Genomic DNA, 56,765 nt, shown 5'->3' on the forward strand with positions numbered 1-56,765 from the left:
ATCAGCAGCGCCACGCCAAGCGAGGCGGCAATCGCCAGCAATGACACCAGCGTGCCGCTCAGCGACAGCATCACGATGGCGAATACCGCCGCCGTGCTGGCGCCGGCACTGATGCCGATGATGTCCGGACTGGCCAGCGGATTGCGCAGCATGGCCTGGAAGGCGGCGCCGCCCAGTCCGAAGCAGCAGCCCGCGACAATCGCGACCAGCGCACGCGGCAGGCGCAGCTCGGTGATGATGAAGCTGGCCCCTGGCACGTTCTCGCCCAGCAGTACCTGAATCACCGTGAGTGGGGGAATGGAGCGCTGTCCTTGCATCAGGACCAGGCTGAAGACGGCGAGCACCACGGCCAGCAATCCCCAGAGGGTGAGGCGGCGCTGGCGCTTTTGGGCACGCCGCAGTCGCGTCAGGGTGGCACGCGAGGTGTGATGCGTCGCAGACGAGGCGTCAGGCAGGAGAGGGCTCACAGTGATTTCACCTTGTGGCGACGGACGATCCAGATGAAGAACGGTGCGCCGACCAGTGCCGTCATGATGCCCACGTCCAGTTCGGCGGGGCGTGCGATCAGACGTCCGAGAATGTCCGCCGAGGTCAGCAGCAGGGCACCGGCCAGCGCCGAGAGCGGCAGAATCCAGCGGTAATCGCTGCCCACCATCAGGCGGCAGACATGCGGCACCACCAGTCCGACGAAGGCGATGGGGCCACATACCGCGGTGATGCCACCACATAGCAGAATCGCGCCCAGTGCCGCCATCACCCGCACCCGCGCCACGCGTTCGCCCAGCCCGCTGGCCATGTCATCGCCGAGCGCCAGTAGGTTGAGTCGGCGCGCCGAGAGCCCGCAGATCAGCAGGCCGCTGAGCAGGAAGGGCAGCGCCGGGGTGATCTGTGCCCAGGTCGCGCCGCCGACACCGCCTATCAACCAGGACTGGATCAGCCCGCCGATGTCGGCGCGCGGCAGGATGATGGCCGTGCTCAGAGAGCTCAGCGCCGCGGAGATGACGGCCCCGGAGAGTGCCAGGCGCAGCGGGGTCGAGCCGCCACGCCCGAGACTGGCGATCAGATAGACCACCACGGCGCTCAGCCCCGCCCCGAGAATGGCCAGCCACAGATAGTCGCTGGCCTGCTGGATGCCGAACCAGGCGATGCCGATCACCACGGCGAGCGCCGCCCCGGCATTGACGCCAAGCAGCCCCGGGTCTGCCAGCGGGTTGCGGGCCAGACCCTGCATCACGGCGCCTGACACGCCCAGCGCCGCCCCGGCCAGCATGGCCAACAGGGTGCGCGGCAGGCGGCTGGCCACGGCGGCCTCGGCCATCGAATCCAGCGAACCGTCCAGCAGCCCCGTGATGTCGGCCCAGTGGGTCACCCGCGCACCGAAGGCCACCGACAGGGCGAGGCTTGCACACAGCGCCAGCCACAGCAGCAGGGTGCCCAGCCAGCGCCGCTGACGGCTGGCCGACAGCGGCGTGAGATCACTCGCCCTTGCGGGCGGCGACGGACAGCTGGTCAACATAGTCGTCGAGTACCCAGGGAATCGAGAGAGGTGTGGGGTTGGCGGCAGTGGCCATCGGGCCGTTCTCCAGCAGCACCACGGCGTCCTGCTGGATGGCGGGCAGGCGGGAGGTCAGCAGATGCTCGTTGAGGCGGTCGATCAGCGGCTGGCCACCGTAGGTCAGCACGATATCGACATCGGCCAGCTCATCGAGGCGCTCGGCGCTGATCTGACCGGCAAAGCGACCCTCGACGGCGGTCTCGCTGACGAATGGCGGCGAGACCATGCCCAGCTCGTGGAAGAAGCGCACTCGGGCATCGTTGTCGTTGTAGAAGGCGATGCGGCTCAGATTGGTGGGGTCGATGTGGCTGATCACGATGATCGACTTGCCCTGGATCTCGGGATGATCCGCGATGTTCTCGGCGATCCGGGCCTCGAGACGCTCGATCAGCGCCTCACCCTCGGTGGCCATGCCCATGCCGGCACTGTCGTGGCGGATCATGTCGCGCCAGCTGGAGGACCAGCGCGGCCCCGGACGTGCCACCACCGGCGCGATCTTGCTCAGTGTCTGATAGTCGGCCTCGCTCATGCCGGAATAGGCCGCCAGGATGACGTCCGGCTGGCTGGCGGCCACCGCTTCGAAATCGATGCCATCGCCCTCGTCGAACAGCGTGTACTCGCCGGCGTCAAGCTCCTCCAGGCGCGCCTTGACCCACGGCATCATGCCGTCATCGTCGTCATCCCCGAAGGCCTGGCGCGGAAAGCCCACCGGTACCACGCCGAGTGCCAGCGGCACCTCATGATTGGCCCAGGCGACGGTGGCGATGCGCTGCGGCTTTTCCTCGATGACCGTCGTGCCGAAGGCGTGCTGGAGGGTGATCGGGTAGTGCTGGGCATGCCCTGTCGCTGCCGAGGCGTCAGACGCGGATACCGTGGAGGGGGTGTCAGCGTGAGATGTCGCTGATGCCTGTGCCTGGGCGGCAGGCACGAGACTGGCGGCCATGATGGCCAGGCCAATGGCGCAGGAAAGTCGTGTGAGTCGCAAGGGAGAATCCTTTTTCAATCGGGTCGCGGATGACAGCCCCTGAATCGTGAGGGGCTGTCCAGAGGAAAGGCTGGCCATGAGAAATGACGCGCCTGTCCTCAGAAGTCGTAGGTCATGCTCAGCAGGGCACTGCGCGGCGCACCATAGAGGTACTGGCTGTAGAAGCCTTGCTGGGTGTAGTACTCCTCATCGAAGAGGTTGGAGACGTTGAGCTGGGTGCTGAAGTGGTCATTGATGCGATAGCGCGCCATGGCGTTGGCCAGGAAGACATCGCCCTGACCGACCTTGGCGGTGCCGGTCGGGGTATCGGCGTCACGATAGGTGTCGCCCTGCCAGGTGCCGCCGGCGCCCAGGGTCAGGCGTGACCAGTCACCGGGCAGCTGCCAGGTGGCGTAGACCTTGGCCTGCTGGCGTGGATAGCTGGTATTGAGCTGGGTGCCATCGGAATCCTCGGCATCCACCAGCGCGTAGCTGGCGGAGAGGTTGATGCCCGGGGCGACTTCACCGGCCACTTCCAGCTCGAAGCCTTCCACCACCGCGCCGTCGGATTCGGTGTAGGCCTGATCGGTGGTGCCCGCGACATAGACGCCGGGGATCTCGACGGCCAGATTGTCCTGCTCGCTGCGGAAGACGGCGAAGGACACGTCTGCGCGGTCATTGAACAGCTCGGCCTTCAGGCCCGCTTCATAGCTGGTGCCTTCCAGCGGATCGAGCAGGGCGCCATCGGGGGCGCGTTCGCTCTGGGTGTTGAAGATCTGCGTGTAGCTGGTGTAGCCGGTGAGGTTGTCGGTGATATCGACGATCAGGCCGGCATAGGGCGTGAACTCGTCGTTGTACTCATAGCTGCGCTCACCACGGTAATCCTGGTCGATCTCCCAATCCGTCAGGCGGGCACCGAGGATCAGATGCACGGGGTCTGCCAGCGAGAAACGCGTGACGGCGTAGAAGCCTTCCTGCCTGGTCTCGGTGTCATCGCTCAGGCCCCACTCGCCCCATTCGGGCTCGGCCAGCGCCGGGTCGTCACGATCGGTGAAGCTGCCCAGCGCCGGCACGCTGCTCGCCGGAGTGCGACTCCAGATCTCGTACTCTTCCTTCAGCTGCATATAGCCGAAGCCCAGCTGATGCTCGCGACCGAACAGCTCGAAGGGACCTTCGGCGCTCAGGTTGAGGTTCTTCTGGGTCCGGTCTCCGCGGTAGTCCAGCAGATAGGAGCCGGTGGGCACCTGGCGGTTGGTGTCGTAGTAGAGGATGCCGTTGTCACGGTCGACGTAACCGCCACGGTAGTTGTAGGTCAGCCCGTAATTGGCGTCGCCGTGGCTGTAGGCGGCGGTCGCCTTCCAGCCATTGGCGAAGTAGTGGGTCAGGTCCGCGAAGCCACGCGTGTTCTCGGTAAAGAAGTGGGCCCACTCGGTATTGTTGGCGACTGACTGATCGAAATCAGTCCGCGAGCCGTCGGTGTAGTAGAGCGGCACGCCTAGATAGGCGCCGTCCTGGTCGTAGCGCTGGTATTCGACGCCGACATTCAGTTCGGTATCCGGTGTCAGTTCCGCGGCGATCACCCCGTAGAGGGTCTCGCGGTCATTCTCCACGTCATCCATGAAGCTGTCGGAGCGGTCCTTGGCGGCCACGAAGCGCACGCCGACCTTGCCGGCATCATCCAGCGGCGTGCTGACATCCACCACACCACGGCGGCGGTCCCAGCTGCCCACGGCGCCCGTCACGCTGGCGGCGGCTTCCTCCAGCGGCTTCTTGCGTACGAAGTTGACGGTGGCGGAGGGGTCGCCCACCCCGGTCATCAGGCCGGTGGCCCCGCGAATCACCTCGACGCGATCATAGATGGCGGTGTCCCACTCGGCGTCACCGAAGGGCCAGAAGCTGCTGGTGTTGCTCTGCTGACCATCGAACTGGAAATTGCGGATCGAGTAGCCGCGCGACTGGAAGTTGGTGCGCGTGCCATCGAGACGATTGGAGGACACCCCCGGCAGGCGGTTGACGGCTTCCGTGGTGCTGGTGAGCGCCTCATCCTCCATCTGCTGGCGGGTCAGGAAGCTGATCGACTGCGGTGTCTCGCGCGGTGACAGCGTCAGGCCATTGGCGCGGGTGCTGGCGCCGACCGTGTAGTCACGGGTCAACTCGGTGGTGGAGGTCTGCGCTTCACCGACGATGGTCATGGCTTGTAGCTCACGCGTCTCGTCAGCCGACACCAGGCTGGGAGATGCAGCGCTAGCCAGCGCGATGGCGAGGGTCAGTCGTGACAGCGGCAGTGCAGATGGCGCGGATGGATGTGACACGTTGGCGTTCCCTGAGTGCTTTTATAAGAATGATTATTATTCACCGTGAGGGGCGGCCGATGTTTTGCGAAATGCCAGAAAACCTTTGCGCAGCGCCAGACTTTGCACGAATCGAGGAACTTTTCGCACGTCGATGCCCATGCTGCCGGCGTTGGTGAGAAGAATTGCTGAGTAGAACTGCTGAGAAGAACTGCTGAGAAGAACTGAAGGGAGGCATTGAAGAAAGGCGCTGGAGAGGCGCTGGAGAGAGGCGCTGGAGAGAGGCGCTGGAGAGAGGCGCTGGAGAGAGGCGCTGGAGAGAGGCGCTGGAGAGAGGCGCTGTAGAGAGGCGCTGGAGAGAGGCGCTGGAGAGGTGCTGGAGAGAGGCGCTGGAGAGGTGCTGGATAGGTGCTGGATAGGTGCTGGATAGGTACTGGAGAGAAGTGCGAGGGAAGGGGCCGGCGAAAAGCGGCCGGCAAAAAGCGGCTCGCTGATAACGGGCAAGGGAAAAGGGGCAAGGGAAAGACATGCCCGCCGGCAGTGGCCCTTGGCGGCGTTGCGAGAAGCGGGGTATCGGGTTACGGCGGCGCAACCGCGTGATGGATTGTGAGGCTTACGAAAGTCTTATATGTTGGTTTTGCTCATAAAGTATCAATAAATATAACGACAAGGACATGACATGACTGACGTTTCAGAGGCGGTGGTAGCAGAGGCGGTTGGGCCACAGCAGAGCCTTCATGAGCAAGGCATGACAGGGCAGGGCGCCGGCGAGACGGCGCGCAAGGCGCGGCCGGCGTCTCCCTCACGGCGCGGCTTTTTGGGCATGAGTGGCGCAGCGCTTGCCGGTGCGGCCCTCGGACAGTTCCTCCCCGGCATTCCGCAGGCCTTCGCCAAGGAGGCCCCCGCGACGGCGGCCACGCTCACGCCTTCCGCCAAGGCGCCGGTGCGACTCAACTACAACGAGAATGCCCTCGGCATGGCCCCCTCGGCGCAGCGTGCGGCCTCGGCGTCCATCGCGCATTCCAATCGTTATCCCTTCGCCCACATGGGCAAGTTGCAGTCACTGGTGGCGACGCATCACAAGGTCAGCCCTGACAGCGTGCTGTTCACGCCGGGCTCTTCCGATGCGATTCGGGCCAGCGTGCTGGCGCATGCGACTCCGGACACTCAGCTGGTCATCCCGGAACTCACCTACGGCGATGGTGCCTTGTACGCCGGCTTCTATGATCTGGCGATCAACAAGGTGCCATCCTCGCGTGAGGACTGGTCGTTCAAGCTCTCCGACATGCAGCAGGCCGTGGCGGACCACGCCGGCCCGTCCATCGTCTATCTGGTGAATCCCAACAACCCGACCTCGACCATCATCTCCAGCGATGCACTATACGCCTGGGTCAATGCCAGCCGCTCCGACACGTTGTTCATCATCGATGAGGCCTATGCCGAATTCGTCAATGACCCGGCCTTCCGCTCCGCGGACAGTCTGGTGGCGGGGGGCGCGAAGAACGTGCTGGTGCTCAAGACCTTCTCCAAGATCCACGCCATGGCGGGACTGCGGGTCGGCTATGCGGTGGGCGATGCCGAGCGTCTCGAGCATGTCTCGCATTACGTGGAAGATGACGCCATGACATTGTCCTACCCCGGGGTCATGGCGGCGACGGCCTCGATGCAGTCACCGGAGTTTCTGGCCCACAGCAAGCAGAGCAACGACGAAGCGCGTGCCATCTTCACCGCGACGCTCGATGAGCTGGGCTGGGAGTATCTGCCCAGTCAGACCAACTTCGTCTTCCACCGCATTTCCAGGCCGCTCAAGGAGTTCCAGGCGGACATGAAGGCGCGTCATGTGTTGATCGGCCGTGCCTTCCCGCCGGCAGACGGCTGGTGTCGCATGTCGCTGGGCACCCCGGCGGAAATGCACTACGTGTCAGCCGTGTTGCGCGAGATGAAGGCGAAAGGCGTGGTGTGATCCGCATCGGCTCTTGCTGAAGCCAGCAGAAACCGACATGCATCGAGACACCCCGGCAATCAGGTGTCTCGATGTGTTCGGTATGGTTCGCTCGGTTCTCGCGTGACCTGCTTCTCTGTTCTAAACCTCCTCATTATCTTGACCCCGTTTCTCTGTCGCAAGGCGCTTCGCCGTTATTCGCTCTTGTACTTGCTTTCACATCCCAGATTATTCCCACAACATTCCCACTTGCGCTGATTCAACTCAGCGCTTGATATGGATCAAGTCGTGAAGGCCTGCAGGCGCTCATCATGGCGATGAGCGATCAAGGAGAGCTTGCCGCCTGAGGCAATGTTCATGGTCAAATATTGCGAGAAGACCGTCCTATTGAGTTTTTCTATATGGGGCATCGGGTCGCTGCGGCAATTTGTCCTGCGACAACATGCTATGCGACACCGACCTGCCAGACTTCTATGCTTGGACTCGTGACCTCGTGAGTGCCGGATCATTTCTCTTTCGATGTGGGATATCTCCGAGAGATCTTTCCGCCCTCGATGCGTCAACAACTTGAAACCGCTGTCGGACAAGTTCCCGCCAGATGGAACATGCCCAGCCATCCTGATGATCGTTATCGTGAGGAGTTGCCCATGGAACTGGATCCCGTGATCCTGTCGCGAATACAGTTCGGATTTGTCGTGTCATTCCACGCCGTCTTTCCGGTGTTCACCATCGGATTGGCTTCCTATGTCGCCTTGTTGCACGGTCTTTATTACAAGACCGGCAATGCTGCCTGGGACCGACTTGCCGCCTTCTGGGTGAAGGTGTTTGCCGTCGTGTTCGCCATGGGGGTGGTCTCGGGCATCGTGATGGCCTTCCAGTTCGGCACCAACTGGAGCAACTTCAGTTATGCCAGCTCCAACTTCATCGGGCCGATGCTCAGCTATGAGGTGGTGACGGCGTTCTTCCTTGAGGCAGGCTTCCTCGGCGTGCTGCTGTTCGGGCGTGGCAAGGTGCCGGAAGGGGTCCATCTGTTCGCGGCCCTGATGGTGGCGCTGGGCACCTTCATCTCCGCCTTCTGGATTCTCTCCACCAACAGCTGGATGCAGACACCGGCGGGAGTGGAGATGGTGGACGGCCACTTCTTCGTCAAGGATTGGGCCGCTGCCATCTTCAATGCCTCCCTGCCGTATCGCTTCGCCCACATGGCGATCGCCTCCTTCCTGACCGGTGGCTTCGTGGTGGCGGGGGTGAGTGCCTGGTATCTGCTGATCGGGCGCGATGTCGACGCCAACAAGCGTGCGCTGTCCATGTGCCTGTGGCTGCTGCTGGTGCTGGCACCGGCGCAGGCGGTGGTGGGTGACATGCACGGCATCAACACGCTGGAGCATCAGCCGACCAAGGTCGCCGCGATGGAAGGCAACTGGGAGACCCAGTCGGGTGCGCCGCTCCTGCTGTTCGCCTGGCCGGACAAGGAGGCGCAGATGAACCACTTCGAGATCGCGATCCCGAAGCTGGCCAGTCTGATCCTGACCCACGACCCCGATGGCGTGGTGCCGGGGCTCAAGGAGGTCGCACCTGACAAGCAGCCGCCGGTGTGGTTCGTGTTCTGGTCGTTCCGCGTGATGGTGGCGATGGGGCTCTTGATGATCGCCGTGGCCTTCATCGGTGTCTTCCTGCGCCGCGATGGCAAGCTCTATCGCTCGCGTCCCTTCCTGCAGACGTTGCGTCTGATGTCCATCGCGCCGTTCTTCGCCGTGCTGGCGGGGTGGTTCGTGACCGAGGCCGGGCGCTCGCCGTGGCTGGTCTACGAGATGATGACCCAGCAGGAGGCCGTCACGCCGTCACTCACCGGCTGGATGGTGCTTACCACGCTGATCGGCTATTTCCTGGTCTATCTGGTGGTCTTCGTGACCGGCAGTTACTACCTGACCCGCGTCATCCGTGGTGGCATGCAACCGGAACTGCCCCATGACGATGTCGAGACCGCGATGCGCCCGCTGTCCGCCGCGCACGAGAGTCTGGACGATGATGCCAGCCGCACGGTAAGGAGTTGAGCTGATGGAAATGATCAATCTGACAATGATCTGGGCGCTGATCATCGGCTTCGGCGTCATGATGTACATCCTGATGGATGGCTTCGATCTGGGGGTGGGCATCCTGTACCCCTTCGCACCCGATGAGCACGCCCGTGACGTGATGATGAACTCGGTCGCGCCCATCTGGGACGGCAACGAGACCTGGCTGGTGCTGGGCGGGGCCGGGCTGCTGGCGGCCTTCCCGGCGGTCTACACCATCCTGCTGCCGGCGCTGTATCTGGGGGTCTTCCTCATGCTGGCGGGGCTGATCTTCCGGGGGATCGCCTTCGAGTTCCGCTTCAAGTCCTCGCGCAATCGTCACTGGTGGAACATCGCCTTCAGTGGCGGCTCCTTCCTGGCGACCTTCTGTCAGGGCGTGGTGGTCGGTGCCTACATCCAGGGCTTCGCCACCGAAGGGCATGTCTACGTGGGCGGCGCCTTCGACTGGTTGTCACCGTTCACCGTGATCACCGGACTGGCGCTGGTGGCGGGGTATGCGCTGCTGGGCGCCACCTGGACCATCATGAAGAGCGAGGGTGAGGTACAGGAATGGGCCTATCGCATCACGCCGAAGCTGCTGATCGCCGTACTGGTGGGCTTCGCGGTCATCAGCCTCTACACCCCGTTCGTGGATGAGTATGTGCGGGAACGCTGGTTCGACCATCTGGGCGTGTTCTGGGTCTTCCCGGTGCTGGCGCTGTGCTGTGCGGCGCTGATCTGGCGGGCGGTCAACAAGCGTCAGGAAGGGCAGCCCTTCGTCGCGACGCTGGGACTGTTCCTGTTCACCTATCTGGGGCTGATCTTCAGCAAGTGGCCGTATCTGGTGCCGCCGGACATCACCCTGTGGGACGCGGCCTCCGCGCCGGAGTCGCAGCTGTTCCTGCTGCTGGGCGTGCTGTTCGTCATTCCGATGGTGCTGGGCTATACCGCCTGGAGCTACTGGGTGTTCCGCGGCAAGGTACAGGGGGTCGGCTATCACTGAGTCACTCAAGGCCCCGGTGGGCAAGGCTGACCGGGTCACGCCTGACCGGGTCACGCCTGACCGGGGCACCCGGGAACGACGCCAGGCAGGCAGATGGCTCCGACAGCAGGCGACGCGAGAGCGTCGCCTGCTTGGGTTTGCGGCCTTGTCCGGGGTCGTGGCGGGTATCCTGACGGTCGCCCAGCTGGTACTGACGGCCTGGGTGATCACCGAAGCCATCGAGCATCCCGAGTCATTGGGGGCGCTGTGGTGGCCCTTCATCGGCCTGCTGGGGTTGCTGGGCGCGCGGGTGCTGGCGAGTGGTGGTCAGGAGCTGCTGGCCCAGCGTGCCAGCCAGCGACTGCGACAGGCCATCCGTGGCGAGGTATTGACGGCACTCGAGACGCTGGGGCCGGTGCGCGCCGCCCAGTATCACAGCGCCGATCTCGCCCAGCGCTGGGTGGAGCAGGTGGAAGCCCTGGAAGGCTACTTCGCGCGCTTTCATGTGCAGATGCGTCTGGTAATGATCACGCCGCTGCTGATTCTGGCCATCGTGGTCAGTCTGGACTGGCTGGCGGCCATCCTGCTGGCGCTGACCGCGCCACTGATACCGCTGTTCATGGCGCTGGTCGGCATGGGGGCCGAGTCGCTCAATCGTGACCAGTTCCAGGCGGTCGCGCGGCTGTCGCGCCACTTCGTGGATCGCGTGCGTGCCATCACCACCCTGCGCCTGTTCGGGCTGGGGGAGCTGGCGACCCGCGAGGTGACGCTGGTGGCCGATGACTACCGCAAGCGCAGCCTGCGTACCTTGCGGCTCGCCTTCCTGTCATCCGCGGTGCTGGAGTTCTTTGCCTCGGTGTCCATCGCCGTGGTCGCCATCTACATCGGCTTCGGCCTGCTTGGTGACATTCCCATCGGGCCAGCCGATGAGCTGACCCTCTTCAGTGCGCTGGTGATCCTGCTGCTGGCCCCCGAGTTCTTCCAGCCGCTGAGAACCCTGTCGCAGTTCTACCATGACCGCGCCTCGGCGCTGGCCGCCTCCGAGACGCTGATGGAGATTCTCGAGGCTGCCGACATGACGCCGCCTCGCCACGCCGATACCCGCCCAGACGCGACGGGCGAGCTGATGTGTCTGACGGATGTCTGTCTGAGCCACCCCGAGCGCGGGCAGGTACTGGGCCCGCTGGAGCTGGCGCTGAGGCAGGGCGAGGTGCTGGTCGTCAGCGGGGCCTCCGGGGCGGGCAAGTCGACGCTGCTGCAGGTGATGGCCGGGTTCGTCGCCCCGGACAGCGGGCAGCGTCAGATAGCCCCCGCCACGCGTCTGGCCTGGATGGATCAACGTCCGCTGCTGATGCAGGGCAGTCTCGCCGACAATCTGCGTATCACCGCGCCGCAGGCCAGTGACGCCGAGATCATCACCGCGCTTGAGCGCGCAGGGCTCAAGGCCGAGCTTGCCGCCTTGCCGCAAGGCATCGCGACACCGCTCGGCGAAGGCGGGCGCGGGCTGTCCGGTGGGCAGGCACAGCGGCTGGCGCTGGCGCGGGTGTTTCTGAGCGATGCCTCGCTGGTACTGCTCGATGAGCCCACCGCCAGTCTGGATGCCGAGACGGAACGTTATCTGATCGCGGGCTTCGAGCGGCTGAGCGCTCAAGGGCGGACCCTGGTGATCGCGACCCACCATCCGGCGCTGATCGCTATGGCGACGCGCCATCTGGTGTTGGAGGAGGGGCGAATCCTGCCAATGACAGCCACGGCGACGAGCCAACAGGAGGACGAGCGTGACGCATCCCGAGACTGACGGCGTGACCCTGCGCGAGGCGCTCACGCGTCTGGCCCCCTGGTGGCGCCTGCATGATCAATACCGTCGCCGTCTGATACTCGGCGTGGTGCTGATGATGCTGACGGCCTGTTCGGCGCTCGGCCTGCTGGCGGTCTCCGGCTGGTTCATCACCGCCTCCGCCCTGACGGGGGCCGCGCTGGCCGCCGGTGCGGGCATGACGCTGGATGTCTACACCCCCGGCAGCGGCATTCGGCTGTTCGCCGTCTCGCGCACCGTGTCGCGCTATCTGGAACGGCTCTACAACCACGACACCATCCTGCGTCTGCTGGCCAGCCTGCGCGGCACTGCCTTCGCCGCACTGGTGACGATGGACCCCGCGCGGGTGGCGGCGCGGCGCTCCAGTGATTGGCTCAATCGCCTCACCGCGGATATCGACACCCTGGATGCGCTCTACCTGCGTCTGGCGGCTCCGCCACTGATGGCGCTGGGCCTGATCGCGGTGCTGGTGGCGCTGGTCGCTGTCTGGCTGCCGGCAACGGCGGCGTGGCTGGCGGGGTTCCTGTTGCTGGGCTGGGCCTGGCTGACGCTGGGGCAGGCGCGCTGGGGGCTGGTGGCCAGTCGGCGGCGCGTCACGACATTGGAGTCGTTGCGCTCGGGGCTGATGGAGACGTTGCGTGGTCAGGCGGAGCTTGAGGCCTATGCGGCGCTGGGCAGTGCCCGTCAGCGCCTGGATGAGATCGAGACCCGCCTGTTGAGAGATCAGTGGCGACTGGCGGTGATCACGGCCATCGGCAATGGTCTGGCCAGTCTGGTGATCGGCCTGTCGTGGTTGCTGTTGCTGGCGGCCGCCATGCAGGGAATGACGGATGAGCGACTGACACCGGCGGTGATGGTCATGCTGCCGCTGGCGGCCATGTCCTTGAGTGAGGGGCTGGCGGGATTGCCGGCGGCCTTCACTCAGGCCGGTGCTACCCTGGGCGCTGCCGAGCGACTCAATGAGCTGTCCTCCGCCACGCGGCCACTGGAAGGTCGGCAGACCCTGGCCAGCGGTGCCGTGCAGGTGCAGATCCAGCAGGTGTCGTGGCGCTATCCCGGTGCCTGGTTCGAGGCGCTTGACGAGATGACCCTCGAGATCACCCCCGGCACCCAGATGGCCATCTGCGGTGCTTCCGGCTCCGGCAAGTCCACGCTGGCGGCCTTGCTGACTGGCCAGACCCGGCTGCAGAGCGGCAGCATCACGCTCAACGGACAGCCCATCGACGCCTGCTCGCCCGAGTCACTGGCCCATGCCGTGGGATGCCTGACCCAACAGGTGGAATTGCTGGATGCCAGCCTTGCCGACAACCTGCGGCTGGGCGCGCGTCAGGCCAGTGATGAGGATGTCTGGCAGGCACTGGAGGCGGTGGATCTCGCCGAATGGGTGGCGCAACTGCCTCAGGGCCTCGCCACCCGAGTGGGTGAGGGCGGTCGGCAGGTCTCGGGCGGGCAGGCGCGGCGCCTGGGACTGGCGCGCCTGGTACTGACGGATCCGGGGCTGCTGATTCTGGATGAACCCTTCTCCGGGCTGGATGCGCGCACGGCACAGCGCATGGCACAGCGTCTGGAGGGCTGGTTCAAGGCGCGTACGGTGATCTATCTGCTGCATGAGCATGACCTGGCATCGCCGCGTCCCGGTACGCAGAGCATCACTCGGGTCTGGCGGCTAAAGGATTGAGCGATTGCCGGCCGCGGCGTCGAAGTCTGTCTGCCAGTATCCTTGGACAGCAATGCAAAAGGCCTCCCGAGGGAGGCCTTTTCATTTCTCTGACGCGGCATCAGGCACAGGCCTGAGGGCCATCAGTCCCAGTCAGGGGCGAAGTCCGGGTTGGCGATGCGCTCACCGCGATCCAGCTCGGCGATCTTCGCCATGTCTTCACCGGTCAGTGACATGGAGAAGGCCTCGAAGTTGCTCTTGATATTCTTCGCCTTGGTGGAGGACGGGAAGGTGACGATGTCCTGCATCTTGAGCCATGCCAGGGCGATCTGCGCCGGGCTGGCGTCATGACGTTCGGCGATGGCCTTGAGGGTGTCATCGTCCATCACCTTGCCGACTGCCAGCGGCATGAAGGCAGTGACTTCGATGCCCAGCTCGTGGCACTTGTCGATCACCTTGCGGTTTTGCAGGAACGGGTGGACCTCGACCTGGTTGGTGAGCAGCTCGTCACGCCCCACGATGCCCACGGCACGTTCCAGCTGTTCGCAGGTGAAGTTGGACACCCCGATGTGGCGTGCCTTGCCCGCTGCCTTCAGCTTGGCCAGTACCGGCAGGTAATCTTCCATCGGCACTTCATCGTTCGGCGACGGCCAATGGATGAGCAGCAGGTCGACGTGATCGGTCTGCAGGCGTTCCAGGCTCTCCTCGACACTCTTCTCCATGTCACCCGGCACCAAGCGGTCGTGCCAGATCTTGGTGGTGATGAAGAGCTCTTCGCGCGGCACCTTGCTGTCGGCGATGATCTGTCCGACTTCCGCTTCGTTGCCATAGAACTGGGCGGTATCGATGTGGCGATAGCCGGTGTCCAGTGCGGTGTTCAGGCTGTCACGCAGCGTCTCGCCCTCGAGACGGAAGGTGCCAAAGCCGGGATTCGGTAGGGTAGTCGACATGCAAAAACTCCTGTTGAGCGCGCCCGATGTCTGGTGCAGTGAAGGGCGCGTATCCATGTGTGTTCCCCTCATGACTGGGGCTTGATCAGCGACATGACAACCACGCGGCGCTGCATCAGTCCTGTGCCACTGTCGCAACAATCGCACCCAGGCCGCGTGCCTTCTGCCTTTCCGCTCATTCGTTGGCCGTGATCACGAATTTCAGCGCTCGGCGTTCGCCACGCTTCAGCTCGGCAAGGCAGGCTGGCAGCGCCGTGAATGATTCGATGCAGGGCGCCGGCTGGTTCAGGGTGCCATCGGCGATCGCTTCGAGCAGACCTTCCCCCGCCTCGACCAGACGTGCCCAGTCCTCGTCGTCGCCCGCCCAGTGCAGCGCACCCAGCGCGACTTCGTGCTGCGAGATGGCGCGACCGAAGGCCGGCGCGGCTGCCTGCTCCAGACGGTCCTGGATACAGACGATATGGCCGTTGGCCCCCAGGTGGCGGGTCATCTTGCGGGCGTGATCCCCATTGACGGTATCGATCACGGCGTAGACCGGGGCGTCCAGCTGCTCGGCGTCCGTCAGGGTCTCGTCGGCGCCCAGCGCCTTGAGGTCCGCGTGGCGCTTCTCGGAGGCGACGGCGATGACGTGGAAGTCGCGCTGTCGGGCCAGCTGGATCAGCCAGCGGCCCACGCTGCCGGAGGCACCGGTGATCAGCAGGCGTCGACCGGCCTTGACGGGCAGCTTCTCGATGGCGAGCCATGCGGTCAGCGCCGGGCAGGGGAAGGCGGCGGCGTCATTGAAGCCCAGGGTAACGGGCAGGCGCATCACGGCCCGCGCCGGAACCCGCAGGCGCTTGCTGAAGGTACCCGGCCCCGCCAGGGTGGTGTGGACCGCGATGCGATCTCCCGGGGAGACGTGGGTGACATTCGCGCCGCAGGCGATCACCTCACCCGAGGCATCGACCCCGGGAATCTGACCGGCTTGCCACAGCTCGCTGTCCATCGCCATGAACTTCCAGTCGACGGGATTGAGGCCGATGGCACGCGTGGCGACCAGTACCTCGTCGTCTCCCGGTGCGCCGATGTCCACCTCTGTCTGCTCGAGCGCCTCAGGCTCTCCCGGCCCCTGCCATACCCAGGCGGGCGCTCGGGTGGTGCCGTGACGGATGTCTTGCGGGGTGGTGGTTTCCGTGGAATCTGACATGGGATCTCCTTCAAGCGTGAATGGTGAATCCTTTCCGCCATGGCGGGGGCAGGTCAGTGCGACCCGTCAGCCCTCATGAAAAATGCGGCAGCACCTCACGGCCCAGTTCCTCGAGGGTTTCCGTGAGCGGGCGGCGATTGCGGCGCAGATGGAAGCCGATGTGATTCACTCCGGCATCCTGCATGGCTGACAGTTCTTCCATGAGGGCAAGGCGGCCACTCGACAACCCGAAGCGATGACGACGCACCGGGGCGTGAGGGTCGTCTTCCAGATTGAGGTGGATGAAACTGACGTAGGGCTTGTCGCCGGCGACCTGACGCCAGAGCGCCACGCGACGGATGTGATCCTGTGGCGTGCCCGGGTAGGCCAGCCAGCCGTCCATCTCGCGACCGATCCACTCTGGCGTCTGCTGAGAGAGCCCAGCGCTCAACAGCGGCGGACGCGTTGCGGCAGGCAGGATGGCCTGACCGTCGCTCAGGGCGTCGTCCGCCTGGCCCTTGATGACGTCCACCGCGTGGCGGAAGGCGGCACCGCGGGTGGTGAACTCCTCACCGAACAGCGGGTATTCCGCCGGTCGGTCGCCACTGGCGACGCCCAGCAGCAGGCGGTCTCCGCTCAGTGCCTGCACGCTGGCGGCCGCCTTTTTCACCAGCCACGGCTGGCGCAGCGGTAGCACCGCGGCGGCAGTGCCCAGCAGCAGGTTGTCGGTGTGACTGGCCAGATAGCCCAGATAGGTGAACAGCTCGAAGACCTGGCCGGCATCGCCGAAGGCGGGGTCGAACAGCGGCACGTCACGCAGCCAGGCGGCGCGGAAGCCGAGTCTGTCGACCTGCCCGATCAGCTCGGCATGGGCGCGCATGTCAGGGACGCCGAAGGGTGTGGAGGGGGCTCTGTCAGTCCGCACCCAGTCATTGTCCAGGGGCAGTTCGACGCCGAGGGTCAGGGGGCCCTGGGTGAGGCGATCCAGCGGGCGGGTCGGGGAGATCATGGTGGACTCCTTCAGCAAGCAGGTGGGTAGACGACGGTGCCCCCGAGCCAGCAGGCTGAGCTGTCGGAATCGGGGGCACGTCGTGATGGCGGTAGGCTTCGCGGCGGATCAGGCGGTCGCGATGGAAGACGCGTGACGCTTGTCGAGGCGACCGGCCAGCAGGGTCAGCAGCAGGGCGGCGGTGACAATCAGCGCGCCGATCCAGGCGGTGTCGGTCAGTGCCATCCCGGAGACCACCTGGCCACCGACGATGGAGCCCAGTGCGATGCCGATGTTGAAGGCGGCGATGTTGAGGCCGGAGGCCACGTCAACGGCCTGCGGCACGAAGCGTTCGGCCTGCTGCACGACGTAGACCTGCAGTCCCGGCACGTTGCCGAAGGCGAAGGCACCCCAGATCAGGATGGTGATCACGGCCGTGATCGGGTTGGCGGCAGTGAAGGTCAGCACGCCGAGGATGACGATCAGGCCACCGAAGATCAGGGTCAGGGCGCGAATCGGGCCCATGCGGTCAGCCAGCTTGCCGCCCTGGATGTTGCCGATGGCCACCGAGACACCGTAGACCAGCATGATCAGACTGATGGCGCCTTCATTGAAGCCACTGACGTCCTGCAGCAGCGGAGCCAGATAGGTGAAGGCCGTGAAGGTGCCGCCGTAGCCGAGAATGGTGATCAGGTAGACCAGCAGCAGGCGCGGATGGGTCAGCACCTTGAGCTGTTGGGCGAAGGTGGCCGGTACGTTCTTCTTGAGGTTGTTGGGCACCAGGATGGCGCTGCCGATCAATGCCAGCACGCCGAGCACCGAGACCACGAGGAAGGTGGCGCGCCAGCCGAAGTGCTGGCCGATCCAGGTGCCCAGCGGCACGCCGGTGACCAGTGCCACGGTCAGGCCGGTGAACATGATGGCGATCGCACTGGCTTCCTTGTCCTTGCTCACCAGGCTTGTCGCGATGGTGGAGCCGATGGAGAAGAACACCCCGTGGGCCAGGCCAGTCAGGATGCGCGCCGTGATCAGCGAGCTGTAGCTGGGTGCCTGCCAGGCCAACAGGTTGCCGGCGATGAACAGCGCCATCAGTCCCAGCAGCACCAGCTTGCGATTGAAGCGGCCGGTCAGGGCGGTCAGCACGGGGGCACCGATGGCGACACCGACGGCATACAGGCTGACCAGCAGGCCAGCGGAAGGCAGAGAGACGCTCAGATCCTGAGCGATGGTGGGCACCAGTCCGACGATCACGAATTCGGTGGTCCCGATGGCAAAGGCGCTCAATGTCAGCGCCAGCAGGGCAAGAGGCATGGCAGTTCTCCATCAGCAATGGGTGGGTCTTGGATGCTGTGCAGTCTGCCGTGGTTGAGTTTTGCGATAAACGGAGTGATTCGCAAAAGACCTTTGTGATTATTGAAAATATCCGCGTGTGGACATGGCCTCCGCCGTTCAGGGGACCAACACGACAACGCCCGCACTCCACTGAAGGAGCACGGGCGTTGTCGTGTCGAGAGGCTGCTGGCTCAGTCGTCCGTCGGCCAGACCTTGTAGATATGGTAGGGCGGCTGGCCCTCGTCCTCTCCGCCTGCGAAGGGCGGCGTGCTGTCCAGCTGATTGACGGTGACATACAGCCAGCCGTCAGCGGCCATGCGCACGCCATCCGGCCAGTCGAGGCGCTCGTCGCGGACCAGCGGCGTCAGTTTGCCGTCGGCCCCCAGCACATCCAGCCCATGCTGATTGAGGTTGGTGAAGTAGTGGATGCCCCCGGCGGTATCCGCACCGTCCGAGATGGGCTTGTCGCCGACGCGCGTGATGGCGGCGGCAATGGTGTCGTGATCGGCATCTTCACGCAGCAGTCTGGCCGGGACGCTGTACCAGCTGTGGCCGGTCATGGCACCGAAGAAGACCGTCTCGCCGTCATCGGACAGGGTGATCGGGTCAACGCCGACCTTGGCAGGCTTGCCATTGAACGGGATGTCACGGCCATCGATCTTCAGGGTGGCGTCTGGCTCGGCTTGCAGTGCGGCGTGTTGGCTGAATCGGGACGCCTCGCCGGAGGCCAGATCGACGGTGATCAGGCCCGGGTTGGCGATATCGGCCAGATACGCCACGCCGCGACTGCGATCCACTGCCAGGTCCTGCACGAAGCTGCCTTCGGGGGCGATATCAGTGGGCAGGGTCAGCTTGGTGATCAGCTTGCCCGAGGCAATGTCGAAGCCCCACAGGCGGGTCTTGCCCAGATGCAGGCCCATGTCGGTGATCCAAAGGCCTCCCTGGCCGTCCTGATAGATGCCCAGCGGGGAGTCGATGGTGGCGTCGCTGTAGCGGCCGGCGTGGGTCTGGAAGGCGGGTGAGGGCCAGGCACGATAGCTGTTCTGGCCGGTGATCTCGACCAGCTGCACGTCGTGATCGCCATCCATCGGGTGGATGGTCGCGAAGACTCGTCCAGCGGGTGTCACGGCGACGTTGCCGGGACGTATCTGCATCACGGCCACCGAGCGCATCTCACCGTAGGCCGGGCCGGGTTTGAGTGACGAGGTGGTGGCGGGCAGGGTGGAATGGCCGGTGGCGCAGCCCGTCAGCAGGCCTGAGAGCAGGGCAAACACGCCCAGATATCGGGTCGAACGGACGGCGTTTTGCATCAATGCTTCCTTGTCTGGTGAGGCGGTTGTGACGGTCGTCTTCAGCGTCTCGTCTCGGGAGACGGCATGTTTCATCGTCTACAATTATCAATGAAATCAGACAGGTAGGGTAACTCAAGTCACAGTGCTGTCCAAAAAAAACGCCCTGCGAGAGGGCGTTTTCGAGGCCGGGCAGACCCGGCGCTGATGTGATCAGGCGTGACGCGCGATCATGGCATCGAAGTTTTCCTTCGGCTGCACGCCGGTCAGGGCTTCGATCTTCTCGCCGGACTTGAACAGGGCGATGGTCGGCAGACCGCGGACGCCGTTCTGCGCAGCGAGATCCGGTGCATCGTCGACATTGATGGCAACGACCTTGAGGGCGTCACCCTGTTCTTCGGCGATGGATTCGACGATCGGGTCGAGCATCTTGCACGGGCCGCACCACGGCGCCCAGAACTTCACCAGCACCGGCTGCTCGCTCTCGATGACTTCCTGGGTGTAGTTGCTGTCTACCACTTGCGCAAAATCAGCCATTTGACTCTCCTGTGCATCCCTGAGGATGCGTGATTCAGATTGGCACCGCACGTGCCGGATGGGCACACACTAACGCCCCGGGACTTTCGTTCGCAAGCGCATTCTCTCATGTCAGCAGAAACATATGCGTGCCGATCAAGCAACAGTGAGGGCTTGCGGCGACCGCTGGCGAGGAGGATTTTCCGCCTGTCTTCTCTTCTCTTTTCTTTTCTTCTCTTCCGTTCTGATACCGAATGAGCCCAGCGAGTGACGCCAGCGAGTGACGCCAGCGAGTGACGCCAGCGAGTGACGCCAGCGAGTGACATCAGTGAGACATGCACGCCGTCACGCGGCTGACATGAGAATGTCACTTGATATATGGAAAATCGTATATATGATTTTTCATATATCGAATCGTCACCGATCTCGCTCCTCTCGCACTCTGCCCAAGGAAGCTGTCATGAAGTCGTCAAGTCGCGATGCGGCGCTGGAGGATGGCGCTGCCGCTTCCCTGACCCCATTGGGGATATTCAAATGTCTGGCCGAAGATACCCGCTTGACCATCATGCAATTGCTGAGCGAGACGGGAGAATTGTGTGTCTGCGAGCTGATCTGGCTGCTGGAGCGGCGTGAGCAGGACATGCCGGCACGCGAGACGCCCCACGCAGGTGGAGAGCGCCCCGGCATCTCGCAGCCCAAGGTCTCCCGCCATCTCGCACAGCTGCGCGACTGCGGACTCCTGAGCAGCGAGCGACGCGGCCAGTGGGTGTATTACCGGCTGAGCCCCGCCATGCAGGGCTGGCGACACGCGATCCTGATGGCGGCCTGCGAGGCACAGCAGGAGGAGGTGGCGCGCTGGCGTCTGTGGCTGGCGGCCATGCCCAATCGTCCCGAGCGCTGCGCCAGTTGACGCGCCTGCCAATATCCATCGCAGGCAGGGAGGCGCCTGCCCAGCCCCCCGCCTGAAACACGTCACACCCCTGATCCCACATTGACCCTCACGAGGAAATTACGATGCCTGCTCATGATGCTCCGTCCTACAGCGCTTCACTGACGCTGCCCGCTGGTCTGCCACCTCTGCGTATCGGCATCAATGGCTTCGGCCGTATCGGCCGGCTTGCGCTGCGCGCGCTGTGGAAGCTGCGCGAGGATGTCGCGCTGGATGTGGTGCGCATCAATGACCCGGGTGGCGATGCTGCGACCTTCGCACACCTGCTGGAATTCGATTCCGTACATGGCCAGTGGTCGCCGGGCGCGGGAATCACCAGTGACGATGAGAGCATCATCATCGATGGTCAGCGCACGGCGTTCTCCAGCCAGCGTGAGATCGGTGACACCGACTGGTCGGGCTGCGATGTGGTGATCGAGGCCTCCGGCAAGAAGAAGAGCACCGAGGTGCTCAATGCCTATCTCGAGCAGGGCGTGGCGCGTGTCGTGGTCTCCGCGCCGGTCAAGGAAGCGGGCGTACTCAATATCGTCATGGGCGTGAACGATCATCTCTATGATGCCCAGACGCACCGCATCGTGACGGCGGCCAGCTGTACCACCAACTGCCTGGCGCCGGTGATCAAGGTGATCCAGTCGCAGTTCGGCATTCGCCATGGCTCCATGACCACCGTGCACGACATCACCAATACTCAGACGATTCTGGATGCGCCGCACAAGGATCTGCGCCGTGCGCGGGCCTGCGGCATGAGCCTGATTCCGACGACTACCGGCTCCGCCAAGGCGATCAGCGCCATCTTCCCGGAGCTGGAAGGCCGCCTGAACGGCCACGCCATTCGCGTGCCGCTGGCCAATGCCTCTCTCACCGACATGGTGTTCGAGCTCGATCGCGAAGTGACGGTGGAGGAGGTCAATCAGGCGCTGCAAACTGCGGCAAAAGGCGAGCTTTCCGGGGTGCTGGGGTATGAGACACGCCCGCTGGTGTCGATCGATTTCCGTACCGATTCCCGCTCCAGCATCATCGATGCGCTCTCGACCATGGTGGTCGCGGGGACCCAGCTCAAGCTGTACGCCTGGTACGACAACGAATGGGGCTACGCCAATCGCACCGCGGAACTGGCACTGAAAGTCGGCCTGGGTGACCTGACCGACCCCAGCACACAGGAGCGCTGACATGCTTGCCCGCCTGCGAGAGCTGCCCCATGAGGTGCGCCAGTACCTGCTGGTGACCGGCAACTATTGGGCCTTCACGCTGACTGATGGCGCGCTGCGCATGCTGGTGGTGCTGCACTTCCACTCGCTGGGCTATTCGGCGCTGGACGTGGCGATGCTGTTCCTGTTCTACGAGGCCTTCGGTGTCGTCACCAATCTGGTCGGCGGCTGGCTCGGGGCACGGCTCGGCCTCAATCGCACCATGAATGCGGGGCTTGCGATGCAGCTGGTGGCGCTCGGCATGCTGCTGGTGCCGGAACCCATGCTGACGGTCATCTGGGTGATGATCGCCCAGGCGTTGTCGGGCATCGCCAAGGACCTCAACAAGATGAGCGCCAAGAGCGCCATCAAGGTGCTGGTGCCCAAGGGGCAGCCGGTAGAGGAATCGCAGAGCGCGCTGTATCGCTGGGTCGCGTTGCTCACCGGCTCCAAGAATGCACTCAAGGGACTGGGCTTCTTCCTGGGCGGGGCGGCGCTCAGTCTCATCGGCTTCCAGGGCACCGTCATGGCCATGTGGCTGATGCTGGCAGGCGTGCTGGTGCTGTCACTGCGCAAGCTGTCGGCATCACTGGGGCAGAGCAAGGCCAGTCGCAAGCCGGCATTCCGTGAGATGTTCTCGACCTCGCGGGCGGTCAATGTACTCTCGGCGGCTCGACTGTGCCTGTTCTCGGCACGTGACGTCTGGTTCGTGGTGGCCTTGCCGGTCTATCTGGCCGAGGTGCATGGCTGGCATTTCTGGACGGTCGGTGTGCTCATGGCCGCCTGGGTGATCGGCTATGGCGGTGTCCAGACCCAGGCGCCACGCATCACCGGTCCGTTCTCACGCCGCTTGAACGGCGCCACCGTCGTCCGCTGGGTCACGGTGTCGCTGGCGGCCGGCCTGGCCCTGCTGCCGGCGCTGATGGCCAGCCTGCCGCTGGATGCGCCACAGGCGGCCGATATCAGTGGTGCCATCCTGTTGGGGTTGGCGCCACTGGAATGGTTGATCATCGGCCTGTTGGTATTCGGGGCCGTCTTTGCGGTCAATTCCAGCTGGCACAGCTATCTGATCGTGCGCTTCGCGCGCAGTGAAGGCGTGTCGATGGATGTCGGTTTCTATTACATGGCCAATGCCATGGGGCGTCTGTTGGGCACCTTGCTGTCCGGTTGGCTCTATCAGGCCTATGGGCTGGAAGCCTGCCTGTGGTGGTCGGCCGGATTGGTGGCGGCGAGTGCCGTGATGGCCCTTGCCTTGCCGCAAGTGTCACACGCAACGTCAGATTCGCCTGCCGGCAGTACCTGAGTACCTGAGTACCTGAGTACCTGAGTACCTGAGTACCTGAGTACCTGAGTACCTGAGTACCTGAGTACCTGAGTACCTGAGTACTTGAGTACCTGAGTACCTTGCAAGGTGTCGCCTGAGGGATCACTTCCTGATCCCTCGACGCCTGTCCATGCACCCAGCGCCACCTTCTACAGAGACGCCACATGTCATCCAGTCACGATCGTGTTTCAACCAGGCAGGCGCCGCACGAGGCCGACGGTGTAACCGCCGTATCCTCTCGCGAGCGATATCGGGACGTGCTGCTCACCTTCCTCACGCTGGGGCTGACCAGCTTCGGCGGGCCGATCGCGCACCTGGGCTACTTCCATGCGGAGCTGGTCCGCCGGCGCGGCTGGCTGAGTGATACGGCCTACGCCGAGCTGGTCGCGCTGTGCCAGTTCCTGCCGGGACCGGCCAGCAGTCAGGTCGGCTTTGCACTGGGCATGGTGCGTGGTGGCGGGGTGATGGGTGGGGTGCTTGCCTGGGTCGGCTTCACCTTGCCGTCTGCGCTGGCACTGCTGGCATTAGCGCTGGTGGCGGCCAGCCTCGAAGGGCCGCTGGCTTCCGGGGTGATCCACGCCTTGAAGCTGGTGGCGGTGGCGGTCGTTGCCCAGGCGATCTGGGGCATGGCGCGCACGCTGTGCCCGGACCGACGGCGCGCCGGGCTGGCGCTGTTGGCCATGCTGGGCCTGGCGCTGGTGCAGGTCGCCTGGGCGCAGGTCGCCTGGACGCAGGTCGGAGTGATCGCGCTGGGCGCGCTGCTCGGCAGCCTGCTGTGTCGTGATGACAGTGCGGCCCTTGTTGGCCAGCAGGCGGGGGCAGCGGGGCTGTCGCTGCCGGTCTCGACGCGCCTGGCTCGCGCCTGTCTGATCGCCTTCTTCGCGCTGTTGATCGCGCTGCCGCTGCTGGCCTCCGGCAGTCTGGTCGAGATCTTCTACCGTGCCGGGGCGCTGGTATTCGGGGGCGGGCATGTGGTGCTGCCGCTGCTGGAGGCCTCCACCGTCGAGACGGGGCGTATCGCGGCCGATACCTTTCTCACCGGCTATGGGGCCGCGCAGGCGGTGCCGGGGCCACTGTTCACCTTCGCCGCCTGGCTGGGAGCGGGCATGGCCCAGGTGGGCGGGGATTCGGCAGTGCTCGGCGCCATCATTGCGCTGTTGAGTCTCTTCCTGCCGGGGATTCTGCTGTTGATCGGCGTGTCACCCCTGTGGGGGCGCCTGCGTGCACGGCCCGCAGCACGCGCTGCGCTCGCGGGGGCCAATGCGGCGGTCGTCGGCGTGCTGGGCATGGCGCTGTATGACCCCTTGTGGACCACCAGTGTGCTGAGTCATCTGGACGTCGTCATCGCGTTGGCGGCCTTCATCGCGCTGACCCGCTTCGCGCTGGCACCCTGGAAGCTGGTGCTGGCGATGGTGATTCTCGGGGCGGTACGTGGGGTGATGTAAGCCTGTCCTCCCGTTCAGAGCACAGCCTGAAAACGAACGCCCCCGTCTGCAAGTTGGCAGGCGGGGGCGTTCTGTTCATACGAGGCGGTCGTCACACCAGTGACAGCAGGGCGGTGACCAGCAGTTCGTTGTCGTAGTAGGGCGCGCTCTGCTCGCTGATCAGGCGAGTGTCGATCACGGTCAGTCCCATGCGCTCCAGCGCGGGGACGGAGACACCGCCGGGGTAGTCGCCACGCTGACTGTCCAGCAGCACGATGTTGAGCAGATGCTCGTTGGGACAGTCGTTGCGCGAGACATCCAGGTCCGCACACAGGGTGTCGATCAGGGTCGCGACCAGTTGCTCGAGTGTCTTGCCGGTCTGCTCCGGGTCCGGACTGCAGTTGGGGATGTAGACCTTGGGACAGGGGTTGGCCAGTATCGCGCGTCCCACCCCGCTGGGCAGCAGGTTGGCGATGACGCTGGAGTAGAAACTGCCCGGCGGAAAGCAGATCAGTTCCGCGGAATCGATCAGCTGACGGTTGTTGAGGTGCAGCGCAGGCCGCACGGGCACGATGGCACCGCCGTCATTGTGCGTGTCTCTCTCTGTGGTGCTGTCCGTCGTATTGTCCTTCGCACTGGCCTTTGGACTGGCCTTCGCGCTGGCCTCGACCAGCTGGATGCGCGCGATCGGGCTCTCCAGTGGCGCGACTTCCTTGCCGGTGATCTTGTGCTGGCCGATGATTCTGCGCCCATCTTCCAGGGTGACGGCCAGATGGCAGTCGGCATTGATGATGGCGCGCACCGTCCCGCGTACATGCACCAGCTTGGAGAACAGGAAGATGATCTGGTCGAGCTGCTCATGATGGTTCAGGTAGCCGCCGGCGATGATCAGATTGCCGATGCTGGCGCCGCGCAGATCGAAGCCTGCCGGCATGGCCTCGATCAGGAAGCCCAGCTGATGACAGATGAGCGTGCGCATGGGCTCCGCCACGGCCATGCTGAGCGGATGACGGCCCGCCGCCAGTTCCCGCAGAGTGGCCTGCAGCATCTCCGGGCGTGCTTCTGCAGGCAGACGGTGCGTGAACAACCGGTAGATCTCCGGGTGCCCCAGCACGCTGTCATCGGCCAGCGCCATCAGGCGTGAGCGAAGGTCGCCGATGGCCGGCATCGAGAAGGCGTCACGCAGCTTGGCGGAGCTGCCACCGGAATCGAAGGGCGTCACCAGATGGATGCTGTGATGGGTATAGCGCGTCAGGGTGCGCGAGATGCCCGTCAGCGCCGTGCCGCCGCTGAAGAACAGCACACGGGGGCCGACCTCCGGTGCCTTGTGATAACGCCTGACGCGTAATGGATCCGGGACCCTTGCGGTCCGACTGACCCTGACCTCTGCCATGTTGCGGCTTCCTTTGCCTTTCGTCTTGGGCATAGAGTGCCTTTTTTTGCGTCAGTCGTCGCCTGTTTCGGGAGTGAAAGCGCTCAGTCCCTCAGTCGTAACCTTGCCAACGCAGGCGCGGCCAGTGGCGCTGCGTGGCGATGGCTTCCAGGGTCGGGTCGGCACAGACGGCATGCGGGTGATCGACGAACTCCAGCAACGCCAGATCATTGCGTGAATCCGAATAGCCCCAGGTGGGGAGGCTGTGCCCATCGGGGCCGAGATGCTCTGCCAGCCAGTGCCTCAAGGCCGCAAGCTTGCCATCGCGGAAGGTACGGATGCCCCGGGCGCGTCCCGTGTAGCAGCCATCCTTGACCTCCAGGCGAGTCGCCAGCGCGGCATCCAATGCCAGTCGCTCTGCCAGCGGTGCCACCAGCTGGGCTGTCGAGGCCGAGATGATCACGACCTGATGGCCCTGATCACGATGCCAGGCGATGCGCTCGCGACCCTCACGGTAGAGGCGCGGCAGCAGTTCGGTATCGAGGAAGGTGCCCACCTCGGCCTCGACTTCACTGACGGTGCGACCGGCCAGCGGGGAGAGCAGATGGCTCAGGTGCGCTTCCATGTCGAGTCGGCCCGCGGCGTAGTCTGCCATCTGTTGCGTCCAGATGGCGCGGTATCGCTCGGGGTCCGTGATCCAGTCCAGCTGGATCAGCCACTCGGTCCACAGTCCCGTGGCGTCGCCATCCAGCAAGGTGTCATCGAGATCGAAGATGGCCAGCCCGCGCACTTCCCCCCCAGGCACTTCACTCATGTGCATTTCACCCATTTGCCACCCGTGACCTGTCGCCAGTGTCGTGCGTACCCAGCGCCTGGACTTCGTCGAGATCGGCATGCACCTGCACGCGCAGATGGTCGGGCAGCAGCTGGCGGGCACTGCGGTTGAGCACATCGACGTTGAGACGCAGTCCCTGACAATCCACCTCGTAGCGCACGATGTTGCCCAGCAATTGATGGCGCAGGATGACGCCGGGCAGCGCTGGCCCCACATTGGCCGGCAATGGCTGGAGCGGGAAGTCGAGGCCAGCCTCCAGGTGCCCGGGGAGGAGGGGGCGTGTCATCTCATCCGGCTGCAGATAGAGCGCCTCCGGCCGCAATGCGACCTGCGGGCTATCGCACAGGTAGCCGAGCAGGGGCCGGGCAAGCTCGCTGCCGATCAGATTGTAATGGCCCATGAAGCCTGCGGCCGTGGCGTCTACCGGTCGGGTGTAGAGCGATGCTGCGTTGCCCTGCTGGAGAATGCTGCCCTGATGCATCAGGAAGATGCGATCCGAGAGCAGCAAGGCCTCTTCCTGATCGTGGGTGACGAACAGGGTGGTGAGCCCGAGACTCTTCTGGATGTCGCGAATCTGATCGCGCAGATGACGGCGGATGCGCGCATCCAGCGCCGAGAGCGGCTCATCGAGCAGCAGGATCTGGGGCTCGACCACCAGCGCGCGCGCCAGTGCCACGCGTTGTCGCTGGCCACCGGACAGCTGATGTGGATAGCGCTGTGCCTGGTCGGTCAGCTCCACCAGTCGCAGCACTTCGGTGACGCGGCGCTCGCGCTCCTCGGGGCGCACCTTCTTCATGCGCAGGCCGAAGGCGACGTTGTCCGCCACGCGCATGTTGGGGAACAGCGCATAGTGCTGGAAGACCATGCCGATGCCGCGCCGCTGGGGCGGCAGACGGGTGATGTCGTGACCATCGACGATGATCTCGCCGCTGTCCACGTCGTTGAGCCCGGCAATGGCGCGCAGCAGGGTGGATTTTCCGCAGCCAGAGGGCCCGAGCAGGGTGATGAACTCGCCACGGGCGATCTCGGCATCGATGTCGGAGAACACGCGCGTCTTGCCGAAACGCTTGGCCAGGCCCTTGAGCGTCAGGTACTGCTGGTCGGCGGCCTGTTCACGCAACGCGCTGGTCAGCAGGCCATCGCTGTCGTGGCGAGAGTGAGTCTGCGGCATATCGGTGGCAAGCATCAGCGGTGCCCTCGTGAATCGGTACGGGAATGGGGGGCGGCAGGGCCAGCTTTCGCGGGCGTGGCGGGCAGACCTTCCGTCATGGCGGTGGCCAGCGCCTCCTCGGGGCCATCTTCCGGCATCGCCTGCTCGGCGGGCTGGCGGTTGCCCAGCCAGGTCAGGATCAGGGTGAACACGAACAGCGTGATGACCAGCGCACTGGTGAAGTGGCCGCTGGCCCCGCGAATGTTGTTCAGGTAGACCTGCAGTGTCTCGAAACGGGTGCCGACCAGCATGTTGGCGAACACGAATTCACCGGCCAGAAACGAGAAGGCCAGGAAGACGGCGATCTGGATGCCGACCCGGATATTGGGCAGGACCACCTGGAAGAAGGCCTGCAGCGGGCTGGCGCCCAGCAACTGGGCGGCTTCCATCAGCGATGCCACATCCAGCGCCCGCAGGCTGTTGGCCAGCGCTCGGTACATGAAGGGCAGCACGATGGTGAAATAGGTGGGAATCAGGATCCAGGGCGTGCCGATGATCGGCAGTGGTCCGCCGGCATACAACTGCAGCAGACCGACCGAGGACACGATGGGCGGCACGGCGAAGGGCAGCAGGATCAGGCCATTCATCCAGCCATCCAGACGCGGATAGCGGGTATGGGCCAGGAAGACCACCGGCACGATCAACAGCAGTGACAGGATCAGGGCGCCGACGGCGACCAGCAGGGAGCGCCCGAATGCGGCGAGAAAGCGGGGGGTCGTCCACAGCTCCAGAAACCACTTCACCGTCAGGCCATCGGGCGTGAGGCTGGCGCCCCAGCGGGTGGCAAGGGCGTAGAACAGCGTGGCCACCAGCGGCAGTGCCAGCAGGGTGAAGATGCTGCCCACCACCACGCTGTAGGGATTGAGCCCGCGTAGACGGGCCATCAGGCTGGGCAGCAGCGGCTTGCCATGGCGATACGGCAGTTCAGCGGGAAGTGACATGGTAGCTCCTGCGCATGAGCCACTGCTGGATCAGCGTGACGATGACGAGAATGACCACCAGTACCATCGCCAGTGCGCTGGCCAGTTCCGGCTGCAGGAAGAGGTCGCCGGAGACCAGATTGGCGATGCGGATGGTCATCAGGTTGTAGCTGGTGTTCACCAGCGCATAGACGGTGGCATAGGCGCCCATGGCATTGGCGAACAGTACGGTGAGCGTGCCAGCCAGCGACGGCCAGAGCACGGGCAGGCCGATGTGCTGCCAGTAGGCCAGACGGTTGGCGCCGAGCAGGCTGGCGGCTTCGCGCCACTCGCCCTTTAGCGTGCTGAAGGCCGGGTAGAGCAGCAGGATGCCCAGCGGGATCTGGAACCAGGTGTAGATGACGATCAGGCCGGTGCGTGAATAGAGATTGAAGTCATCGATGATGCCCAGGCGCTCCAGCATCAAGGTCAGCATGCCGTTGGCCCCCATCAGGATGATGAAGGCGAAGGCCAGCGGCACGCCGGCGAAGTTGCTGGTCATGTTGGTGAAGGCGATCATCGCGCGCGTCAGGCCCGGCCCGCAGCGGTGCATGCTGTGACAGGTCACGGCGGCGATCGCCAGTCCCAGTACGCTGGACATCAGCGAGATCTCGAGACTGCGGCCGATGGCCTGGCGGAAGAAGGGGGAGGTGGCGATTTCCTGAAAATTGGCCAGCCCCCAGCCTGTGGGGGTCTTGAAGGCGCTGATCATTACCCAGATCAGCGGGGCGATCTGGAAGGCGAAGAAGAGGATGGCGAAGGGCAGCAGCCACATCGCGGGACTGGTCAGCACTCGCCTGAAAAATGTCGGCATCACGCGTCCCCTCCAGGGCCTGCCAGCAGGGATGTGTTGCTGGCCTTGTCGTGCTCAAGCCCCAGCACGCTTGCTAGGGTGCCGCAGAGCTCGCGCTGGCGAAGGTTGCGGGCGGGGCTGCGGGCGAAGGCGTTGCCGAAGGTCCAGAGCGGCACACGGCGCTCTTCTTCGAGAAGCCCGGAATGTGAGCGGTCGGCGTTCATGCCGTGATCGGCGGTGACCATCACCTGATAGCCGGCCTCCAGCCAGCAGGGCAGGTAGTCGGCCAAGGCGACATCGGCATGACGCGCCGCATTGCGATATTGCGCGGACTCACCGCCGTGGCGATGGCCGGCGTCATCGATGTTCATGCTGTGCACCAGCAGGAAGTCCGGGTCGTGACGCAGTCTCAGCATCTCGGCATCGCTGAAGACGTGGTCGTCCGGGTAGTGATCCTGCCAGTAGAAGATGCCCGCCTGGATGGCGGATTCGGGATTGTCGAGCAGCCGGTGTCTGGCCGGCACGAAGGGGGCGGCGACGTAGAGTTCGCTGACCCAGTGATAGGCGGCTGCCGCGGTGCGTCGCCCCTGCTGACTGGCGAGATCGAACAGGCTCACGCCACGCGAGCGTCGCACGATGCCATTGTTGACGATGCCGGAGTCGACGGGCAGATCACCGGTCAACAGGCACTCATAGAGCGGTCGCGACATCGCTGGCAGTTCGCACTCCAGCGACTGGTACTGCCCGCGACCGGCCTCGACCAGGGCGCTCAGATAGCCCATGGCATGGTGACCCACGGCATGGTTGAGGCCATCGAGCACGACAAGAATGACACGCTGGGACATGAAGACTCCGTGAAGCTCAAGACGGCACCGTGTGGACGGTGCCGTCTGTCAGGATGGTGCGCGCTCTATCCGCTCTGGACAGAGGCCGGGGGTCACTGCTGGTGGATCAGTACCTGGGACTGCCACTGACGCGGCAGCTGTCGGGCACTGGCTTCCCAGCCGGCGAAGTCCTGTACCGGGCGGGCATTGGCGTACTGCTCGTTGGGCAGCAGCTTGGCGGCGATGTCTTCCGGCAGGGTCAGGTGCTCGGCACGGATCGGGCGGGCGTAACCTGCCGCCAGGTTCAGCTGGCCGGCATCTGACAGGATGTACTCACGTGCCAGCTTGGCGGCGTTCGGGTGAGCGGCATGCTTGTTGATGATGGTGGCGTAGCCCGAGGTGACGGAGGCATCCGAGGGGATGACCACCTCGAAGGTGTCGCGGTTGATCTGATCGCGATAGTTGAGCGCGTTGAAGTCCCACAGCAGGGCGACCTCCACCTCGCCCTTCTCCAGGTTGGCGATGCTCGGCTCGGCCAGTGACAGGCGTCCCTGGCGGGCCAGTTCGGCGAACACTTCCAGACCCGGCGTCAGGTCTGACTCGCTGCCGCCATTGGCGAAGGCTGCGGCCAGGATGGCGTTGTTGGCCTGGGACGCCTTGCCGACCGCGCCGACGGAGACCTTGTAATCGCCATTGGCGAGATCCGCGAAGGAAGCGGGGCGCTGATCTTCACTGACGAGTGTCTTGTTGATCATCAGGGAGATGGTGCCGGTGTAGCCCAGCATCCATTCGCCATCTTCATCCTTGGCCCAGTCGGGGATCTCGTCCCAGGTGGTCGGCTTGTAGGCTTGAGTCACGCCCTGCTTGACCGCGATGGGGCCGAAAGCGAAGCCCACGTCACCGATATCTGCCGTGGCGTTCTCGCCTTCGGCCTTGAACTTGGCGACTTCCTCGGCGGAGCTCATGTCGGTATCGCTGTGCGCGATGGAATACTTCGACTCGAGGTCTGCCCAGGTGTCTTTCCAGTTGGCCCAGCTGTCCGGCATGCCGACGCTGTCGACGCGGCCTTCTGCCTGGGCGGCCTTGAGCAGTGCGTCCGGCACTTCAGCGGCACTGACGGAGGCGCTGCTCAGCAGGGTGGCCATGAGGGCCGAGACCATCAGGCCGGCGGTACGGGGCGAGGTAGCGGTGAACGACTTCAATGACAATCCTCCCAGACGGGGTAATCAACGGATGCGAGAGTGCATTCCTGGCCAGCGAGTCGCCGAGGCGAGCAGGCAGGCGAGATGGGGTCAAAGCTGGTTATTGTCCTGCGCAGTCTTCCTCGAGACCTGCCACCTCAATTTCTGTGGTCTAGTTCAGTCTCGGGGCTGACATGACTTTACGCAGCGGTTGTGACAGTCGCGTGTCGTCACTATGTCAGTGTCGTGATGTCAGTGTCGTGGCAATGAGCCATCAGCCATCAGCGCTACATGTTTTGACGCAACGCTGCGTGATGCCGGCTGATTTCCTGACAATCCCCTGCATGACAGCGTGCTCCTGTGCTAGGCATCCGCCTCGGATTCTCACGCTCATCACATAGGAAGGCCTTGCGCTGTCACCGGATCGTCATGCCTGTGTCATGGTGCTCGGCGAGCGTGGGCTGACTCGCCTGGCGACGTCTACACTAGACCACAGCGATCGCGATTCTCGTGCCTTGTCATGATGGACACCTTGGATGACATGCAAGTGACTCGCCAGAAATCGCTCTCTTTCGTTATCTTTCAGGAACTTCGCATGCCTTCATCATCGATCGAGCCCACAGGTGACGACGCAACTTCCCTGATGCACACGGCGGATTTGCCCGTCACCGGGCTCAAGGGCAGGCTGCTGAACCATCTTGAAGCAGCGCCGCTGCATGCCTCGCAGCGACTGCCGTCCGAGCGTGAGATGATCGAGCGGTTCGGCACCACGCGAGTCACCTTGCGAGATGCCTTGCTGCAGCTGGAAGCGGAAGGGCGAATCTATCGCGAGAACCGCCGCGGCTGGTTCGTCTCGCCGCCGCGCCTCAGGTATGACCTGCTGGCATGTCTGCCTTTTCACGAGATGGTGCAGTCGCAGCAGCGGGTCGCTTCCACCGAGGTGCTGGCCGCTCAGGAAGTTCCCGCTGATGAGGTGATCGCCCAGCGTCTGGGAATTGCACGGGGCGCCGGGGTCTATCGCATCACGCGAGTGCGGCGCATCGATGGCCGGCGGGTGCTGCACGTCTGTCATCACCTGCGACGCGACTGCTTCCCCGGCATTCTCGATTTCGACCTCTCGGCGCATTCGCTGACGACGCTCTACCTTCACCAGTACGCCATTCGCATCCGGCGCGTGAGCTTCGAGCTGGCCTCCAGCGTGTTCGACGCCGAGACGGCCGTCGCCCTGAATGCGGCACCGGGTAGCCCGGCGCAGCGCATCACGCGGATCAACTTCGATCAGAATGGCCGTGCAGTGGACTGCGATGATGAACACTGGCGTCACGATGCCATCGAGTTGACGTTATCCGCCGCACCACAACGCTAGAGGGCAATCTGGCGACATACGCCACCAGTGTCCGGGACTTTCCTTCAACTCGACGAAAACGCCCGCAAGTCCTCCTCTGACGGGAAGGCTTGCGGGCGTTGTGGTAATGGCGTGCGTGACGTTGCCGTGGGGCATCGTGGGGGCAAGCCCTCAGCGCATCAGCAGCGTGTCATCTATCTCGCGGAAGTGATCAGCGCTGCGCATCAGGGCGAGGGCAGTGAGTGCCTCGACGCCGTAGACACGCGTCGTGACGGCATGGCGCGCTGCGACATGCTCCAGCAGCAGGGCGAAGTCACCATCGCCGGAGGCGAGGATGATCTCGTCGACGTCGGGGGCGGCTTCCATCACATCGATCGTGATGCCGACATCCCAGTCACCCTTGGCCGAGCCATCTCCTCGCTGGATGAAGGGTTTGAGCTTGACCTCGAAGCCTATCTCACGCAGGCGTTGCTGGAATTGCTGCTGCTTGGGGTCGCCACGGTCAATCGCATAGGCGTAGGCATGCGTGATGCTGCCCAGGGATTCCAGTTCGGCCCACAGTCGGCGGTAATCGAATTGCCGGCCAAAGGTGTCGCGGGTGGTGTAATAGATATTCTGGACATCGATGAAGACGGCGAGGCGCGTGGGCGAGTCGGATGTCGGCAAGGACGGTTGGATTGCGGGCGTGGGAGAGTTCGACATTGGCTGTCACAGGGACCGGAAGGCTGAATGATGTGCCTGAAACAGAGCAGGCAGGTACTGGAGGCGCGTGCTACGTGGGAGTCGTTCCGGTGTCGCGGGATGACTCAGGCATTGCGCCTGGCTCCGACGATGAGTGCTTGTGCTGCTGACACCATGCGAGGAGAGCGGATCTGTCTTTCTCTGACCTGTCTGGTGCTATCGGTTGAAAGCAGAGCTGTTCTAGGTAGCGCCATCTCGAGAGGAGGGCAGAGACCGGCCGCTGCCAATCATGGCGAGCAGCGGCTGGCGATCTTCTGACAGCTTGCCACGATCAGGCCGAGTCTGGGCCTGATGGAAGCATCAGTTGCCGGCAGCGGGATTGGAGGGCTTGGTCGGCTTGTGGCCGATGATCTGACCGCTGACGCCGGATTCAATCACTTCAACCTTGCCGCCACGATCGAGGAAGGCTTGCATCTGGGCTTCCAGCGAGGCGGATGTTTCAACAGCAGCGGGTGCTTTCTTCTTGGCAGCAGTACGAGTGTTGGCCATGCGGGACTCCGTTCCGAGACGTGAGGGGTGGAAGAGCATGATAACACGACTGCGTTTTTCCTGCTTGATCGCGTCAGAAGTAATTAAGAAGTGGTGATTTCGCTGCGTGATATGTTCGTGATGTCGTGATACACCAGCGGCGCTGTTGCGATGACACCAACACAGAGATGCCAGCAGACAGTGAGTCAGGGCGTTGAAAAGTGATCCAGGCGGCGACATCTTCTTCTTCACGTTGATACTTTTCATGATGCAAGGAGAGCTGGCATGGCGAACACCTTTGACGGCAACACCCGAAGCTACGCCCTCAAGTCCGATTCCGCCGATCTGGCGCCATGGAATTTCGAGCGCCGTCAGCCGCGCCCGGATGATGTGGCCATCGAGATCCTGTATTGCGGTGTCTGTCATTCGGACCTGCACGTCGGTCGCAATGACTGGGGCTTCACCCAGTATCCCATCGTGCCGGGTCACGAGATCGTCGGGCGAGTCACCCAGGTCGGCGATGATGTCAGCCAGTACAAGGTGGGTGACATGGTCGGTGTCGGCTGCATGGTAGATTCCTGCCGTGAGTGCAGCGCTTGTCACGAGGGGCTCGAGCAATACTGCCTCGAGGGCATGACCATGACCTACGGCAGCCCGGATCGCCACGATGGCAGCCTCACGCAAGGCGGCTATTCCGACAGGATCGTCGTCAGCGAGCGCTTCGTGGTGTCCATCCCTGACAAGCTGGACCCAGCGGTGGCCGCGCCGCTGCTGTGTGCCGGTGTCACGACCTATTCTCCGCTGCGCCACTACGGCGTGAAGTCCGGCGACAAGGTCGGCGTGATCGGCATGGGTGGCCTGGGCCACATGGGGATCAAGTTCGCCAAGGCGATGGGCTGTGAAGTCACCCTGTTCACGCGCAGTGAAGCCAAGGTGGCGGAAGCGCGCGAGAATGGCGTCGATCACGTCATCGTGTCCAGCGACGATGAGCAGATGGCCGCCGCGACCGAAACCTTCGATTTCCTGCTCGATACGGTACCGGTGCCGCACGATCTCAACCCCTACCTCAATACCCTGAAGTACGACGGTACCCATATTCTCGTCGGGCTGGTGCAGGAGGTGGACCCCGCACTGCAGGGCGGCAATCTGGTCATGAAGCGTCGCGTGCTGGCGGGCTCGCTGATCGGCGGCATGCCGGAGACCCAGGAAGTGCTCGATTACTGTGCCGAGCATGACATCACCTGCGATATCGAGATGATTGACATCCAGAATATCAACGAGGCGTGGGAGCGCATGCAGCAGGGCAAGGTGAAATACCGCTTTGTCATCGACATGCAGAGCTTGAAGAACGCCTGACACCTGTCGTCATACCATGCCAGGTCTGGTGTGATGCCATGAAAAAAGCCCCCGGTATCCTTCTGGATGCCGGGGGCTTTCGCGTCTGTCATGTCACAAAATTGTGATGGGGTGATTCCCGATCGAGGCGAAAACGCGTATAAGAACGCGATGAAAACGCCAAAGAGAATCCAGCCGCTCATAGATGACGGACTGGTCGATGAAGTGCTTCGCCCCTTGATGAGTGGCAAGGAAGCCTCGGTCTACGTGGTGCGCTGCGGAGAAGAGATTCGCTGCGCCAAGGTCTACAAGGATGCTGCCCAGCGCAGCTTCAAGCAGGCCGTGCTCTACCAGGAAGGCCGCAAGGTACGCAACAGCCGTCGTCAGCGGGCGATGGAGAAGGGCTCCGGTTTCGGACGCGACCAGCAGGAAGCCGCCTGGCAGAACGCCGAGGTGGATGCCCTCTATCGTCTGGCCGATGCCGGTGTGCGCGTGCCTCAGCCATACGGCTGCTTTGACGGTGTGCTGCTGATGGAGCTGGTCACCGACGACGATGGCAATGTGGCACCGCGCCTCAATGATGTCTCGATGTCGGCGGAACAGGCGCGTGAAGACCACGCCTTGATGATGCATTACATCGTTCGCATGTTGCATGCCGGCCTGGTGCACGGGGATCTGTCCGAGTTCAATGTGCTGGTCGATGACTACGGCCCGGTGATCATCGATCTTCCGCAGGCGGTGGACGCAGCGGCCAACAACAATGCCAAGAGCATGCTGGCGCGCGATGTCGCCAACATCACTGCCTACTACGCGATGTTCGCTCCGGAACTTGCCCAGACTCGCTACGCTGATGAGATATGGGCATTGTTCGAGGCCGGTGACATGGACCCGGATGTCGAGCTGACGGGTCTCTTCGAGGATGACCCCGAGGCACCGGACGTGGATGCGCTGCTCGAGAACATCATGGCCGCCATGGAAGAGGAGCAGGAACGCAAGGCGCGTCTGAAGAGTGCCGAAGACGGCGATGATGACTAGATGCTGAACGGGTGGAGCGCCGGGCATCAGGCCCGGTGATGATGCCTTGAGACACGACAACGCCGCTTCACGATGAAGCGGCGTTGTCGTGTCTGGCTGGCGGAGGCTTCAGGCGGGGTCGACGGCGTGCTGCTCGGTCTCCGGGTCGTGGCGACGGTGACGCAGCTCGATGCCCTTGAGCAGATTGCGCAGGATCTGGTCCTTGCATTCGCGGTAGTGGCGATGGTCCGGCTTGCGGAAGAAGGCGGACAGTTCCGACTTGGTGATCATCTCGAAACCGGCCAGCGCCAGAAGATCCAGCATGTCATCGTCCTTGAGCTCGAAGGCGATCTTGAGCTTGCGCAGGATCAGATTGTTGTCGAGACGCTTTTCCGGTGCGGGCTGAGCACCCTCGCGCTTGCCCCGCCGCACGTTGATCAGGCCATTGAGGAAGCTGGCCAGATCGATGTCCTTGATGCGCTGCTGGGCATCGTCGTCATCGCGCTTGAGCCAGTCACTGACCTGGGCGCGGGTGACTTCGTGGTCGGCGGCGGCGAAGGTGTTGATCATGTCGCTGTCGGAGAGATTGAGTGCGTAGCGCAGGCGACGGATGATGTCGTTGTTGGTCACGGGCGTGGGTCCGGTCTTTGAGGATGTCTTGAAGTTGCGTGGCGCGCCATGCATGGCGTCAATGGCGCGCAGCATACCAGATCAGGGTGGGGTGCCGCTCCATCCCGGCGCGCTTCCCGGCCGGGGTGGCAGACAGGGCGTGAGTCAGGGCGGCAGGCAGAGCCGCTAGCCGCCTTCGGTGATCAACGCCCGGGCGTCGGGACATCCTGATGACTGACGTCTTCGTCTTCCGCGGTCTCGCGTGCTTCGGCGTGATCCTCCGCGTCAGGCTCGGGCCTTTCATCGACGTGATTCGTCTTCTGGTTCGGGGTCAGTGCCAGCTCCGTCAGCAGCGGGAAATGATCGGAGCCGAAGGCTTCCATGCGAGCCACGCGCACCACGCTGAAATGCCGGCTATGGAAGAGGTGGTCCAACGGCCAGCGCAGCAAGGGAATGCTGGCATGGAATGTATTGAACATGCCACGGCCGACGCGTGGGTCCAGCAGGCCGGACAGTTTGCGGAACAGGCGTGTGGTGCGAGACCAGGCCACGTCGTTGAGATCTCCCGTCACGATGATGGGCTGCTCGCTCTCGGCCACGCTCTTGGCCACGATGACAAGCTCAGCGTCTCGTTCGCTGGACTCCTCGTTTTCGGTCGGGCTGGGCGGTGCGGGATGCAGGAAATGAGCGCGTATGCGATCGCCGCTCTTGAGCTCCAGATGGGCATGCATCGAGGGCACGTCATCTTCGACCAGGTAGTCGATGCTGGCGTCGTGCAGGGGCAGACGAGAATAGACATGCATACCGTAGAGGTTGTCCAGCGGGCACTTGAGCGTATGCCGGTAGCCATGCTCCGGCTCATCTCCCTCCAGGACATCCAGGCGGCTTTCCCACCAGCCATCGGACTCCAGGGTGACGAGAACGTCGGGTTGCTCGCGCCTGACGATCGCCAGCAGGGCGTCACTGTCGTGGTTGCTGGTCAGCACGTTGGCGGTCAACAGACGCACATGACGTGCGGGATCACTGTGCTGCGCGACGCCCGATTCACAGCGGGCGAGCCGGGTGTAGGGAATGATCCACTGCGCCTGGTAGATGAGCCCTGCCAGTGCGATGAAAGCCAGCGTCAGCCGCAGTCCTGTCGCGAGCTCGCCAACGAGAAGGTCGGCCACCAGCAGGGCCGCCCAGAGTACCGCCAGCTGCAGGCGGGGAAAGTCCATGATGCGGACGGACCAATGCCGCAGGCGCGTGAGTGGCAGCAGGGTGAAGGCTGCCATCAGCAGCGTGAGTACGCCGAGTAGCGTGGGGATCATGGGGGCTCCGGTGACAGGAATGGGGCGGGAAATCAAACGCTCAAGCGTCAGACATGGTGGCGACATGCCTGACACTCAAGTCAGGACGCTTTACTCACGAGGCAACCCGTCGCTGACGCCAGAGACGCGCGATCCATTGCCAGCGATTGATCAGCAGGGCCATGAAGATCAGTCCGCAGCCTGTCATCTGGATCAGGGTCATGCGCTCTCCGAACCAGGCCGCCGACATCAGGGCCGCCCAGACCGCTTCGAGCATCAGGATGACCGAGGCATGGCTGGGCGTAGTCAGGCTCTGTGCGTAAATCTGCAGGAAGAAACGCAGGGTGCTGGCGATCAGAGTGCTGGCCAGAAACCAGCTCAGGATGTCGAGACTGATGCCGGCCGGCCAGCTTTCGCTGATGGCCGACAGCACCAGGCAGGTGACGCCGGTGGTCATCAGCTGGATGGCTGTCAGCGGCAGGGCCGGGATATTGCGCACCAGACGTGAATTGAAGTTGAACACCAGGGCGAACAGGCAGGCAGCCCCGAAGATGAGCCATTGTGCCGGTTCAATATGAAAGCTTTCCGTAGCGCCGGGTTGTCCCATGCCCAACAGAGCGAAACCGAGCAGGGCGGTGGGCAGGGCGATCCAGGTGCTCATCGGCGGCCTGTCCTTGAACAGCAGGCGGGCGAGCACCGGTACCATCAGAATCCCGAAACTGTTGATGAACGCGATCACGCCGAGCTGCTCGGACAGTGCCACCCCCAATGACCAGCAGGCCATGGCGCCGCCAAACAGGACGCCGACTCCGCTGGCGCGCAGCTTGCGAGTAGTGGAGAGCTGTCTCAGCGAGCGAGCGTCGAAGATCGCCAGGATGAGGCCTGCCAGCAGGAAGCGGCTGCCGATGAACAGTAGCGGAGGCATACCGGCCATGGCTTCCTTGGAGAAGATCCAGCCTGCGGCGGCGATGATGGTGACCAGCAGGAGCAACAGATCGGCCTTGAAAGGCGAGCGGGAAGGCGTCGTCTCGGTAGTGGTGCTCATGGGGTGGCGTCGGTTCCTTTGGGCATGGGAATGTCTGATCTCTATCCTAACAAGCTGATACAGGCGGTGCTGTCATATATCGGAACTTGCAAATTCAACAATGGAGCTTGAATTCCGTGGCAGGATAAGTCTAATGCAGAGGGAATCGATAGCGTTGCAGCGATTGATCTCGCGGCTTTACACAAATGCAGGAATGGTGGTCAGGAGGCTGGATGGCGACATCGTCGCAGGACACGACATCGAAAGATCATGGGCATGAATCCGGACACGTGCATGCGCATGGTCATTCACACGGTCATCACCATGGCCATTCACATGGTCATGGACATCATGACCATGCACCTGAGGTGACCGCTGACAGCGAAAGGCGGGTCATGTTGGCGATGTGGCTGACCGGCGGGTTCATGCTGGCGGAAGTCGTCGGCGGGCTGGTGGCGGGCTCTCTGGCCTTGCTGGCGGACGCCGGCCATATGCTCAGTGATACCGTGTCGCTGGCATTGGCGTGGGGAGCGTTTCGCCTCGGACATCGCGCAGCGACCCGCAAGCTGACCTTCGGCTATGCGCGTTTTCAGGTGCTCGCCGCGTTCGTCAATGGCCTGACATTGCTGGTCATCGGGGTCGCGATCGTGATGGCTGCCCTCAAGCGCCTGTGGCTGCCGTCTGAGGTGCTGGCAGGGCCGATGCTGGCGATTGCCGTGCTCGGACTTGTCGTCAACATCGCGGCATTCTGGATATTGCACAAGGGAGATCAGGACAATCTCAATCTCCGCGGCGCCCTGCTGCATGTCATGGGCGACCTGCTGGGTTCCGTGGCGGCCATCATTGCCTCGCTGGTCATCATGACCACCGGCTGGAATCAGGCCGACCCGTTGCTGTCGATGCTCGCAGCGGTACTGATACTGCGCGGTGCCTGGTCGCTGGTGAAACGCTCGGCGCATACCTTGCTGGAAGGGACGCCGGAGCAACTTGACCACGAGGGAATCCAGGCGGGTCTGCTGACACTGGAGGGAGTGGATGGCGTGCATGATCTCCATCTGTGGGGCCTGACGCCTCAATCCCCGGTTGCCAGCCTGCATGTGGTGGTGGCCGATACCGGCATTCCCGGCGAGGTGCTTGAGCGGGTCCAGGCCTATCTGCTCGATACCCATGCGATCTCGCACGTCACGGTGCAGCTGGAAGGCGAAGCCTGTCTGCAGGGGTGCGTGTCTCGTTGAAGGAGACGGCTGGCGGCACGCAGACAGGACAAGTGATGCCGGCGCTCGTGCAGAGCCTGGGAGCCTTCTGACGCAAGACGCCCCGCTGAAAAGCGGGGCGTTGTTGATTGCAGCCCATGGGCTGCCTGACGTCGCGACATCGATGCCTCGAGAGCTCAGTGCTCAAGGACGTCGATGACGTGTCACCTCAATGCTTGGCGACATAGACGGTGCGGATGTTCATGAAGGCACCGAAGCCATATTCGCTCTGCTCACGACCATAGCCGCTGCCTTTGACACCGCCGAAGGGCAGCTGGGCGAAGGGCGTGGTCGGGCGATTGACGAAGCTCATGCCGGCTTCCAGCTGACGCGAGACACGCTCGCCGCGCTCGTCGTCCTTGGCCACCACCGTGCTGCCCAGACCGTAGGGGCAGTCGTTGGCGAGCTCGATGGCATGTGCCTCGTTGTCCGCGACCACCACGGAAGCGACCGGGCCGAACAGCTCTTCATTGAAGGCCGGATTGCCCTGGGTGACGTTGGTCAGCACCGTCGGCGGATACCAGGCACCCTCGCGATCCGGAATTTCGCCACCGCATTCCAGCTTGGCGCCGGCCTTGATGGCACGCTGCACCTGATCATGCAGGTCATCGCGCAGGTCCTTGCGTGACATCGGACCGATGTCGACCCCTTCGCTGAGCGGGTCATCCATGCGCATGTCCTTCACTTTCTCGATCAGACGTCTGGAGAAGTCCTCGGCGATCGACTTGTCGACGATCAAGCGCTTGGAGGCGGCACAGCTCTGGCCGGTATTGTCGAAACGTCCGGCGATGGCGAGATCCACCGCGCGCTCGATGTCGGCGTCATCCAGCACGATCAATGGATCGATACCTCCCAGTTCCAGCACGCTGGGCTTGAGCGCCGCACCGGCCTGCTCGGCGACCTTGCGGCCTGCCTCCTCGCTACCGGTGAGGGTCACGCCCTGCACGACAGGGTCATTGATGATGTCTTCGATCATCTCGGAGCCCACCGGCAGCCAGGTGAAGACGCCATCTTCGAAACCGGCCTCATGGAACAGCTGGGTGATCAGCTCAGCGCAACCCGGGACGTTGGAGGCATGCTTCATCAGGCAGACGTTGCCACCTGCCAGTGCCGGGGTCGCGAAGCGGATGACCTGATAGAGCGGATAGTTCCACGGCATCACGCCCAGCACTGCGCCGATGGGGTCCTTGACGATCTTCGCTCTGACGGCACCCTCGACGTCGCGCTGCTCGGTTTCCATCAACGTGGGCAGGTTGTCGGCGTAGAAACGCGCGATGCTGGAGGAGATCTGCGTCTCGCTGATGCCCTGCTGATACGGCTTGCCCATCTCATGGGCGATCAAGGTGGCAATGTCCTGCTGGCGCTGATCTATCAGGTCTGCCAGTGCGTGCAGACGTTTCGCACGTTCTTCCAGCGAGAGCTGACGATATTGCGGATAGGCAGTGCGCGTCTGTTCTAGTTTCTGCTGAACCTCGTCCTTGCTCAGCGTGGCGTATTCATTGAGAACCTTGTCATTGGCCGGATTGGTCGCGGTCAGTGTCTTGTTGCTCATCTTGCCTCCCTATCTGGGTGCTGGTTCAGCGAGTGGCCGAGCGGCGGATGTCACATGAGCGACATCGACCTTGGATCAGCCACCTCATTGGCTACACGACAAGAACTGGAGATGCCGCCGCTGACCTTCAAGAGCCGAGGTGATCGATCTGGCGTCATCTCAGTGTTGCCATTCGAGCACGCGCGTCCCCCTTGAAACGTCACAGGCCGCGTCCATCGAGCCTCGCAAGCCTGCCGCACGGGCTGCCAGCATGCGACAATGGCCCTCTGGTGTCCGGGCGCGGGAAAGCGTCTCCCCCCGGGCCATCGACATGAGTGCAAGCGTCACAAGGAAGAGGAAGTCAGCGTGTTCAACAATATTCTGGTGGTGTGTACCGGCAATATCTGTCGCAGTCCGGTCGGTGAGGCACTGCTGAAGCAAGCGTTGCCGGGCAAGACGGTTCACTCGGCGGGTGTGGGCGCATTGGTCGATCATCCTGTCGAACCCACGGCGGCTAGATTCGCTCTCGAGTCCGGTCTGGAGGTTGATGGGCATCGTGCGCGGCAGGTATCGGTCGAGATGTTGACGGCGGCGGATCTGATTCTGGTCATGAGCGATGGTCATCGTCGTGCCATCAACCAGATGGCCCCGCAAGTCAGTGGCAAGACGATGATGTTCGGCCGCTGGCTGGCGGGGGGGCAGGGCGAAGAGATTCCGGATCCCTATCGCAAGAGTGAAGAGGCCTTCCGGCACGCGCACCAGAAACTCGTGGACGCTGCGGCGCTGTGGGTGAGTAAACTCGGTTGATGTTTAGATTACGTATGTAAGAGAGTGTTTCGAGAGTTGTTGACAAGTAAGAGGAAGGGGCGCCGTAAGATTGCGGTCCTTCCTTTTTTTGTGCATGAAAATGCCTTTGTTGCACAGGCAATTAGCATTTCATCAATTTTTTTGTATATTCTATATCCCTTAAGCCATATAGATGCCTCAAGGTTCTCAGCCTCGCAGAAGGTCCTTTGTTGCGGGTTTTTGCTACGAACTGTATATTTTTGTTACCAGTCGTCTCATCACAATTACATTGGTGCCTTCTCTCATGCGCGAACTCGACCTCCAGGCTCTTGAGCCTCGTCTACTGTTGGATGCTGCTGCTGCTGTCACTGTCGCCGAGAGCGCCGACGTTTCGGCTGATGGCGACTCTCAGGCAACTCTCTCTGGCACGGAGGATGAGAGCTATTCGCTGTCGAGCTTGAGCGTGACGGATAGCGGGGATACCGATGAAGATGGAAATTCGGATGAGTACAAGCTTGAGCTGACGCTGGATGACGATGCCATCGCCGCCGGCGCTGCGTTCAGTACTGGTGGCACCAGTGTAGAACTTGAGGGTACGGCCGAAGAGATCAGTGCTGCGCTGGCCGACTTGTCCGTGACACCGGGTCAGGACTACACCACTGATATCACGCTGAGCATGACCCTCACCGAAGATGGAGAGGCGCGTGATAGCTTCGACTTCGTGGCTACACTGAGTGCGGTGAATGATAACCCGGTTCTCGTTGACCCGAGTGCCACGGTCACCGAAGAGGGCAGCTATACCTTCTCCATGGAAGCGCTGGGGTTGAGTGACCCGGATGTAACCAGTGGAGAGCAGAGTTATGATCAGCTGATCATCGAGATCGATACTCTGCCGACCAACGGTACGCTGACCTTCAAGGGCTCGCCAGTGGCGGTGGGTTCTACCTTCGATGCCACCCAGCTGGGCCAGTTGGTCTATACCCAGGATGGGAGCGATGTCGCGGCGGGAGATACTGACAGCTTCGCTATTTCCGTCGTCGATGGTGCTGGCGGTACGGCCAGCAGCACGCTGAACATAGCTCTGGAACCGCTCAACTCCGCGCCGAGCATTGAAGGCGAGCCTGTCCAGTTCGAAGGCGAAAGCACCTCACTGGGGCTGACCTATTCCGACGAGGAATCCGCACATGCGGACGCGGCTGAAAACGCCACCGTTACCATTACCGATCTCGGTAATCTTGCCGAGCGTGGAACCTTGTTCCTGGATGTCGATGGTGATGGTGAGGTGGATGCTGACGAGATCATCGATAGCAAGGATTCCGATTACGCTACCTTCAGCGCCGACCAGTTGGAACTGCTGTCCTTCGCCCACGATGGTGATGAGCCCGATGCCGTCTCGCCATATTTCACCATTTCGGTCACCGATGCCGGTGGCGGTGAAGTCTCTGGTGCCGAATCGACGACGGTGCGCACCGTCGATATCACCATTCTCGAGAATGATGATGACCCGACGCTGACGCCCAGCACGGTTGCGTTGGATTCCACTGCGAACGCCGATAGCACCGTCGCCATCACTACGGCTTCCTTGAATGCCGAAGACCCTGACAGCACCGCGGCGCAATTGGCCTATTCCATTGCGACAGAGCCTACCTACGGTCAGATTCAGCTCAACATCGGGACGCAGGCCTCTCCGCAGTGGATTGAGCTGATTGCGGGGACAACCTTTACGCAGGAACAGATCGATGATGGGCTAGTGCGTTATGTCCAGACCGAAACGGCGCCCGAGGGCACGACCAGTGATACTGGCTTTACCTTCACGCTGGTGGACTCCGAGTTCAAGGCATTCGATGAAGCCGGCGATGCCGGTACCTGGGGTGGTGTTGCTACTCCAACTGTTGGCACCTTGACCTTTACCGTTGACGACGGAGACGGCGGCGAGGGAGTAGATCCACTGGCTGAAATCGCTTTCGTGCCTACCAATACTGGCCTGGCGGTGAACGAGGCGATCTCCTCCACCGAAGCCACTACCATCACCAATTCAGACCTGCAGTATTCGGTCACGGCTGGGGCCTATACCTTCCCGACCAACCAGATCGTCTACACCGTGTCTTCGCTGCCGGAGAACGGTACGCTCTATGTCGATGGTGTGGCACTGAATGCCTATGGCAGCTTCACTCAGGCGGACATTGACGCAGGTTTGGTGACCTTCCTACAGGATGGCAGCGAAGACCACGATTCCAGTTTTGCCTTCATCGTTACCAATGGTGGTGACTTCTCTGAATCCGATACCTTCTCCCTCTCTTCGACGCCAGTGAATGATGCCCCTGTCGCGGGTGACTCCACCGTCGGTGTGCTGGAGCAGACCGACGATATTCTCGACTCTGATGGCAATATCGTCTCTGAGGGCAACGATGGCACCGTCTATCTCACCGAAGAGGATGTGGTGTTCTCGGACGTGGATGACAGTGAAGAGGGGCTTGATGGAGAGGGAGAGGTCGATGATCTGTGGTTCCAGATCACCACGACGGAACTCAGCGGCGGCATACTGGAAGTCTGGAATGGCAGCTCATGGGAGTCTGCCTCTTCGGATGTGTGGTATTCCCGGGACCTGCTGACGACGTCCGCTGATGGCGAAGACAGTGGCCTGCGTTATGTTCATGCCGGTGGAGAGCAGGTCGATCAGGATGATGCGACCAACAGCGACATCATCGACAGCTTCGATTTCATCGTGCGTGATGACCTGGATTCCCCGGACAACTTCTACGATACCGTCACTACTGACCCTGCCGATACGACGGCTGAAACCGGCAACGTCTCCAATACCGGTACCGTGACCATCGAGGTTACGCCCTTCAATGATGCACCGCTCATCCCGCTGACTGCAGACGCAGATGATCAGACCGTTGTGGATTCTGATGGTGTCTCGAGCACCTCTGCCAACAATGTGCTGACGCTCGGCGAGGGTGAATCCTCCGTCATCAGCAACAGCCTGCTGCAAGCGGTTGATAGTGATAACACCACCAATCAGTCCACCTACGTTCTCACGTCGGTGCCGGATAACGGCACTTTGACCTTGAATGGCAAGGTGCTGCGTGTCGGCAGTTCCTTTACCCAGACCGATATCGACAATGGCCTGCTCAAATATGAGCACGATGGCGGTGAGACCCGAGCGGATGACTTCACCTTTACCGTCAGTGATGGTCCGCTGACGACCCAGGAAGCCACCTTCAGTATCGAGATAGCTCCGCTGAATGACTCGCCGGAGATCACCTCGGCACAACCTGACGACAGGCTGATTCCATCAGGTGCGCTCGAGACACTTTCACTTGCGGGAGCCTTCACGGTAGGAGACGTCGATATCCTGGACAGCGAGACGGGTCTTGGTGTCGATGAGGGCGAAACCGACAGCATTACCGTCACCTTGACCCTCAAGGACGAGAATGGCGATGTCGTCCCTGTCACGGATGCGTTGCTGACGGCCTTGCCGACAGGCAGTGATTCTACCGTGACCACTGATGGCAATACTCTGGTGATCGAGGGAACGCTGTCTGCCGTGCAGTCGTCGCTTGATTCTCTTGAAGTCCAGATGGTGCTGACTGGTGAGGCCGGAGACTTCGATGAGCGCTGGACCGTCGAGGCTGTCGTCGATGATCGTCTTGATGACGGCTCCTTGAATGGCGGCGACGCCAATCAGGACAATGAGACGATCGGTGACGACTTCAATACCGCGACCGCGAGCATCGAACTGTGGGTGTCAACCGTCAATGACGCGCCGGTGGTGACGCTGCCGGATACTGACGGTCTGACCGTGACTGAAGACGGCGGCTATCAGGATATCGGCACCATCACGGTGACGGATGCCGACAGCTTCGATACCGATATCACCGTCGTGCTGAGCGTCCCGAATGGCACGTTGCAGATCACGGATGCGGGTGATGTGACTGTCAGCAACGATGGCACTGACACCATCACCCTGGTGGGAACTCAGGAAGAGCTCGCGATCGCCTTGGCAAACGTCCAGTACCAGCCGGATGCCAATGACAATGGCACCGTCGCGCTGACCGTCACCGCGACGGATACCGACCTTCATGGTGACAGCACCGCTCTCACCACGGTCGCCACCTCAGATATCACCATCACTGCCGTCAATGATGAGCCGGTACTGACCTCCACTACGCCGGTGCAGACGATGGATGATGGTCAGCCTCTGACCATCACTGGCGTGACAGTCTCTGATCCTGATGACTCCGCTCAGGATGTCTTCAACGACGTCCAGACCATTACCGTTAGTATCGATGAATCCGGTGCGCAGGGTGCGCTGAGCATGACGGATGGTATCGTCAGCGCTGATGGCACCGAGGTGACGCTGACCGGCACTCTGGATGACATCAACGACGCACTGGCAACGCTGGTCTTCACTGCTGATGACACTGATGCCGATGCGACGGCCACGCTCAATTTCAGTTTCAGTGATGATGGTAATGGTGATCAGGCAGTGCTGACAGCCCTGACCGCGACTGCCGCCGTGACCATCAACATCTCCGGCACCAACGATGCACCGACCATCTCTGCCCCGACTGGTACAACCACCGTGGTCGAGGATGGCAGCCTCACGCTGTCAGAGCTCGGAGTCACCCTGGATGATGCCGATGATTTCGGTGCTGACAACCTGACGCTGACGCTGACGGTGGAGCACGGCACCTTCAGCAATGGCACCAACACCATCACCTTCACGGGTACCGTCGCATCGCTTCAGGCCTCACTGGATAGCGAAGTCTATACTCCCGCAGCCGACTTCTATGGTGAAGATACCCTCAGCATCGTGTTCAATGACGCCGGCAATACCGGCCAGGGCGGTGCACAGATAGCGACCCGTGATATCACTCTCACGGTGACGCCGGTCAATGATCGCCCAGTGGCCGATGGCACCGATGAATCCATCATTGCCGTTGATGAAGACACCGCGGCAGTGGATATCGCCGGCACGGATCTCTATACCCTGCTGGTCGATCAGTACGATGACACCACCGATGATCAGACCGTTGAGAATGGCAATACCGCTGCCACCACAGAGACTGATCTGAGCTACGTTGCCATCGTCGGGAATACTTCTACCGACGCGCAAGGGGAGTGGGAGTATAGCACCGACGGTGGTAGCACCTGGGAGCAGATCCCGGGCAATCTGCGTAACAATAATGCCCTCATTCTGCCTGCTGATGCCGATATCCGCTTTGTGCCCGCCGACGACTTTAATGGTGTGCCTGGTACTCTGACAGTGCGCTTGGGTGATGGCAGCGCAGCATTGGTTGCCAGTACCGGTGCCGATGATCTTCGTAATCTAAACCAAACTGCCAATGGTGACCGCGATCTGACGACTGGTGTCTGGTCAAGCAGCACCATTGCCATCAATACCAGCATCACTGCCGTCAATGATGCCCCGACGACACCTGATGACAGTGTGATTCTCGCGGCCATCAATGAAGACGATACCGATCCGGCTGGCGCGACCGTCGCTGATCTGGTCGGCGACAATTTCGATGACGCCTCCGCCGATGATCAGACCCAGGAGGCTGTGTCGGGTGGCAGCTCTGCCAATGCGCTGGCAGGTATCGCCATCACCTCCAACCCCTCTGATGACACAGAGGGGACCTGGCAGTATTCCACCGATGGCGGTGATAGCTGGGTCGATGTTCCCGATGATGTCAGCGCCAGCAATGCGCTGGTGCTGTCGACGACTGATTCAGTGCGCTTCCTGCCGGCTGAAGATTTCAATGGCGACCCGGCAGGCCTGACCTACGTCGTGGCCGACGACAGTGAAGGTGATGTGACATCCGGAGCCAGCGTGAACGTCTCCACCTTCGATGAGACGGGCATCTGGTCCAGCGTCGACGATGCCGACACCATCAACACCACCGTCAATGCCATCAATGATGCACCGGTGCTCACTGGTAGCACGGCGCCGCAAGCCTTTGCCATCTCTGTTGCAGAGAATGATGGCGCAGGCACCGGCAGTGCCGAGGTAGCGTTGGTATCAGGCGCGTCGCTTTCGGATGTCGATACTGCCTTGGTCGGCGACAACTTCGGTGGCGGCACCATCACGGTCAGCATCGATGCGGCGACGGATGCCGATGTGTTCTCGGTCGATGATTCTCTTGATGGCTTCGCCAGCGCGACTCTGGTCAACGGCACCCTGACGGTGACGCTCGACTCCGGTACCACGGCAGCTCAGGTCTCGGCATTGATCGATTCACTGACCTACCAGAACACCAGCGATGATCCCGACACCGACACACGCGCCTACACCGTGGTCGTCAATGACGGCAACAATGATGGACTGGCCGAAATCGACGGCGACTCGCTGGCCAGCAATACGCTGACCGGCTATCTGAAAGTCGTCGACAACAACGACGACCCGGTAGCCGTGGCGGATGCCGACTCAACCGATGAAGGCGTCGCGCTGTCCACCGCTGATACTACCAGTCTGCTCGACAACGACACCGACCTGGACACGCCCACTGCCGACTTCACCATCACACAAGTGAATGGCAACACTGCCGGAGTGGGCACTGCTGTCTCAGGCAGCGATGGTGGCGACTTTACGGTCAATGCGGATGGCACCTGGAGCTTTGACCCAGGCACCGATTTTGATGGCCTTACCGATGGCGAGAGCGCCGTCACCACCATTACCTATCAGGTCAGCGATGGCGAGGGTGGTGTCTCTACCGCCACTGTCAGCGTGACCGTCAATGGTGTGGATGACATTCCCACGCTGACCCCGGACACCGGCAATGTCACCGAAGACACCAATGTGTCAGCGGATGATGAGCTGACCACCAGTGGCACGCTGGATGCTGGTACCGGTGGCGACACCGGCGAAGACAAATTCAGCGCTGAGACCGTGACCGGCACCTACGGCGAACTGACTGTCGATGCCGATGGCAACTGGACCTACAGTGCCGACAATACTCAGTCTGTCATCCAGCAGCTCAACCTGGGTGCCACCCTGACGGATACTTTGACGGTCACCAATGCGGACGGTGTCACCCAGACCACCGTCAGCATCACCATTACCGGCGTCAATGATGCACCGGTCGCTGTGGCGGATACTGGCACGACCGCAGAAAACGCTGATCTGAGCGTCGCGGCTGCCGCTGGCGTGCTGGCCAATGACACCGATATCGATACGGGCTCCACCAGCACTGTCAGCCAGGTCGCGGGGTCTAGCTCTGGCATAGGCACCGCTGTCGCCATGACGGGCGGTGGCACTGTCGCCATCGCCGCGGATGGCAGTTATGTCTTTGCGCCGGGCACCGACTTCGATGATCTCGCCGTGGGTGAGGCTGCGACCACCACCGTTGCCTATACCGTGCGTGACGACAACGGCGCTGAATCCAGCAATACCCTGACCATCACTGTCACCGGCGCTCAGGATGCTCCTGAAATTGCCGTGGAAGGTGCTGACAGCGCAGCGGAATCGTTGACCGAAACGGATGCATCGCTCGCGACTTCCGGCACCCTGTCCGTGAGTGATCTCGATACCACTGATACCGTGACTGCCAGTGTCACCACGGTAACTGCGGACGGTGACGCGGATACTCTCGACAATGCTGATCTGCTGGGCATGTTGAGTGTCGATGAAGGCACCCTCGTGGATGCTGCCAGCAATGACGGCACTCTCAGCTGGAGCTTCGACAGCTCAAGCGTCGAAGGGGAGGCATTCGATCATCTGGCGGCAGGGGAAAGCCTGGTGCTGACCTACACCGTCGAGGTGGAGGACTCTCAGGGAGGGACGGCCCAGCAAGACATCACCATCACCATCAACGGCACCAATGACGCGCCTGTCATCGCCCTTGAGGACGGCGACAGTGATTCCGCTGCATTGACGGAAAGCGATGCGCCGCTGAGCACGTCCGGCACTCTCTCGGTGAGTGATCTCGATACCACGGATGAAGTGACGCCGAGCGTCGAATCGGTTGCCTCCACCGGTGATACCAATGATCTGACCGATGCCGAGCTGCTGAGCATGCTCAGCGTGGATGCGGATGCGATCATCGATGACGCCAGCAACGATGGCACCCTGACATGGGAATTCGACAGCAGCAGTGTCGGGGGTGACGCCTTCGACTACCTCGCCGTCGGCGAGACCCTTGAGCTCGCCTACACCGTGCTGGTGACTGACAGCGAAGGCGCGACGGCTGAGCAGGTCGTCACCATCACCATCACCGGCAGCAATGATGCACCGCAGCTGGTAGCGGGTGAGCAGCCTGAGAATCAGAGCGACAATGATGGTGAAGCCATCACGCCGTTCATCGTTGCCGACGCTTTCACTGACATCGATAACGATGCGGACCTGACTTACTCGGCTGCCAATCTGCCTGACGGTATCGAGATTGATCCGACCACCGGTGAGATCAGCGGTACCTTGTCTCCGGATGCCTCGATTGGTGGTGACAACGATGACGGCATCTACACCGTCACGTTGACTGGCACTGACGAGAATGGCGCCACCGTTACCACGACCTTCACCTGGACTGTGGCCAACGTCGCCCCGCAAGCCTTCGACAACACTGCTGAGCTTGATGAAGGCGTTGCCATCAGTGATACCAGCACCACCACCGGTAATGTGTTGAGCGATGGCGACACCAATGGCGATGTGGATGTCGATGGCGGCAACGACACGGATACGCTGATCGTCAGCGCAGTGGGCGCCGGCGCCAATGCCGGGACTGACACGACAGCGGGGTCTGCAGTCACTGGCACCTACGGCAGCGTCACCATCGCCGAGGATGGCAGCTATACCTACACCCTGGACAACACCAACGCGGATGTTCAGTCGCTGGCCGTCGGCGAAAGCCTCAACGAGACCTTCACCTATCAGATCTCTGACGGCCAGGGTGGCTTCGATACCGCGCTGCTCACCATTACGACCAACGGCACCAATGATGCGCCGGTCATTGCCATCGAAGGGGATGACGCCGCAACCGCCGCGCTGGATGAGTCAGATATTGCGCTGAGTGCGACGGGTACGCTTTCTGTCAGCGACCTGGACACCAGCGATACAGTGACGCCGAGCGTCACGGCCGTCGCCTCCAGCGGTGATACCAATGACCTGACCAATGCTGAGCTGCTTGCCATGCTCAGCGTGGATGCCGATGCGATCATTGACGGTGCCAGCAATGACGGCACTCTCAACTGGGCATTCGACAGCAGCAGCGCTGATGCGGAAGCCTTCGACTATCTGGGAGAAGGTGAGACGCTGGTACTGGATTACACCGTGTTGGTGACAGACAGCGAAGGGGCGACTGCCGAGCAGGTTGTCACCATCACCATCACTGGCAACAATGATGCGCCGGTGCTCTCTGCGGATCCGGATGACCAGCCGGAAGATCAATCCAATGTCGACGGTGAGGCCATCACGCCCTTCACGGTGGCTGACGCCTTCACGGACATCGACACCACCGCGACGTTGACCTACAGCGCTGACGTGCTGCCGGCTGGCTTGTCCATCGACTCCGCTACCGGTGAAATCAGCGGCACCCTGACCAGCGATGCCTCTCAGGGCGGTGTGGAGGGTGTCTACACCATCACGCTGACCGCTACGGATGAATTCGGTGCAGACGTCAGCACCACGCTGACCTGGACCGTTGCCAACGTCGATCCTGTCGCCGAGAACGATGCTGCCTTCATTGATGAAGGTGTCGCCAGCAGCGATGCCAGCGACGTCACCGGCAATGTGCTGGGCGCGACTGGTGCCGGTGCCAATGATGAGGCCGACAGTGATGGCGGTAACGATGATGATGCTCTGATCGTCAGTGGTGTCGCCTTCGGTGCAGTGCCGGCCGCGTTCTCGTCTGCGGGTGACAGTGTGTCCGGCAACTATGGCTCCGTCGTCATTCTGGACGATGGCTCCTATACCTACAGTCTCGACAACACCGATGAGGGCGTTCAAGCGCTCGCGGTCGGTCAGGTGCTCAGTGAGACCTTCACCTATCAGGTATCTGATGGACAGGGTGGCTTCGATACCGCCTTGTTGACCGTCACCATCAATGGCACCAATGATGCCCCGGTCATTGCGCTGGAAGGTGATGACAGCGCGGCGGAATCTCTGACCGAGACAGACGATACCCTCGCCACGTCTGGCACCTTGTCAGTCAGTGATCTGGATACCTCGGACAGCGTCACGCCGAGTGTCGAATCCCTGGCCACGACCGGCAATGTCGATGGCCTGAGCGATGCCGAGCTGCTGGGCATGCTCTCCGTCGATGCCGATGCGATCATCGATGGCGTCAGCAATGATGGCACCCTGAATTGGGACTTCGATAGCTCGAGCGTCGCTGGTGAAGCCTTCGATCACCTCGCCGTCGGCGAAAGCCTGGTGCTGGATTACACCGTCCTCGTGACTGACAGCCAGGGTGCGACTGCCGAGCAGGTCGTCTCGATCACCATCAATGGCACCAACGATGCACCGATCATTGCCATCGAAGGTGATGACTCCGTTTCCGCTGCACTGACCGAGTCTGACATACCGCTGAACGCGACCGGCACGCTTTCCGTCAGTGATCTCGATACCAGCGATGAGGTCACTCCGAGTGTCGCCTCCGTCGTCACCACCGGGGATACCAATGATCTGACCGATGCCGAGTTGCTCGACATGCTCAGCGTGGATGCTGATGCGATCATCGATGATGCCAGCAATGACGGTACTCTCACCTGGACGTTTGACAGCAGCAGTGCTGCGGGCGAAGCCTTCGATCATCTCGCTGTCGGTGAGACGCTCGAGCTCGATTACACCGTGGTGGTCACCGACAGTCAGGGCGTGACCGCCGAACAGGTCGTGACCATCACCATCACCGGTACCAACGATGCGCCGGTGCTGGTGGCGGATGAACAGCCGGCGGATCAGAGCGACAACGATGGCGATACCATCACGCCGTTCTTCGTGGCGGATGCCTTCACTGACGTCGACAACGATGCCGTGCTGAGCTTCTCTGCGGACAATCTGCCGGACGGAATCGCGATTGATCCGACCACCGGTGAGATCAGCGGCACGCTGTCTCCGGATGCCTCCATCGGCGGTGACAATGCTGATGGCACCTACACCGTCACCCTGACCGCGACGGATGAAAATGGCGCCACCGTCACCACGACCTTCACCTGGACCGTGGCCAACGTCGCGCCGGAAGCCTACGACAATGTGGCGGACCTCGAAGAGGGCGTCGCGACCGGCGATACCAGCACCACCACCGGCAATGTCCTGACCGATGCGGAACCGGATACCGACACGGATGGCGGCAATGACAGTGATGCTCTGATCGTCAGTGGTATCGGTGCTGGCGCCAACGCCGGGACTGCGAGTGCCGTTGACACTGATGTGACTGGCACCTACGGCAGCATCACCATTGCAGAAGATGGCAGCTACACCTACACGCTGGACAACACCAACGCGGATGTTCAGGCGCTAGCTGTCGGGGAAAGCCTCAACGAGACCTTCACTTACCAGATCTCCGATGGCCAGGGCGGCTTTGATACCGCGCTGCTCACCATCACCATCAACAGCACCAACGACGCCCCGGTCATCGACATTGATGCGGATGACAGTGCATCCGCTTCCTTGACGGAAACCGATGCGACTCTGAATGCCTCTGGCACCTTGTCGGTCAGTGATGTCGATACCACCGATGAAGTGACCCCCAGCGTCGCCTCCGTCGTTTCTACCGGTGACACCAATGGCCTGAGCAATGCTGAACTGCTGAGCATGCTCTCTGTTGATGCCGATGCCATCATCGGTGACGCCAGCACCGAGGGTACGCTGAACTGGGAGTTCGACAGCAGCAGTGTCGAAGGTGAAGCCTTCGATCATCTCGCTGTCGGCGAGACGCTCGAACTCGATTACACCGTGTTGGTCACCGACAGCCAGGGCGCGACGGCCGAACAGGTCGTGACCATCACCATCACCGGCACCAACGATGCGCCGGTGCTGGTGACTGACGAACAGCCGGCAGGTCAGAGCGACAACGATGGCGATACCATCACGCCGTTCTTCGTCGCGGATGCCTTCACTGACGTCGACAACGATGCCGTGCTGAGCTTCTCTGCGGACAACCTGCCGGACGGTATCGCGATTGATCCGACCAGTGGCGAGATAAGCGGCACGCTGTCTCCGGATGCCTCCATCGGCGGTGACAACGATGACGGCATCTACACCGTCACCCTGACCGCGACGGATGAGCATGGCGCCATTGTCACGACGACCTTTACCTGGGCCGTGGCCAATGTCGCGCCGGAAGCCTACGACAACGTGGCGGACCTCGAAGAGGGCATCGCAACCGGTGATAGCAGCACTACCACCGGCAATGTCCTGACCGATGCGGAACCGGATACCGATACGGATGGTGGCAATGACAGCGATGCTCTGATCGTCAGTGGTATCGGTGCAGGCGCCAACGCCGGCACTGCCAGCGCAGTGGATACTGAGGTGACTGGCACTTATGGCAGCATCACCGTCGCTGAAGACGGCAGCTATACCTACACGCTCGACAACACCAACGCGGATGTTCAGGCGCTGGCTGTCGGAGAAAGCCTCAACGAGACCTTCACTTACCAGATTTCCGATGGTCAAGGCGGCTTTGACACGGCGCTGATCAGCATCACCATCAACGGCAGCAACGATGCGCCGGTCATCGCCCTCGAAGGCGATGACAGCGCGAGCGAGTCGCTGACCGAGACGGATGACACTCTGACCACCAGCGGCACGCTGTCTGTCAGCGATCTGGACACCACCGATGACGTCACGCCAAGCGTCACTGCCGTGACCGCCACCGGTGACACCGATGGCCTGACCAATGCCGAGCTGCTGGGCATGCTCTCCGTCGACGCCGATGCCATCATCGATGGTGTCAGCAACGACGGCACGCTGAACTGGACCTTCGATAGCTCAAGCGTCGCCGGTGAAGCCTTCGATCACCTCGCAGTGGGCGAGAGCCTGGTGCTGGATTACACCGTGGTCGTCACTGACAGTCAGGGTGTGACCGCTGAGCAGGTGGTATCGATCACCATCAATGGCAGCAACGATGCCCCGGTTATCGCCCTCGAAGGCGATGACAGCGCGGCCGAGTCGCTGACTGAAACGGATGACACTCTGACCACCAGCGGCACGCTGTCTGTCAGCGATCTGGACACCACTGACGACGTCACGCCGAGCGTCACCGCGGTGACCGCCACCGGTGACACTGATGGCCTGACCAATGCCGAGCTGCTGGGCATGCTCTCCGTCGACGCCGATGCCATCATCGATGGTGTCAGCAACGACGGCACGCTGAACTGGACCTTCGATAGCTCAAGCGTCGCTGGCGAAGCCTTTGATCACCTCGCCGTGGGCGAGAGCCTGGTGCTGGATTACACCGTGGTCGTCACCGACAGCCAGGGTGTGACCGCTGAGCAGGTTGTCAGCATCACCATCAACGGCAGTAACGATGCGCCGGTCATCGCCCTCGTAGGTGACGACAGCGCGAGCGAGTCGCTGACCGAGACAGACGACACCCTGACCACCGCCGGTACGCTCTCCGTGAGCGATCTGGATACCACCGACGACGTCACGCCGAGCATCACGGCCGTGACTGCCACCGGTGACACCGATGGCCTGACCAATGCCGAGCTGCTGGGCATGCTCTCCGTCGACGCCGATGCCATCATCGATGGCGTCAGTAACGACGGCACGCTGAACTGGACCTTCGATAGTTCCAGCGTCGAAGGCGAGGCGTTCGATCACCTCGCAGTGGGCGAGAGCCTGGTGTTGGATTACACCGTGGTCGTCA

General features: G+C 62.4%; 38 protein-coding genes (1 of these 38 cut by a window edge). 15 read left to right on the forward strand and 23 right to left on the reverse strand.

Annotation, left to right across the window (positions count from 1 at the left end):
• The 4 genes from OW493_RS09390 to OW493_RS09405 all read right to left on the reverse strand — a co-directional run.
• Positions 1-467, reverse strand: partial view of an iron ABC transporter permease gene (locus OW493_RS09390; protein ID WP_289863959.1) — the 5' portion only. It extends 691 nt beyond the left edge of the window; the window shows 467 of its 1,158 coding nt (coding positions 1-467); it begins with the start codon at positions 465-467; its stop codon lies off the left edge, out of view.
• Positions 464-1,513: an iron ABC transporter permease gene (locus OW493_RS09395; protein ID WP_289863960.1), complete on the reverse strand. Its 1,050-nt coding sequence runs from the start codon at positions 1,511-1,513 to the stop codon at positions 464-466. Before OW493_RS09395 ends, OW493_RS09390 begins: the two co-directional genes overlap by 4 nt.
• Positions 1,476-2,540, reverse strand: coding sequence for an iron-siderophore ABC transporter substrate-binding protein (locus OW493_RS09400; protein WP_289863961.1), 1,065 nt, complete (start codon positions 2,538-2,540; stop codon positions 1,476-1,478). The genes OW493_RS09395 and OW493_RS09400 overlap by 38 nt, the downstream gene beginning before the upstream one ends.
• Positions 2,541-2,638: 98 nt before the next feature.
• Positions 2,639-4,831: a TonB-dependent siderophore receptor gene (locus OW493_RS09405; RefSeq protein WP_289863962.1), complete on the reverse strand. Its 2,193-nt coding sequence runs from the start codon at positions 4,829-4,831 to the stop codon at positions 2,639-2,641.
• A 658-nt stretch (positions 4,832-5,489) separates the two neighbouring features.
• Between OW493_RS09405 and OW493_RS09410 the strand changes: the two genes are divergently transcribed.
• From OW493_RS09410 to cydC, 5 genes are all read left to right on the forward strand, one after another.
• Positions 5,490-6,773, forward strand: coding sequence for a histidinol-phosphate transaminase (locus OW493_RS09410; protein WP_289863963.1), 1,284 nt, complete (start codon positions 5,490-5,492; stop codon positions 6,771-6,773).
• A 626-nt stretch (positions 6,774-7,399) separates the two neighbouring features.
• Positions 7,400-8,806, forward strand: a complete 1,407-nt coding sequence (locus OW493_RS09415) for a cytochrome ubiquinol oxidase subunit I (protein WP_289863964.1) — start codon at positions 7,400-7,402, stop codon at positions 8,804-8,806.
• Between the two features lie 4 nt (positions 8,807-8,810).
• Positions 8,811-9,809, forward strand: coding sequence for a cytochrome d ubiquinol oxidase subunit II (gene cydB / locus OW493_RS09420; protein WP_077375744.1), 999 nt, complete (start codon positions 8,811-8,813; stop codon positions 9,807-9,809).
• 127 nt (positions 9,810-9,936) lie between these two features.
• Positions 9,937-11,586 (forward strand): thiol reductant ABC exporter subunit CydD, encoded by a 1,650-nt coding sequence (cydD, locus tag OW493_RS09425; RefSeq protein ID WP_289863984.1) that lies wholly within the window; start codon positions 9,937-9,939, stop codon positions 11,584-11,586.
• Positions 11,567-13,282, forward strand: coding sequence for a thiol reductant ABC exporter subunit CydC (gene cydC / locus OW493_RS09430; protein ID WP_289863965.1), 1,716 nt, complete (start codon positions 11,567-11,569; stop codon positions 13,280-13,282). The genes cydD and cydC overlap by 20 nt, the downstream gene beginning before the upstream one ends.
• A 122-nt stretch (positions 13,283-13,404) precedes the next feature.
• Here cydC and dkgB read toward each other — a convergent pair whose 3' ends face one another.
• The 6 genes from dkgB to trxA all read right to left on the reverse strand — a co-directional run bounded on the left by dkgB (position 13,405) and on the right by trxA (position 19,522).
• Complete coding sequence (gene dkgB / locus OW493_RS09435) at positions 13,405-14,211, reverse strand: 2,5-didehydrogluconate reductase DkgB (RefSeq protein ID WP_141392489.1); 807 nt, start codon at positions 14,209-14,211, stop codon at positions 13,405-13,407.
• A gap of 175 nt (positions 14,212-14,386) precedes the next feature.
• Positions 14,387-15,397: an alcohol dehydrogenase catalytic domain-containing protein gene (locus OW493_RS09440; protein WP_289863966.1), complete on the reverse strand. Its 1,011-nt coding sequence runs from the start codon at positions 15,395-15,397 to the stop codon at positions 14,387-14,389.
• 73 nt (positions 15,398-15,470) lie between these two features.
• Positions 15,471-16,385, reverse strand: a complete 915-nt coding sequence (locus OW493_RS09445) for a TIGR03571 family LLM class oxidoreductase (RefSeq protein ID WP_289863967.1) — start codon at positions 16,383-16,385, stop codon at positions 15,471-15,473.
• Between the two features lie 108 nt (positions 16,386-16,493).
• Entirely contained in the window at positions 16,494-17,675 is a 1,182-nt protein-coding gene (locus OW493_RS09450) for an MFS transporter (RefSeq protein WP_024952175.1), read from the reverse strand.
• Between the two features lie 212 nt (positions 17,676-17,887).
• Positions 17,888-19,006, reverse strand: coding sequence for an L-dopachrome tautomerase-related protein (locus OW493_RS09455; RefSeq protein ID WP_289863968.1), 1,119 nt, complete (start codon positions 19,004-19,006; stop codon positions 17,888-17,890).
• A gap of 192 nt (positions 19,007-19,198) precedes the next feature.
• Positions 19,199-19,522, reverse strand: a complete 324-nt coding sequence (gene trxA, locus OW493_RS09460) for a thioredoxin (RefSeq protein WP_077375765.1) — start codon at positions 19,520-19,522, stop codon at positions 19,199-19,201.
• Between the two features lie 439 nt (positions 19,523-19,961).
• Between trxA and OW493_RS09465 the strand changes: the two genes are divergently transcribed.
• The 4 genes from OW493_RS09465 to chrA all read left to right on the forward strand — a co-directional run bounded on the left by OW493_RS09465 (position 19,962) and on the right by chrA (position 24,406).
• Positions 19,962-20,411: an ArsR family transcriptional regulator gene (locus OW493_RS09465; RefSeq protein ID WP_289863969.1), complete on the forward strand. Its 450-nt coding sequence runs from the start codon at positions 19,962-19,964 to the stop codon at positions 20,409-20,411.
• Between the two features lie 104 nt (positions 20,412-20,515).
• Complete coding sequence (locus OW493_RS09470; RefSeq protein ID WP_289863970.1) at positions 20,516-21,619, forward strand: ArsJ-associated glyceraldehyde-3-phosphate dehydrogenase; 1,104 nt, start codon at positions 20,516-20,518, stop codon at positions 21,617-21,619.
• Position 21,620: 1 nt separating this feature from the next.
• Positions 21,621-22,940, forward strand: coding sequence for an organoarsenical effux MFS transporter ArsJ (gene arsJ / locus OW493_RS09475; RefSeq protein WP_289863971.1), 1,320 nt, complete (start codon positions 21,621-21,623; stop codon positions 22,938-22,940).
• A 278-nt stretch (positions 22,941-23,218) separates the two neighbouring features.
• Positions 23,219-24,406: a chromate efflux transporter gene (gene chrA / locus OW493_RS09480; RefSeq protein WP_289863972.1), complete on the forward strand. Its 1,188-nt coding sequence runs from the start codon at positions 23,219-23,221 to the stop codon at positions 24,404-24,406.
• A gap of 91 nt (positions 24,407-24,497) precedes the next feature.
• On the opposite strand, the gene OW493_RS09485 is transcribed toward chrA, so the two are convergent.
• The 7 genes from OW493_RS09485 to OW493_RS09515 all read right to left on the reverse strand — a co-directional run bounded on the left by OW493_RS09485 (position 24,498) and on the right by OW493_RS09515 (position 31,580).
• Positions 24,498-25,778 (reverse strand): GAK system CofD-like protein, encoded by a 1,281-nt coding sequence (locus tag OW493_RS09485; RefSeq protein WP_289863973.1) that lies wholly within the window; start codon positions 25,776-25,778, stop codon positions 24,498-24,500.
• A gap of 91 nt (positions 25,779-25,869) precedes the next feature.
• The gene (locus OW493_RS09490; RefSeq protein ID WP_289863974.1) at positions 25,870-26,571 is read right to left on the reverse strand and encodes an HAD family hydrolase; all 702 of its coding nucleotides are present in this window, start codon (positions 26,569-26,571) and stop codon (positions 25,870-25,872) included.
• 7 nt (positions 26,572-26,578) lie between these two features.
• Positions 26,579-27,778, reverse strand: coding sequence for an ABC transporter ATP-binding protein (locus OW493_RS09495; RefSeq protein WP_205632753.1), 1,200 nt, complete (start codon positions 27,776-27,778; stop codon positions 26,579-26,581).
• Positions 27,778-28,743: an ABC transporter permease gene (locus OW493_RS09500; protein ID WP_289863975.1), complete on the reverse strand. Its 966-nt coding sequence runs from the start codon at positions 28,741-28,743 to the stop codon at positions 27,778-27,780. The genes OW493_RS09495 and OW493_RS09500 overlap by 1 nt, the downstream gene beginning before the upstream one ends.
• A complete protein-coding gene (locus OW493_RS09505; RefSeq protein ID WP_289863976.1) occupies positions 28,727-29,575 on the reverse strand; it encodes an ABC transporter permease subunit in 849 nt (282 codons plus the stop codon). Before OW493_RS09505 ends, OW493_RS09500 begins: the two co-directional genes overlap by 17 nt.
• The gene (locus tag OW493_RS09510; protein ID WP_289863977.1) at positions 29,575-30,399 is read right to left on the reverse strand and encodes an alkaline phosphatase family protein; all 825 of its coding nucleotides are present in this window, start codon (positions 30,397-30,399) and stop codon (positions 29,575-29,577) included. The genes OW493_RS09505 and OW493_RS09510 overlap by 1 nt, the downstream gene beginning before the upstream one ends.
• A 92-nt stretch (positions 30,400-30,491) precedes the next feature.
• Positions 30,492-31,580, reverse strand: a complete 1,089-nt coding sequence (locus OW493_RS09515) for an extracellular solute-binding protein (RefSeq protein WP_240704327.1) — start codon at positions 31,578-31,580, stop codon at positions 30,492-30,494.
• Between the two features lie 574 nt (positions 31,581-32,154).
• Between OW493_RS09515 and OW493_RS09520 the strand changes: the two genes are divergently transcribed.
• Positions 32,155-32,925, forward strand: a complete 771-nt coding sequence (locus OW493_RS09520) for a UTRA domain-containing protein (RefSeq protein WP_289863978.1) — start codon at positions 32,155-32,157, stop codon at positions 32,923-32,925.
• Positions 32,926-33,075: 150 nt separating this feature from the next.
• Here the strand turns inward: OW493_RS09520 and OW493_RS09525 are convergent, their stop codons facing one another.
• Positions 33,076-33,570 carry an NYN domain-containing protein gene (locus OW493_RS09525; protein WP_255304510.1) on the reverse strand — a complete coding sequence of 165 codons (495 nt, stop codon included), beginning with the start codon at positions 33,568-33,570 and terminating at the stop codon, positions 33,076-33,078.
• A gap of 375 nt (positions 33,571-33,945) precedes the next feature.
• A complete protein-coding gene (locus OW493_RS09530) occupies positions 33,946-34,365 on the reverse strand; it encodes a hypothetical protein (RefSeq protein WP_289863979.1) in 420 nt (139 codons plus the stop codon).
• Between the two features lie 33 nt (positions 34,366-34,398).
• Here OW493_RS09530 and OW493_RS09535 point away from each other — a divergent pair, with 33 nt between their 5' ends.
• Both OW493_RS09535 and OW493_RS09540 read left to right on the forward strand, forming a co-directional pair.
• On the forward strand, positions 34,399-35,469 hold the full coding sequence (locus OW493_RS09535) for an NAD(P)-dependent alcohol dehydrogenase (RefSeq protein ID WP_077375804.1): 1,071 nt from the start codon (positions 34,399-34,401) through the stop codon (positions 35,467-35,469).
• A 150-nt stretch (positions 35,470-35,619) separates the two neighbouring features.
• Positions 35,620-36,483, forward strand: a complete 864-nt coding sequence (locus OW493_RS09540) for a PA4780 family RIO1-like protein kinase (protein WP_084208521.1) — start codon at positions 35,620-35,622, stop codon at positions 36,481-36,483.
• A gap of 108 nt (positions 36,484-36,591) precedes the next feature.
• Here the strand turns inward: OW493_RS09540 and OW493_RS09545 are convergent, their stop codons facing one another.
• From OW493_RS09545 to OW493_RS09555, 3 genes are all read right to left on the reverse strand, one after another.
• A complete protein-coding gene (locus tag OW493_RS09545; RefSeq protein WP_077377281.1) occupies positions 36,592-37,092 on the reverse strand; it encodes a DUF1456 family protein in 501 nt (166 codons plus the stop codon).
• A 182-nt stretch (positions 37,093-37,274) separates the two neighbouring features.
• On the reverse strand, positions 37,275-38,381 hold the full coding sequence (locus tag OW493_RS09550; RefSeq protein ID WP_136939351.1) for an endonuclease/exonuclease/phosphatase family protein: 1,107 nt from the start codon (positions 38,379-38,381) through the stop codon (positions 37,275-37,277).
• Between the two features lie 94 nt (positions 38,382-38,475).
• Entirely contained in the window at positions 38,476-39,405 is a 930-nt protein-coding gene (locus OW493_RS09555; RefSeq protein WP_084208522.1) for a DMT family transporter, read from the reverse strand.
• 374 nt (positions 39,406-39,779) lie between these two features.
• Here OW493_RS09555 and OW493_RS09560 point away from each other — a divergent pair, with 374 nt between their 5' ends.
• Positions 39,780-40,619: a cation diffusion facilitator family transporter gene (locus tag OW493_RS09560; protein ID WP_289863980.1), complete on the forward strand. Its 840-nt coding sequence runs from the start codon at positions 39,780-39,782 to the stop codon at positions 40,617-40,619.
• Positions 40,620-40,806: 187 nt separating this feature from the next.
• Here the strand turns inward: OW493_RS09560 and OW493_RS09565 are convergent, their stop codons facing one another.
• Complete coding sequence (locus OW493_RS09565; RefSeq protein WP_084208524.1) at positions 40,807-42,189, reverse strand: NAD-dependent succinate-semialdehyde dehydrogenase; 1,383 nt, start codon at positions 42,187-42,189, stop codon at positions 40,807-40,809.
• A gap of 345 nt (positions 42,190-42,534) precedes the next feature.
• Between OW493_RS09565 and OW493_RS09570 the strand changes: the two genes are divergently transcribed.
• Positions 42,535-42,975, forward strand: a complete 441-nt coding sequence (locus OW493_RS09570) for a low molecular weight phosphotyrosine protein phosphatase (protein WP_254696498.1) — start codon at positions 42,535-42,537, stop codon at positions 42,973-42,975.
• 283 nt (positions 42,976-43,258) lie between these two features.
• A partial coding sequence (locus tag OW493_RS09575) for a VCBS domain-containing protein (RefSeq protein WP_289863981.1) occupies positions 43,259-56,765 on the forward strand: 13,507 nt, incomplete at its 3' end.

The sequence above is a fragment of the Cobetia sp. 14N.309.X.WAT.E.A4 genome, assembly GCF_030397495.1.
In the GTDB taxonomy this organism is placed as follows: domain Bacteria; phylum Pseudomonadota; class Gammaproteobacteria; order Pseudomonadales; family Halomonadaceae; genus Cobetia; species Cobetia marina.

Bases quoted from the DNA above. Each gene is read 5' to 3' on its own strand.
- arsJ (WP_289863971.1), top strand. From the start codon at position 21,621: ATGCTTGCCCGCCTGCGAGAGCTGCCCCATGAGGTGCGCCAGTACCTG.
- OW493_RS09415 (WP_289863964.1), top strand. From the start codon at position 7,400: ATGGAACTGGATCCCGTGATCCTGTCGCGAATACAGTTCGGATTTGTC.
- OW493_RS09500 (WP_289863975.1), bottom strand. From the start codon at position 28,743: ATGTCACTTCCCGCTGAACTGCCGTATCGCCATGGCAAGCCGCTGCTG.
- OW493_RS09485 (WP_289863973.1), bottom strand. From the start codon at position 25,778: ATGGCAGAGGTCAGGGTCAGTCGGACCGCAAGGGTCCCGGATCCATTA.
- OW493_RS09440 (WP_289863966.1), bottom strand. From the start codon at position 15,397: ATGTCAGATTCCACGGAAACCACCACCCCGCAAGACATCCGTCACGGC.
- dkgB (WP_141392489.1), bottom strand. From the start codon at position 14,211: ATGTCGACTACCCTACCGAATCCCGGCTTTGGCACCTTCCGTCTCGAG.
- OW493_RS09550 (WP_136939351.1), bottom strand. From the start codon at position 38,381: ATGATCCCCACGCTACTCGGCGTACTCACGCTGCTGATGGCAGCCTTC.
- OW493_RS09510 (WP_289863977.1), bottom strand. From the start codon at position 30,399: ATGTCCCAGCGTGTCATTCTTGTCGTGCTCGATGGCCTCAACCATGCC.
- OW493_RS09535 (WP_077375804.1), top strand. From the start codon at position 34,399: ATGGCGAACACCTTTGACGGCAACACCCGAAGCTACGCCCTCAAGTCC.
- OW493_RS09540 (WP_084208521.1), top strand. From the start codon at position 35,620: ATGAAAACGCCAAAGAGAATCCAGCCGCTCATAGATGACGGACTGGTC.
- OW493_RS09470 (WP_289863970.1), top strand. From the start codon at position 20,516: ATGCCTGCTCATGATGCTCCGTCCTACAGCGCTTCACTGACGCTGCCC.
- OW493_RS09505 (WP_289863976.1), bottom strand. From the start codon at position 29,575: ATGCCGACATTTTTCAGGCGAGTGCTGACCAGTCCCGCGATGTGGCTG.
- OW493_RS09560 (WP_289863980.1), top strand. From the start codon at position 39,780: ATGTTGGCGATGTGGCTGACCGGCGGGTTCATGCTGGCGGAAGTCGTC.
- OW493_RS09520 (WP_289863978.1), top strand. From the start codon at position 32,155: ATGCCTTCATCATCGATCGAGCCCACAGGTGACGACGCAACTTCCCTG.
- OW493_RS09445 (WP_289863967.1), bottom strand. From the start codon at position 16,385: ATGATCTCCCCGACCCGCCCGCTGGATCGCCTCACCCAGGGCCCCCTG.
- OW493_RS09495 (WP_205632753.1), bottom strand. From the start codon at position 27,778: ATGCTTGCCACCGATATGCCGCAGACTCACTCTCGCCACGACAGCGAT.
- OW493_RS09490 (WP_289863974.1), bottom strand. From the start codon at position 26,571: ATGAGTGAAGTGCCTGGGGGGGAAGTGCGCGGGCTGGCCATCTTCGAT.
- cydB (WP_077375744.1), top strand. From the start codon at position 8,811: ATGGAAATGATCAATCTGACAATGATCTGGGCGCTGATCATCGGCTTC.
- trxA (WP_077375765.1), bottom strand. From the start codon at position 19,522: ATGGCTGATTTTGCGCAAGTGGTAGACAGCAACTACACCCAGGAAGTC.
- OW493_RS09455 (WP_289863968.1), bottom strand. From the start codon at position 19,006: ATGCAAAACGCCGTCCGTTCGACCCGATATCTGGGCGTGTTTGCCCTG.
- OW493_RS09410 (WP_289863963.1), top strand. From the start codon at position 5,490: ATGACTGACGTTTCAGAGGCGGTGGTAGCAGAGGCGGTTGGGCCACAG.
- OW493_RS09450 (WP_024952175.1), bottom strand. From the start codon at position 17,675: ATGCCTCTTGCCCTGCTGGCGCTGACATTGAGCGCCTTTGCCATCGGG.
- OW493_RS09555 (WP_084208522.1), bottom strand. From the start codon at position 39,405: ATGAGCACCACTACCGAGACGACGCCTTCCCGCTCGCCTTTCAAGGCC.
- OW493_RS09465 (WP_289863969.1), top strand. From the start codon at position 19,962: ATGAAGTCGTCAAGTCGCGATGCGGCGCTGGAGGATGGCGCTGCCGCT.
- OW493_RS09565 (WP_084208524.1), bottom strand. From the start codon at position 42,189: ATGAGCAACAAGACACTGACCGCGACCAATCCGGCCAATGACAAGGTT.